This is a genomic window from Vibrio sp. S12_S33 (genome assembly GCF_963889785.1).
Classification (GTDB): domain Bacteria; phylum Pseudomonadota; class Gammaproteobacteria; order Enterobacterales; family Vibrionaceae; genus Vibrio; species Vibrio aestuarianus.
Map to the genome: position 1 here is coordinate 1 of NZ_CAWPQZ010000011.1, position 54547 is coordinate 54547.

Genomic DNA, 54547 nt, shown 5'->3' on the forward strand with positions numbered 1-54547 from the left:
CAACGTTTACTTCAAAAGGAAACGGGACTTCAAGGCGGCAATAGACCAATTTTTTGCTGTGATTCTTCCAGAGATCGCAGGCTCTTTGACATCTCGAGTTAATGATAATTTTCAGGTTCTCAAGCCTACATCTTCAAGTTGATTCGGTATATATGTAATACAGTATCTAATTGGAAGGGTATTAGCCCTGATACCTGTCGTTCTATGTTGAGTATTGTTCTTTCAGCTAAGGCTGTCGATAAGAATATCCTTGTTTACTATTCTGGTAATCAATTTTCTTGTGCAACGCTCCCTTATTATGGTAATGCTCCTTCTCCAGTTTATGTAGGAATAGATCAATAATGATGACTAAAAATTCTGTTATAAGCATAGCACTACTCACATTAATGTCTGTCTTGACCGCATTTAATGTCCATGCTGCTCGTCAGGTTGGTAAGATTACAGGTGTCATTCCCTATGAAGCTTCAGGGAAAAAGATTGTAATTTTTAAAATCGAAAACAATATTGCCCAAGGGTGTAATATTACTGGCCGTTTTGCATTTGATGAGTCCAAGAAAAATTTTGATTTGATGTCTTCTGCTCTTCTTTCTGCATTTCATAGCCAAAAGACTGTTCAAGTAGAATATACGGACAGTTGCAATGCTTGGGTAAATTCGTACGACATTGCATATTTCTGCATCGGGGATATACCTTGTTAGCCTACTTATCACCAACTCTCCTGTTTGCATTTCCTCTTTAAACTTAATACTTGCCTTTCATTATGGGTATTGCACAATAGCGCCTCTCGCTGACTTTTACCCAGAGCGTTTTAATTCACATGCTACTTATCATCGATAACTACGATTCGTTTACCTACAACTTGTATCAATACTTCTGTGAATTGGGCGTTGAAGTAGAGGTAGTACGCAATGATGAAATCGATATTGCTGGCATTGAAGCGCTCAGCCCAACGCATCTGGTGATTTCCCCAGGGCCTTGTACACCGAATGAAGCCGGCATCTCTTTGCAAGCGATACAACACTTTGCTGGCAAGTTACCCATTTTAGGGGTATGTCTTGGCCATCAAGCCATCGCGCAGGTGTTTGGGGGGCAGATCGTTCGCGCCAGAAAAGTGATGCACGGTAAAACCTCAGCTATTTGTCACACAGGAAATAGCGTATTTTATGGCCTCAATAATCCTTTGACGGTGACTCGTTATCATTCTTTAGTGGTGAAGTCCGACTCGCTTCCTGACTGCTTTGAACTGACTGCATGGACAGAATTAGACGACGGGAGCATGGACGAAATTATGGGCTACCAACATAAAACCTTAGCCATCGATGCGGTACAATTTCATCCCGAATCAATCAAAACCGAACAGGGACATCAATTACTGGCTAATTTTTTGCGTCGTTAGGCCTATCTCAACCTGACCGTGATCACTTTTCTTAACATTTTCTTCATCTTTTTTGTTGGCTGTGAAGCTTGCAAAATTATTCGCCATATATCCTATCGAATTCACTTTAAGCGCCATGCTTCAAGCCTTGGCTGTATTTATTCTCACTATTTGTAAAAAAGTACTTCATAAAAGAGTCTACTTGATGCATAAATAATCATACGTAGTGAGGATTATCGGCAAAATTGTTGTGATAAAAGAATAATCTACTATTGAAATGGTTAATAATTTGTAAATACAATGCTGCATTAGCTAAAAAGCAAAACAATATCTTCCACACAAGGTTTTTGTGGAAAGATCGCAATCTGCTAGGCATGCGGTATCGAGAGGGAATGTGCAATGACAGTGGAAATGAATGTAGAGCGCGGCTTATTTGATGAGGTAATGGTACCTTGCTATAACCCAATGGAAATGATCCCAGTAAAGGGACAAGGCTCTCGAGTATGGGATCAGCAAGGTAATGAATACATCGATTTTGCTGGTGGTATTGCCGTGAGTTGTTTAGGCCATTGTCACCCAGTGATGGTCGGTGCCTTAACTGAGCAAGCGAACAAGTTGTGGCATCTCAGCAACGTAATGACTAACGAACCCGCGTTGCGTCTCGCGAAAAAATTAACTGAAGTCTGCTTTGCGGAAAAAGTGTTTTTTGCCAATTCTGGTGCAGAAGCGAATGAGGCGGCTTTGAAGCTTGCTCGTCGTTGGGCTGCAGACGTTCATGGTGAGCAGAAATCAGAAATCATCGCCTTTAAACAAGGTTTCCACGGACGTACTTTCTTTACCGTTACTGTCGGTGGTCAAGCGGCTTATTCTGATGGATTTGGTCCAAAGCCTGGCGATGTGACCCACCTAGCTTATAACGATATTGAGGCACTACAAGCCCATATGTCAGACCGTACTTGTGCTGTCATGATGGAACCATTACAAGGTGAGGGTGGCATTGTGTCGCCAACGCCAGAGTTTGTTCAAGCGGTGCGTGAGTTGTGTGACAAACACAATGCTCTACTTATCTTTGATGAGGTACAAACAGGTAATGGTCGTACGGGAGATTTCTACGCATACCAAGGTTTAGGTATTACTCCTGATATTTTAAGTACTGCAAAATCACTCGGTGGTGGTTTTCCTATTGGCGCTATGCTCACCACCAATGAATTGGCTGCTCATCTAAAAGTCGGGACTCATGGTTCAACTTATGGCGGTAACCCATTAGCTTGCGCCGTCGCTGAAGCGGTCGTTAATTTCGTTAGTCAGCCAGAAACGTTAGCGGGTGTAAAAGAGCGCGAAGCACTATTTCGTCAAGGGTTAGCAGAGATTAATGCTAAGTACCAAATCTTCAGTGAAGTTCGTGGTAAAGGTTTATTACTTGGCGCTGCGCTGAATGAAGAGTGGCAAGGCCGTGCCCGTGACATTTTGGTTGCGGCAGGTAAACAAGGCTTGATGGTGTTGGTTGCTGGAACCAATGTGGTGCGTATGACGCCATCATTAGTGATTACAAAACAAGAAATAGAAGAAGGCTTAGCAAAACTCGATAAAGCTATTGCATCACTCATGTAGTGAAAAAGCCTAGCAGCCCAAGGTAGGAAGCCTTGGGCTACTTCAAGCATCTGGAGGGAAGTATTGATGCTAGTTGTTCGCCCTATCGCAATGTCGGACTATGACGCGCTGCACACTTGCGCTGTCGAATCAGGTCACGGATTCACATCTCTACCGGTTAATGAAGAACTTTTAACCAATCGTATTACCCATTCTGAATACAGCTTTACTAAACCCAACGTATCCGAGCCTGGAGACGAAGGTTATTTAATGGTGGGGTTTGATTCTGAAACTGGAGAGGTTGCTGGTACCACGGGTATTGAAGCTTCTATTGGTTGGGATGTGCCTTTCTACTCTTATCATATCAGCACGATTGTTCATTCATCGCCTAAATTGAAGGTGAACAATACGGTAAAACTGCTGACATTTGGCAATAACTACACCGGTTGTAGTGAGATTTGTACGCTCTTTCTGCGTCCTGATTTTCGTCAAGGGCTTAATGGCCGCTTAATGTCGAAATGCCGCTTTCTGATGATGGCCGAACATCCCCATCGATTCTCAAAAACCATTTTTGCGGAGATGCGTGGTGTTTCCGATGCCGAAGGTAACTCTCCGTTTTGGCAATGGTTGCAAGAGCATTTCTTTTCAATAGATTTCACGATGGCCGACTACCTCACAGGGATTGGTAAGAAAGGGTTTATCGCGGATCTGATGCCCAAGCTGCCTATTTACGTCAACTTGCTGAGCAAAGAAGCGCAAGCCGTCATCGGCCAAGTGCATGACAATACGCGCCCAGCGCTTAAGTTATTGGAACGTGAAGGGTTTACTTGCCGCAATTATGTCGACATTTTTGATGCCGGCCCAACCGTTGAGTGTGACTTACGTAATGTTGAGTCGGTACGTCATTCCATACGCGCCAAGGTCGAAGTGGCAGAGCATTCTAGTTCGCAAGATTATTTGGTGTGTAATACCTCATTTGAAGATTTTCGTGCTACCGCAGCGAAAGGGGCTTACAACCGTGAAACCGAAACGGTGATTATCTCTCCTGAAGTAGCAAAAGCGCTTTTAGTAGAGAGTGGCGATTTAGTTCGAATTTTGGCGCAGTAAGCCAGCTTTTTGATGTAAGGATAGAAATATGACTCAGTGGATTGCAGGTGAGTGGTTAGCTGGCCAAGGTGAGCCAATGGTATCGCTCAGCCCCTATAATGACCAAATGATCTGGCAAGGTGATAGCGCAACACCTACGCAAGTAGAAGCCGCAGTGAGTGCAGCAAGAAGTGCCTTTGTTGAATGGAAAAAGCGCCCCTTTGCTGAACGTGAGCAATACGTGTTGGCCTTTGCTGAGAAAGTAAAAGAACACAGTGAAGAAATCGCACAGATCATCGCCAAAGAAACTGGTAAACCCATTTGGGAAACTCGTACTGAAGCGGCGGCGATGGCCGGTAAAATCGCTATTTCGATTCGTGCTTATCATGATCGTACGGGTGAAAGTGCGCGTGAGGTCGCGGGAAATCAAATTGTACTGCGTCACCGTCCACTTGGTGTAATGGCGGTATTTGGTCCCTATAATTTCCCAGCACATTTACCGAATGGTCATATTGTTCCGGCTCTTTTGGCGGGTAATACAGTGGTGTTTAAGCCTTCTGAGCAAACCCCGTGGACTGGCGAATTTGCCATGAAACTGTGGCAAGATGCAGGGTTACCAGTAGGTGTGCTCAACCTTGTACAAGGGGCGAAAGAAACAGGCATCGCCTTGGCCGAGTCAAAAGGTATTGATGGTTTGCTCTTTACTGGCAGTGCTAACACTGGGCATTTACTGCATCGTCAGTTTGCCGGGCAACCTAGCAAAATGTTAGCGCTTGAAATGGGGGGGAACAACCCGATGGTGATCTCCGAGCAGTATGGTGACTTAGATGCAGCGGTATATACCATCATTCAATCGGCTTTCATTAGCGCAGGGCAGCGCTGCACTTGCGCGCGTCGCCTGTACGTTCCTGTCGGTGAAAAAGGTGATGTGCTATTAAGTAAATTGATCACCGCAACCAAAAAGCTACGAATTGATCAACCATTTGCCGATCCTGCGCCATTTATGGGGCCACAAATCTCGCAAGCTGCCGCGCAATTTATTCTCAATGCGCAGGCTAATTTGCAATTTTTAGGTGGTTATAGTTTGGTGGAAGCCAAACCGCTGCAAGCGGCATTTGTTACGCCAGGAATCATTGACGTAACCGCTATTAGTGAGTTGCCTGACGAAGAATACTTTGGCCCGTTATTACAAGTGGTGCGATATCAGACTTTAGATCAAGCGGTTGAGTTGGCCAATGCTACCCGTTTTGGTTTGTCTGCAGGTTTAGTATCAACTGATGATACCGAGTGGGATTATTTTGTTGATCATATCCGCGCTGGCATCGTAAACCGTAATCGCCAATTAACTGGTGCGAGTGGTGATGCACCATTTGGTGGGCCGGGAGCATCGGGTAACTTGCGCCCGAGTGCTTATTACGCGGCTGATTACTGTGCATACCCTATGGCTTCAATGGAAGGGCAGGCAACAGAATTGCCTGCTACTCTCAGCCCTGGGGTTGAGTTATAACTTACGGAATAATAAAAAGCCTCTCATAGAAGAGGCTTATCCCGTTCTACTTGAAGTTACAGCGGCGTTGGATAAGTTTGCCCACCCCAATTACATAGTTTATCTATGCTCATGGGGATTCACTCACTTACCACCTACCTGCCACTTCAAGTGGTTTGGGTATAGATCCCGATAACTGGATCAATACACAACTTAACGTCACAGGTTGAATTGCCGCTGGATGTATTTTCTGAATCGTTTCAATAAATATTAAGCGGCAATATTTATCCAATAATCTCATACTGAAACTAAGGCTTTATACATACTCAAGGTATATCGCTTGCTAGACACATTGCTGACAAGGAGGCGTTATGACGCCAACCGTTTTATTTCAATCGTTATGGAATGACTATATTCAACGTCTTTGCCCTTCGGCTGACAAAGTTCACCAATTGCTTCAAGAAGATGAAGCTCTGATCAATGATCATATTGCTTTACGAACCTTTAATGTTGCTCCCCTGGGGATTGAAACACTGGCTAAGCCTTTTTTAGCATTAGGTTATACAGCGTGCGGTGATTATCAATTTGAAAGTAAGAAGTTAGTCGCGAAGCACTATGAACATCCTGATCCAACACAGCCTAAGGTTTTCATTAGTGAGTTAAAAGTGGCAGAGTGCTCACCTGAGTTGCAAGCGATTGTAGCCAAACTGGTAGAGCAAGTAGATAGCAACAAACTAACCAGTAGCGACTTTTTGTATAGTGGTCGCTTATGGCAGATAGCCCATAGCGATTACCTCACTTTGGCTCAGGAAAGTGAATACGCCGCATGGTTGGCAGCTCATGGCTATGGGGCCAATCATTTTACCGTTAGTGTTAACCAGTTGAATGCGTTTAATGAAGTCAAAGCGGTGAATGATCACCTTCGCCAAGCCGGCTTTGTCATTAATGAAAATGGCGGAGAAGTGAAAGGCACGCCAGAGGTGCTGCTAGAACAATCTTCCACCATGGCAGATAAAGTACCGGTGAAATTTCGTGATGGTGTTGAGATGATTCCGGGCGGTTTTTACGAGTTTGCCAAACGCTATCCAATGGCAAATGGTGAGTTGTATAGCGGGTTTGTTGCCGCTTCAGCCGATAAGATTTTTGAAAGTACTGACATGCAATAAAATTGCACTGAGTTTTCGCCAACAAAAAGCCACCAGAGTTTCCCAAGGTGGCTTTATTAATTCAGTCTCTTAATTTCTATTGAAATTAACGAGTTCCGTATACCACGATAGTTTTACCGTGTGCAGAAATTAGGTTCTGCTCTTCTAGCATTTTCAAGATACGACCAACCGTTTCACGAGAACAGCCAACGATTTGACCGATTTCTTGACGGGTGATCTTGATTTGCATGCCATCTGGGTGAGTCATTGCGTCAGGTTGTTTTGCTAGGTTTAGTAGCGTTTGAGCAATACGACCCGTTACGTCAAGGAACGCAAGGTCACCTACTTTTTGACTAGTCACTTGTAAGCGACGTGAAATCTGAGCAGATAGGCGCATTAGGATGTCTGGATTCACCTGGATAAGTTGACGGAATTTCTTAAATGAAATTTCAGCCACTTCACAAGGAGATTTAGCACGAACCCAAGCGCTACGTTCTTGGTCTTCTTCGAATAGACCAAGTTCACCGATAAAGTCACCTTGGTTTAGGTAAGAAAGGATCATCTCCTTACCTTCTTCATCTTTAATAAGAACCGCAACAGAACCTTTAACGATGTAGTACAACGTCTCAGCTTTCTCGCCCGCGTGGATCAGCGTGCTTTTTGATGGGTACTTATGAATATGACAGTGTGAAAGAAACCACTCTAGTGTTGGGTCGGTTTGAGGTTTACCTAGAACCATAATATCTCACTTCCTCTGCAGGGTACGCTTGCTGCTTTCCATATTTTAGCTAAGCCTGTAAATTGACTTACAAGGATAAGAGCACTTTACAAGTGCTGCAAGCTAACTTGTGTTTCACTTAAGAATAATATCCTTTTTCGGAAACGATTTCTTGATTTTAATCGTGTCGAGCACATGATAATTTAAGTAAAAATGTGCACATGATCACGGTATGAAAAGTAACCGCAAAAAATGGAAAAATATTATCCAATTTTCCCAGTTTCAATTAATTGTTGCAGGATAGGGCGAACAATGAGTTCCATAGCAAAGCTCATCTTGCCACCAGGAACAACGATGGTGTTATGGCGCGACATAAATGAACCATCAATCATGGCCAGTAAATAGGGGAAATCGACATTCTTAATACCACGTAGCCTTATCACCACGAAGCTTTCATCCAAACTGGGGATACCTTTTGCGTTGAGCGGGTTTGAGGTATCGACTGTGGGCACGCGCTGGAAGTTAATATGGGTTCGAGAAAACTGTGGGGTAATGTAATTGAGGTAGTCGTCCATCGAGCGAACAATCGAGTCCATTACAGCCTCGCGTGAATGGCCACGATCGCGCGTATCACGCACGTATTTTTGGATCCACTCAAGGTTAACAATCGGCACCATGCCAATCAAAAAATCGACATGTTGAGCAACGTTGACATCGCCATTGACTACGCCACCATGCAAACCTTCATAGAACATCACGTCAGAATTTTCTGGCAAATCTTGCCATGGAGTAAACGTGCCTGGCATTTGGTTATAGGGAACGGCTTCATCAAATGAATGTAGGTAGCGACGAACTTGGCCTGTCCCTAATTTGCCGTATTGGCGAAAAAATTCTTCCAATGCACCAAAATCGTTAGCTTGAGGGCCAAAATAACTGATGTGTTTGCCTTGTTCTCGTGCTTTGCGGATTTCTACGTCCATTTCTGGGCGCGTGAAACGGTGGAAGCTGTCGCCTTCAACCCAAGCAGGTTTAATGCTCATCATATTGAACATTTTGCGAAATGCTTCAGAGGTTGTGGTAGTACCGGCACCGGATGAGCCCGTGACGGCTATAATCGGATGTTTTGCTGACATGACAAACCCTGTCTTTATGTAACGTACTTGTTATTTATTGTCGCAATATAGCACGAAAAGACTAGATTGTGGTGCGCTAAAACGATTTACGCACTTGAATATCGACACTTTCGTGCAATTCAGAATAGACGATGGCAACTTCACCACTTGCTAACTGCTGCTTCACTTGTTCGATTTTTTGTTGCAAAGATATTTCTTGTTCACCGTAATCTGTTCCTTCACGTAAGACAAATTCTTGAATGAGATTATCGAGTGTATCAGGAGCAATTTGTTGCCAAGGAATAATCATGATGACCTCTTAACTGTCATGTTGAAGGCTGGCAGTTATACCCTAAATAGCATTGTGATGGCAGCTATTTCATGACGGTTTACACAGGCTTTCATAATAGGCAGGTAAAGCTTGTTCCAGCCAAAAAGTTGGTTTCAATGCACTGCCTGAAATAAAGCCGACATGTCCACCTTGGTTAAATAAGCGATAGTCGATATTTTCCGGTAAAACGAATTTTGGAATCACAGCATCGGTCATGAATGGGTCGTCTTTAGCATGAATAATTTGCAAGGGTATACGGATTTGTTTGAGTTTATGTAGTCCAGAACATTGTTGATAATAGTCATGGGCGTCTTTAAAACCATGCAAGGGGGCTGTGATTAAATCATCGAATTGATACAGCTTCTTGATGCTATTGATCTGACAAGAAGAGAGGTTAAGTGCATCTTGTAAAAGGTGATGTTTTTTCAGCGCGTTACTTTTTAGCGAGGAGAGTAAATAGTCACGGTAGACTTTTGAAAATCCCTGCTCAATGCGTTGTGAGCAGGCGGCGAGATCAAGCGGTGCTGACACGATTGTTGCGGCATCGACAATAGGGTCTTCGTGATATTCAGCCAGATAATTGGTCAGCATGTTGCCACCAAGCGAAATACCCACAGCGACGATAGGTCGCCCTACATGTTGTTCGCGCAAATATTGCAAAACAAATCGCGCATCTTCTATTTCGCCGGAATGATAAGCCCGCGCAAGGTGATTGGGTTTACCGCTACAGCCGCGAAAATGCATCATTGCTGACAACCAACCACTTTCGGCGAATGCATGCATTAACCCGTTAGCGTAAGGGCTATAAAAGCTTCCTTCTAACCCATGAAACAGAATGAATAACGGTTTGTTTTTACTTTGCTCTGAATGCCTATCTTCGCTCCAAGCCAAGTCAAGAAAATCACCATCATCGGTAGGCAAGGTTTGCCATAGTGGTTCAAAACGTGCTTTTTTACGTAATAAGCGTGGTATGAGTGTTTGTAAATGAGGATTTTTAAGCCCAGTGGCCGCGATAAATTGAGTCATAGGCAATAAGGTTTATGTAGGATACGAAAGAGTATACACGAAGCAGATAATTCGCTGGGTTATGCTTCTCCAGATTGTGGTACTGGTTCAGCGAATGCACGACACAGATGTTCAGCAGCCAATAAGCGGCAGTAGCGTTGTGTGAGAGGCTGACCAGTATTATTTGCTAATGGTAATGCATTGATGCAGTCGACTAAATCAGACTGTTGCTGCTTTTCGAGCTGTAATTCGAATTGCAGTGCTTCACGATATAGGGTGTCTGGTAGGTTCGTTTTTAGTCGGCGACGTAAGTCTCGGTAGCTATGAAGCAAGGTTTCAGAGCGGCTAAGGCAATCTTGTACGGTTTGCCAATGGTGCTCAGCAAAAGAAACTTGTTGCTCGTCGAGCCATTTTAAAAGAAGCAACAAGTTTACATTACCGTGATAGTTATTCTGTAAGCTTAAGCACGCTTCTTTCACTTCGCGCACACTGTAATATTGCAAACTGAATTGCCACAGGCGCTCTAATGTGAGAGATATTCGTACGTGCTCTTTACTCATGTTAACTACTGAATTCCTGTTCTAGCTGTTCAAGGGTTTCTTGCTCTGCCATCCATTTCATTTCGACCTCTTCAAGTGCCGATTTACTACTAGCTTGAAGGGCGAGAACTTCTGTAAGTTTAGCCTTATTTTCAGCTTCATACAGTGAAGTGTCGGATAATTGATCTTCAGCTTGTGCCAGTGAGGCATTCAGCTTATCCATTTTATCTTCAAGTTGTGTCAGTTTTTTGCGAATTGGAGCGGTTTGTTTACGAAACTCCGCTTCACGGCGTTTTTGATCTTTCTTCGCTGCGGCACTATTGTTGCTATCTTTGGCGGGCTGCTGAGATTGTGCTTCTCTTCGCTCTGCTTTTTGCTGCTCGGTTAACCATTTGTAGTAGTCTGATAAGTCACCATCAAAAGGGGCAACTTGGCGATCGTGCACTAGGTACAAATCATCGGTTGTGGCGCGCAGTAAGTAGCGGTCATGGCTGACGATAACCATGGCACCTTCAAAAGTTTGCAGGGCAAACGTCAACGCTTGGCGCATGTCTAAATCTAGATGGTTAGTTGGTTCATCGAGCAGTAATAAGTTTGGTTTTTGCCAAACGATCAGTGCCAAAACCAAACGTGCTTTTTCACCACCAGAGAAAGGCGCAACTTTCTCCAGTGCTTTATCACCCTGAAAGCCAAAACTGCCGAGGTAGTTACGCAACTCCAGTTCATTTTTGTCTGGCGCAATTTGCATCATATGCTGCAACGGTGTTTCTTGTGGGTGCAGGGTTTCCAGTTGATGCTGAGCAAAGTAGCCAATTTTAACCCCTTGAGAATAGGTGAGATCGCCACCTTGTGGTTTTAGCTCCCCTGACAACAATTTGATCAGGGTTGATTTACCAGCGCCATTACGCCCAAGTAGCCCGATACGACTGCCAGGGACTAGGTTGAGGCGAATTTTCTCAAGAATTAAGTTATCCCCATAACCCGCATAAACCTCATCCATCATCATGATTGGATTTGGTAGGGCTGATGGTTCTCGAAATTCGAAACTGAATGGGTTATCAAACTGTGCAGGTAGCACTTTTTCCATTCGCTCTAATGCTTTAATACGACTTTGCGCTTGACGAGCTTTCGAGGCTTTATAACGGAAGCGATCAATATAGCTTTGCATATGCGCCATTTGCTTTTGCTGCTTTTGGAACATGGCTTGTTGCAAGATCAATTTCTGCGCACGCTGATTTTCAAACGATGAATAGTTACCAGTGTATTCGTTCATGGTTTGATTTTCGATATGGATAATGCGCCCTACGATAGGATCCAAAAAGTCTCGGTCGTGGGAAATCAAAACTAACGTACCTGGGTAGCTTTGTAACCAGCGTTCTAGCCACATTACAGCGTCTAAATCTAAGTGGTTGGTTGGTTCGTCGAGCAGCAGTAAATCAGAGCGGCACAATAGCGCTTGCGCTAAGTTTAGACGCATACGCCAGCCACCGGAAAATTGGGTCAAATCCCAGCCCATTTGCTCTTGGCTAAAACCGAGACCATCAAGCAATTCAGAGGCGCGGGCACGAATGCTATAGCCGCCAATGGTTTCAATTTTGCCGTGTAATTCGGCGACTAAAGTGCCTTTATCCGCCAGCTCTGCTTCGATGAGTTGTTTTTCTAACGCGCGATATTCACGATCACCATCGATCACATATTCAATGGCATTACGCTCAAGAGCCGGCGTTTCCTGCGCGACCCATGCCAGTTCCCAATAAGCAGGTTTACTGAATGAGCCTGCATCAATCGATAGCTCATCTTTAAGCAGGGCAAATAATGTGGATTTACCACAGCCATTTTTTCCGACCAAGCCAACTTTATCACCGGGATGAATAGTAGCCGAAGCTTGTTCAAGCAACGGTTTTCCGCCGCGTAGTAATTGAATATCAGAGAAGGTAATCATAAAAATCTATTTTTCATATCGAAATGTTATCGCGTGGAATAGTAAGGGTGATAAGGATAAATGTCGATCATTATGCAAATTGCGTTATGATGCTTAGTAACATATTGATAACTATCGGGGCACAGCAAAGGAATGACTGAGACAATACCCTCTTGCCACTCAACACCCAAAGTCTTGGTGATTTACGCACACCCTGAGCCACTCAATTCGATCGCCAACCAAACCATGCTGCATGGTATCTCTTCATTGCAACACGTTACCGTGCATGATTTGTATGCAACGTATCCAGATTTTTTTATTGATGTCACAGCCGAGCAGCAACGGTTGCTTGGCCATGACGTCATTGTCTTTCAGCATCCTCTTTATATGTATTCGTGTCCTGCTTTATTAAAGGAATGGTTTGACCGTGTCTTAATCAAAGGATTTGCCTTCGGCAACAAGACAGCACTGCATGGTAAATATTGGCGCAGTGTCATTACCACCGGCGGTAAACAAGATGCATTTGATGAGAAAGGGTACAACAAATATCCACTTGACCAGATTCTGCAACCCTTCGAGTTAACCGCTGCGTTATGCTGCATGAATTGGATCGAGCCGCTGGTGCTTTACTGGGCTCGTAATGTGAGTGATACAAAGCGCTATCAACATGCACAAGAGTACCGTAACTGGTTGCTAAACCCTCTAAGCACACAAGGAGCGTTGGATGGCAGCACTCACCAGTGATTTTTTACAAAGCAGTGTGGTATTTCTCACTGCAGCCGTTGTCGCTGTTCCTATCGCTCAAAGAGCAGGGCTAGGCTCTGTATTGGGCTATTTGTTAGCCGGTGTCGCCATTGGGCCGTGGGGCCTTGGGCTAATCAATGATGTAGAGGCGATTTTGCACTTCGCTGAATTTGGCGTAGTGCTACTGCTATTTCTTATTGGCTTAGAGCTGAATCCTAAAAAATTATGGCAAATGCGCGGGCCAATTCTAGGACTTGGTGGGGCGCAGGTTGTGGTTAGCACTTTGTTCATTGCTTGCATCGCATATGCATTTGATGTGGGATGGCAAAGCAGTTTAGTGATCGGTATGGGGTTGGCACTCTCTTCTACCGCTATTGCATTACGGGTGATTGATGAACAAGGCCTCGCGCGCAGTGAAACCGGGCAATCAGGTTTTGCCGTACTGTTATTCCAAGATATTGCCGTAATCCCGATGCTAGCGTTGTTACCTGTACTTGCCGGTAATGGTGCTGGCAGTTGGCTTGATGTGGCGTGGATGTTTGGCGGTATTGCTGGTTTACTGGTTGGCGGCCATTTTCTGCTCAGTCCTTTGTTTCGATACATTGTTGCCAGTGGTATACGAGAGTTATTCACTGTTGCTGCGCTATTGCTGGTAATTGGTATTGCGCTGTTGATGCAACAATTAGGGCTTTCAATGGCGTTAGGTACCTTCCTCGCGGGTGTGCTGCTCGCTGAAAGTGAGTTTCGTCATGAGCTGGAAATTGCGATTGAGCCATTTAAAGGCTTGCTGCTTGGGTTGTTCTTTATTGCCGTTGGTATGGCGGTCAATCTAGGGTTGTTGGCGCTTGAACCAGTTAAAATTCTACTTGCGGTAGTGGGGTTGGTTACAGCTAAAGGATTGATTTTGTATCTGTTGGCGCGCTTGTCGGGAACTCGGGCTAAAGCACGCAGTAAAATGGCGGCGATTCTTAGCCAAGGTGGTGAGTTTGCTTTTGTTATTTTTACGGCGGCAAGTGCTGAAGGCTTGTTGCAGTCAGAACAGTCTGCATTTTTATTGGTCGTAGTGAGTTTGTCTATGGTGACGACGCCTTTATTACTGAGCGCACAAAAACGTTGGTTTGCAAGAAAACTCAATACGACCAGTGACGTGGAGATGACATCTGATGTGGTAAATAAAGAGCCTCGTGTCATCATCGCTGGTTTTGGACGTTTTGGGCAAATAGTTGGGCGTTTAATGTATGCCAACAAAATTAAAATTACCGTGTTAGAAAGCGATGCGAGCCAAATAAAGTTGCTGCGAAAATACGGTTATAAAGTGTTTTACGGTGATGCAACTCAGCTCGAGCTGTTACGTGCAGCTGGTGCAGATGAAGCCGAAGCGATAGTTATTTGTACTGATGCGCCTGATGAAGTGGTGAAAATCGTCGAGCTGTGCCAACAACATTTTCCCAAGTTAAAAATATTGGCGAGGGCTCGCAGCCGAGTGGAAGCCTATCAATTGCTCAGCCATGGTGTGGACAAATATTCTCGCGAAACCTTCTTGGGCGCACTGGATTTAGGGCGACAAACTTTGATTGATTTAGGTATGCATCCTTATCAAGCCAAGCGTGCGGAAGCGCACTTTCGAAAACTTGATAGCGCTATGCTCAAAGAGTTATTACCGCAACATAATGAAGATAAACAACTTGCATTACGGGCCAAAGAAGCGCGTAAAGAATTGGAAGAAATTTTCGGTCGAGAAATGGATAATGACCGACAGTCTCGCCATTATTGGGAACAATAACTCAAAGTATTATAAGTCGTAGGATTTAACGTGAAACAGAAAAAACGCTTCATCGCTGGGGCTAGTTGCCCAAAATGCCAGTCGCAAGACACACTTCGCTGGTGGGTAGATAACAATATAGAGTTGGTGGAATGTGTTGAATGTGACTACCACGAGCAGCGCAAACCCAAGTCTGTAGAAAAAAGTGAACATGCCAAGCAAGAGATGATTGGTATTTTTAAACCAGAATAATTGAGTTTCTGTAATAGATCCCCATAATACCGTCATACTGAACGTATTCTTAGGTTAAGTCATACAACCTAGGAACCAAACTCCTTGGAGCTGTTATGAAAATTGAAAAGAATGTAGTTGTAAGCCTTGCCTACCAAGTCAAACTTGAAGACGGTATTGTTGTTGACCAATCTACTGTTGAGGCACCGCTTGACTACCTTCATGGTCACAACAACCTGATCACAGGTCTTGAAAACCAATTGGAAGGCAAAGTAGTCGGCGATAAATTTACGGCAACTATCGCTCCTGAAGATGCATACGGTGAGCACAACGATGACTTAGTTCAACGTGTGCCTGCTGAAGTATTCCAAGGTGTTGAGCAAATTGAAGTTGGCATGCGCTTCCTTGCCGATACTGACCAAGGTCCGATCCCTGTTGAAGTAACAGAAGTTGATGGCGATGAAGTAGTGGTTGACGGTAACCACATGCTAGCTGGCCAAACTCTAACCTTTGATGTTGAAGTGGTTGCGATGCGCGCAGCAACAGAAGAGGAAGTTGAACATGGTCACCTTCATCAAGAAGAAGGCGGTTGCTGTGGTGGACACGACCATGACCATGACCATGAAGGTGGTTGTTGTGGCGGCGAAGGCCATGGTCACAACCACGGTGAGAAAAAAGAAGGCTGCTGTGGTGGCGGTGGTTGCGGTTCACACTAATATTTGATCGGTTTACATCGTACTACTTTCGTTGAGAAAGCGTAAATATGCTCTAGTTAATATTTTTTGAATATAAAGCGTTAATCGTGTTAGCGATTAGCGCTTTTTTTTCATCTATAGCTTGTCTATATTGATACTCAGTTTCGTGTTAGAACGCTTACCATCAGAAAAGGAATTATCATGTCACAACCTTTTGCTATTGCTATCCACGGTGGCGCTGGAACAATACTTCGTGAACAAATGAGTGAATCATTAAAATGCGATATTTTAGCAACGCTTGAAGCATCTGTTCGTGCTGGGTATCGAGTGTTAGCTGAAGGTGGTGATGCGCTGGATGCGACGGTTGAAGCAGTGAAGGTGCTTGAAGACTCACCGCTGTTTAATGCGGGTAAAGGTGCCGTTTTAACTAATAAAGAGATGGTTGAAATGGATGCCTCAGTGATGCACGGTCAATATATGGATGCAGGGGCGGTTGCTGGTATTCGTCATATCAAAAACCCTATAGAGTTGGCTCGTGATGTGATGAAAGCAAGTGAACACGTATTTTTGATTGGTGATGGGGCGGAAGAGTTTGCCTTTGCCAATGGTCATCAATATATCGAACAAGACTACTTTTTTACCGAGCGTCGCTATGAACAATTGGTCGCGATGAAAGACAATGATCAATTTGCACTGTCGGAATCCAAATACCCTGACGACAAAAAATTTGGCACAGTAGGAGCCGTCGCTTTAGATAAGCAAGGTAACCTCGCAGCAGCGACAAGTACGGGAGGTATTACTAATAAGAAATTTGGTCGCGTTGGTGATTCCCCTATCATCGGTGCTGGAACGATGGCTGAAAATGGCAATGTGGCGGTTTCAACCACTGGGATGGGAGAATACTTTATCCGTAAAATGGTTGCCGGTGATGTGGCAGCGAGGATGCGTTATTTAAAAGAAGACGTTCATACCGCGTGTGAAACCATCATCCAAGGCGAGCTAAAAACGATGGGAGGCGAAGGCGGTTTGATCGCTATCGATGGGCAAGGTGATATCCATTTTGCAATGAACAGCTCAGGAATGTACCGAGCTTGTATTGATGTGAATGGTGTATTAACCGTAAAAATCTATTCAGATGAATAAGTTAGATGCCTAAATAACTGAATGATTTATAAAGTCATTTTTTATGACATTTTTATGCTTAAAAAATGACTGCAAGGAAAGTGATTCGGTGCTAGAATCCTTTTTTAACTAGCAATCAGACTTGGAAAGATGGGAAATAACGTAGTCGTTCTAGGCACCCAATGGGGTGACGAAGGTAAAGGTAAAATCGTAGACCTTTTAACTGAAGATGCAAAATATGTTGTTCGCTATCAAGGCGGCCATAATGCGGGTCACACTCTTGTAATCGACGGTGAAAAAACCGTTCTTCATTTAATTCCATCCGGCATCCTTCGCAATAAAGTGAAATGTATCATCGGTAACGGTGTTGTTCTTTCTCCAGATGCACTAATCAAAGAAATGAAGCCTTTAGAAGAACGTGGTATTCCAGTCCGCGAACGTCTTTTCATTTCTGAAGCTTGTCCTCTAATTCTTCCTTACCACATCGCACTTGACCAAGCGCGTGAAGCCGCTCGTGGTAAAAAAGCAATTGGTACGACTGGTCGTGGTATCGGCCCTGCTTATGAAGATAAAGTTGCTCGTCGCGGTCTACGCGTTGGTGACCTATTCGACATGGCTGCATTCGCTGAAAAACTAAAAGAAGTTATGGAATACCACAACTTCGCACTAGTTAATTACTACAAAGCAGAAGCAGTAAGCTACGAAGAAGTGCTTGAGCAAGCTAAAGGCTATGCTGATCTACTGACTTCGATGGTTATCGACGTTACTGACGAACTAGACGCAGCTCGCAAGCGCGGCGATAAGATCATGTTTGAAGGTGCGCAAGGTACACTTCTTGATATCGACCATGGTACTTACCCGTACGTAACGTCTTCGAACACGACGGCTGGTGGTGTTGCTGCAGGTTCTGGTTTTGGTCCTCGTCACCTAGGTTATATCCTAGGTATTGCAAAAGCATACTGCACACGTGTTGGTGCTGGTCCATTCCCAACAGAACTATACGATGGTCTAGATAAGCAAGACCCAGTTGGTAAGCATCTAGGTACGGTTGGTCACGAGTTTGGTGCCACTACTGGTCGTCTACGTCGTACTGGTTGGTTTGATGCTGTCGCTATGCGTCGTGCAATTCAAATCAACTCTGTAACTGGTTTCTGTCTAACTAAACTAGATGTACTAGATGGACTAGAAGAGCTAAAAATCTGTACCGGTTACCAGATGGAAGATGGTTCTGTACTAGAAGTTTCGCCAATGGCTGCTGATGCATACGAAAAAGTAACGCCAATTTACGAAACAATGCCAGGTTGGTCTGAAAATACTTTCGGTGCTAAATCAATTGATGCCCTTCCTCAAGCTGCTCTTGATTACATCAAACGTATTGAAGAACTGACTGGTGTGCCAATTGATATTATTTCAACGGGTCCTGATCGTAACGAAACTATTATCAAAGTTCACCCATTTTCAGTTTAATGGTTGATAGATGAACGTTTTTAAAACCGACTTTTAAAGTCGGTTTTTTTATGCCGGTAATGATGATATTTTGAACTCGATATGGCAGAAAATTGCCGACTAACGGCAAATTTTGTCTAAAGAGTTTGCCGTTATCGCCGATAAAGTTATCAAGCCCCGCCCTATAACGATTAGTGGCTATAATTTTAAGGCTATCGACATAAATTAAAGAGTGCAGGTATGAAGCTACGAATGGTAGCAGCTTCATTGTTTTTGGCGCTGAACTCATCCTTGAGTCATGCAAATGTGGCGGAAGTGGGTGAGCCAGTCCCTATTTACACCGAAGCTGAGTTAATCAAGTTAATTGAGCAAAATAAACATTTAGAACAAGTTAAAGCTGATAACTGCCAGTTAGTGGAAGATATTGTGGCACGTGCCACTCGCATTAACCTGCCATCTTACGAATTTTTGTATGGTGATATGTTGGCGTGGGGAGTGTGTGTTGACCAAGATGTTGAGCTTGGCTTGTACTATATGGAAAATGCTGCCCACCAAGGCTTACCCGTAGCGCTAGAGCAGCTAGGGCGCTACTATTCTCGTGGAACACTTGTTCAACAAGATAAAGAACGGGCGATCCCGTACCTGCGCGAAGCAGCAGCCATGGGCAATATCAATGCGCGAATTCATTTGGCAGAATTACTGCTGCGTGATTATGGCAGCCCATTAGATTACGAAGATGCGTATCGCTGGCTATATAACTCTGTCACGGCCGATCAAAGAACTCATACCCGCATTTCAATGCTTCGCCAAGGGCTTGAGCTGCGTATGCCTGATAATATTATTGCACGCGCTAAGCGGCGCGATACATTCTGGTAGCACTCATTCTTATCTAATATCGCCCAACGTAATGCTTGGGCGATATTGTTTAATAATCAATACGCTGCTGTGCCTTCTTTCCTGAGTCAGTTATACTCTTGTTATCTCTTCCTTGCTTTAGCAGGTCTGCCTATGTCTGAAATTATCAATAACGATCCCTTTGCTGATCGAGAGTCTAGCAATTACGAAAATCCAATCCCCAGCCGAGAATTTATTCTCGAGTTCCTGACGAAAGCTAATGTACCGATGAACCGTAACGATCTTTTTGAAGCGCTAGGTTTGTCTGGAGAAGAGCAGTACGAAGGATTACGCCGCCGTTTGCGTGCTATGGAGCGTGATGGTCAGTTGGTATTTACTCGTCGCCAATGCTACGCCTTACCTGACAAACTAGAAATGATAAAAGGTTATGTGATCGGGCATAAAGATGGACATGGCTGGATTCGTCCGGATGGCAGCACTGGCAAAGATAACGACATTCTGTTGCCCCACCACCAGATGCGCACCATCATCCACGGCGATTATGTATTGGTTCAGCCAACGGGTACTGACAAGCGTGGTAGAAAAGAAGGGCGTTTGGTTCGCGTGTTGGAAGAACGTAAATCTCAGCTTGTAGGACGTTTTTTCCTAGAGCACGGTTATGCCTATGTAGTTCCTGATGATTCTCGCATTACACAAGATATTCTTATTCCCAATGAGCACAGAGGCGGAGCTCGTATGGGGAATGTTGTTGTGATGGAGATTACAGACCGCGGTGCACGTACACGTGGAATGACAGGTAAAGTGGTTGAAGTGTTAGGCGAAAATATGGCACCTGGTATGGAAACGCAAATTGCGATCCGCACCCACCAAATTCCACATGAATGGCCTACTGAAGTATTGAAGCAAGTAGAGCACCTTGGTGAAGAAGTACCAGAAAAAGCAAAACAAGGTCGAGTTGATGTCCGTCAATTACCGCTAGTGACAATTGATGGCGAAGATGCGCGCGACTTTGATGACGCCGTATATTGTGAAGCGAAAAAAGGCGGTGGATGGCGTTTATGGGTGGCCATTGCAGATGTCAGTTATTATGTACGCCCAGATACAGCGTTAGATAAAGAAGCAATCAACCGTGGTAACTCAGTTTATTTCCCATCACAAGTCGTCCCAATGTTGCCTGAAGTGCTATCTAATGGTCTGTGTTCATTGAATCCACAAGTAGACCGCTTATGTATGGTGTGTGAAATGACCATCTCTGCAAGTGGTAAAATTTCCGGCTATAAACATTATGAAGCGGTGATGAACTCTCATGCTCGCCTGACTTATAACAAAGTGAGTGCGATTTTAGAGGGGGATGAAGAACTTCGTGAACGCTACCAACCTCTTATTCCGCATCTTGAAGAGCTACACACTATGTATAAAGTGTTGAAGCAGGCTCGCGATGAACGAGGTGGTATTGAATTTGAAACGGTTGAAACGAAATTCATCTTCAACGCGGAGCGTAAAATTGAAAGCATCGAACCGGTTATCCGTAACGATGCTCATAAGATCATTGAAGAATGTATGATCTTAGCCAATATTGCTTCTGCGACTTTGGTTGAAAAAGCCAAAGAGCCTGCGTTGTACCGTATTCATGAATCCCCAGGAGAAGAGCGTTTGATGGGGTTCCGTGATTTCTTAGGTGAGTTGGGCCTTAGCCTTGAGGGTGGGTTGACTCCATCTCCAACCGATTATGCCAATTTAATGAAACAGATTGGTGAGCGGCAAGATAAAGAACTTATCCAAACCATGCTTCTTCGCTCAATGAAGCAAGCGGTCTATAATGCTGATAACTGTGGTCACTTTGGTTTAGCGTTAAAACGTTATGCACACTTTACGTCACCAATTCGCCGTTACCCTGATCTATTGCTGCACCGAGCGATTAAATATCTAATTGCGAAAGAATCGGGCACTCATACCGATCGCTGGACACCAACTGGTGGTTTCCATTATTCATTTGATGATATGGATTATTATGGTGAACAATGTTCTACGACCGAACGTCGTGCCGATGATGCGACCCGCGAAGTCTCTGATTGGCTAAAATGCGAATACATGCAAGACCATGTGGGTGAAGAACTTGATGGGGTAATTGCTAATGTAACTGGCTTTGGTTTCTTTGTGCGTTTGACTGAACTGCATATTGATGGTTTGGTTCATATTTCAAGTTTAGCGAATGACTACTATCAATTTGACCCGATGGGACAACGATTAATCGGTGAAAGCTTCGGTAATATCTACCGTTTAGGCGATGCTGTGAAAGTGAAAGTGTTGTCGGTGAACCTTGATGATCGTCAAATCGACTTTGAATTAGTTGGAACTAGCCGTAAGCTACGCGGTGAAGGTAAAACGGCGAAGAAACGGGCAACAGAAGCACGTGAAAAGGCTAGAGGCAAAAAAGCAGCCTCAACCAAAGGCGCAAAAGCGGTTCCATTAGTCGAGCCAACCAAGCGCCCTGATGACAAAGTAAGCCCAAGCAACAAGCCAAAGCGCAAGAAGGCAAAAACAGATAAAGCGCGTAAAGATAAACCACGAGCCAAAACGACCAAGACTCGCGCCAAAAAATAATGATTGATAGGTAGACCATGAGTAACGAATTTATTTACGGGATTCACGCCGTAAGTGCAGTGCTAGAAAATGATCCAGCACGTTTAATTGAAGCGTTTGTGCTGAAAGGGCGTCAAGATGATCGCCTCCTTCCTTTGCTCAATGAATTGCAACATTGCGGTGTTTCTATTCAGCAAATGGGACGCAAAGCGCTAGATGACAAAGCACATGGAGCAAACCATCAAGGATTGATCGCTCGAGTAAAACCAGCGAAACAGTTGAATGAACATGATCTGGATGAGATTCTTTCCAAACATGAGCAACCATTGATCTTAGTGCTAGATGGCGTGACTGACCCACATAACCTTGGTGCCTGTTTGCGAAATGCTGACGCTGCAGGTGTGGCTGCGGTTATTGTGCCAAAAGATAGGTCAGCCCCAATGACTGCGACAGTCAGTAAAGTCGCGTGTGGGGCAGCAGAAACCGTACCACTAGTACGCGTGACAAACTTAGCGAGAACCATGCGAGCCTTGCAAGAACAAGGGGTTTGGTTTGTGGGGACTGCTGGTGAAGCCACGCATGATATTTATCAGGCAAAGCTTACTGGTCCGCTAGCTATCGTTATGGGGGCGGAAGGAGATGGCATGCGTCGTTTAACCCGTGAAACCTGTGATGATTTGATTAAAATCCCAATGTCGGGCAGTGTTTCAAGCTTAAATGTTTCGGTGGCTTCAGGTATTTGTCTATTTGAAGCTGTCAGACAGAGACAAACCGCATAACCTTACCCATAGTATCGGTAAGAAGGCATCGACTGTGGTGCCTTTTTATTGGTCAAAAAATAATCACGGATAATTTTCACACAGTACTTGCATGTGAAACTGTGATCTGTATAATGCACCGCACTGGTTAAATCCGGTTGTGAACCAATGAGCAGTGAGGAGTAAACTGACCTAGCTGTTAGTTTAGTAACGTATACTCAGCTTATGTTCGCAGTTAATACAATTAGCTCCTGTTGCGTTATCGTAATGGAATAAAGTTAATAGAAAATTAGCTGACAATGTGCCTAATTTTGGCACTACGGTTTCACATAAATCAATCGGCATTCTCTCGTTTTAACGGGTTTGAGTGGCGATATTGTTTGTGTAATTTTTAATTATTGGAGCTCTGTCTCATGCAGAACCAACGTATCCGTATCCGCCTAAAAGCTTTCGATTACAAACTAATCGATGCTTCTACAGCGGAAATCGTTGAAACAGCAAAACGTACCGGCGCACAGGTTCGTGGTCCTATTCCACTACCTACTCGTAAAGAGCGTTTCACTGTTCTTATCTCTCCACACGTCAACAAAGATGCTCGTGACCAGTACGAAATCCGTACTCACAAACGTCTAATCGACATCGTTGAGCCAACAGATAAAACTGTTGACGCATTGATGCGTCTAGATCTAGCTGCTGGCGTTGATGTACAAATCAGCCTAGGTTAAGGGAGATTAGAATAATGATTGGTCTAGTCGGACGTAAAGTGGGTATGACCCGCGTATTTACTGAAGAAGGCGTTTCTATCCCAGTAACTGTTGTTGAGGTTGAAGCGAACCGTATTTCTCAAGTTAAAACTCTTGAGACAGACGGCTACGCAGCAATCCAGATCACTACTGGTGCTAAGAAAGCTAACCGTGTAACTAAACCTGAAGCTGGTCACTTTGCGAAAGCTGGTGTTGAAGCAGGTCGCGGTCTTTGGGAATTCCGTTTAGAAAACGGTGAAGAGTTTGAAGTTGGCGCTGAGCTAACTGTAGAACTTTTCAATGAAGTTAAAAAAGTAGACGTTACTGGTACATCTAAGGGTAAAGGCTTCCAAGGTGCTGTTAAGCGCTGGAACTTCCGTACTCAAGATATGACTCACGGTAACTCTTTGTCTCACCGTGCACCGGGTTCAATTGGCCAATGTCAAACTCCAGGTCGCGTGTTTAAAGGCAAGAAAATGGCGGGTCACATGGGTGCTGAGCGTGTAACGACTCAAAACCTAGAGATCGTACGTGTTGACGCTGAGCGTAATCTGCTTCTTATTAAAGGTGCAGTACCAGGCTCAACAGGCGCTAACGTGATCGTCAAACCAGCTGTTAAAGCATAACGTCTAGGAGTAAGTAATGGAATTGATGGTTAAAGGTGCTAACGCACTAACTGTTTCCGAAACTACTTTCGGACGTGAGTTCAACGAAGCCCTTGTACACCAAGTAGTTGTTGCGTATGCAGCAGGTGCTCGTCAAGGTACTCGTGCTCAAAAGACACGTTCAGAAGTTTCTGGCGGTGGCGCTAAGCCATGGCGTCAAAAAGGTACTGGCCGTGCACGTGCTGGTACTATTCGTAGCCCAATCTGGCGTACAGGTGGTGTTACTTTTGCTGCGAAACCACAAGATCACAGCCAAAAAGTAAACAAAAAAATGTACCGTGGTGCTATGAAGAGCATTCTTTCTGAGCTAGTTCGTCAAGAGCGTCTAATCGTTGTTGATAACTTCTCAGTAGAAGCACCAAAAACTAAAGAGCTAGTAGCTAAGCTTCAAGAGCTTGAGCTTAACGATGTACTTATCGTTACTGGCGAAGTAGACGAGAATCTATTCTTAGCTGCTCGTAACCTATACAAAGTTGACGCACGTGACGTAGCGGGTCTTGACCCAGTAAGCCTAATCGCGTTTGACAAGGTTCTAATGACTGCAGAAGCAGTTAAGCAAGTTGAGGAGATGCTGGCATGATCAGTGAAGAGCGTCTACTAAAAGTTCTACGTGCACCGCACATCTCTGAAAAAGCAACGATGACTGCTGAGAAAGCGAACACTATCGTTTTCAAAGTATCAAAAGATGCTACTAAAAAAGAGATCAAAGCAGCTGTAGAAAAGCTATTTGAAGTTGAAGTTAAGTCTGTAAATACTCTTATCACTAAGGGTAAGACCAAACGTCAAGGTCTACGCCAAGGTCGCCGCAGCGACGTTAAGAAAGCGTATGTGACTTTGAAAGAAGGTCAAGATCTTGACTTTGTTGGCGGCGCGGAATAACAGGAGTAGTTGAATAATGGCTATTGTTAAATGTAAGCCGACTTCCCCTGGTCGTCGTCACGTTGTTAAAGTTGTTAACGCTGACCTACACAAGGGCAAGCCGTACGCACCTCTTTTAGAGAAAAACTCTAAAAATGGTGGTCGTAACAACAACGGTCGTATCACAGTACGTCACATCGGTGGTGGTCACAAGCAACACTACCGTTTGATCGATTTCAAACGTACTAAAGATGGCATCCCAGCGAAAGTTGAGCGCCTAGAATACGATCCAAACCGTAGCGCAAATATCGCTCTAGTTCTGTACGCAGACGGTGAGCGTCGTTACATCATTGCACCTAAAGGTGTTCAAGCCGGTGACCAGATCCAATCTGGTGTTGATGCGCCAATTAAAGCAGGTAACACTCTGCCAATGCGCAACATCCCAGTAGGTTCTACTATTCACTGTGTTGAACTTAAGCCTGGTAAAGGTGCACAGCTAGCTCGTTCGGCTGGTGCTTATGCTCAACTTGTCGCTCGCGACGGTGCATACGTAACTATCCGTCTACGTTCTGGCGAAATGCGCAAAGTACTTTCTGAAGGCCGTGCAACAATCGGTGAAGTTGGTAACTCTGAGCATATGCTACGTGAACTTGGTAAAGCTGGTGCTTCACGCTGGCGCGGCGTACGTCCAACCGTACGTGGTGTAGTAATGAACCCGGTGGATCACCCACACGGTGGTGGTGAAGGCCGCACATCTGGTGGTCGTCACCCAGTTTCTCCTTGGGGCATGCCTACTAAGGGCTTCAAGACTCGTAAGAACAAACGCACCGACAAGTACATCGTACGTCGTCGTAATAAGTAATCTATATAAGAGGATAAGCCATGCCACGTTCTCTCAAGAAAGGTCCATTTATTGACCTACACTTGCTGAAGAAGGTAGAGAAAGCGGTGGAAAGCGGAGACAAAAAGCCTATTAAGACTTGGTCCCGTCGTTCAATGATCATTCCATCAATGATTGGTTTGACCATCGCTGTCCATAATGGTCGTCAGCACGTACCAGTATTTGTAACTGATGAAATGATTGGTCACAAACTGGGCGAATTCGCACCAACTCGTACTTACCGTGGTCACGCTGCGGATAAGAAAGCTAAGAAGCGCTAAGGAGTAAATAATGGAAGCTATTGCTAAACATAACTTTGCTCGCATTTCGCCTCAGAAAGCTCGCTTAGTTGCAGATCTAATCCGTGGTAAGTCTGTGGATCAAGCTCTAGAAATTCTAACGTTCAGCAACAAAAAAGCAGCTGTACTAGTGAAGAAAGTTCTAGAGTCAGCTATCGCTAACGCAGAACACAACGAAGGTGCAGATATCGACGATCTTAATGTCGCTAAAATCTTCGTAGATGAGGGCCCTACCATGAAGCGTATTATGCCTCGTGCTAAAGGTCGTGCGGATCGTATCTTGAAGCGTTCAAGCCACATCACTGTTGTTGTAGCAGACGCTTGAGACTAGGAGAGTAAGCAATGGGTCAGAAAGTACATCCTAATGGTATTCGTCTTGGCATCGTTAAGCCTTGGAATGCTACATGGTTTGCTAACACCAAAGATTTCGCTGACAACCTAGACGGCGACTTCAAGGTACGTCAGTTCCTAACGAAGGAACTTTCAAAAGCGTCTCTATCACGCATCGTTATCGAGCGTCCTGCTAAGAGCATTCGTGTGACTATTCACACTGCTCGTCCAGGTGTTGTTATCGGTAAGAAAGGTGAAGACGTTGAGAAGCTACGCACTGCTGTAGCTAAAATCGCAGGTGTACCAGCGCAAATTAATATCGCTGAAGTACGTAAGCCTGAGCTAGACGGTCAATTAGTGGCTGATAGCATCGCGTCTCAACTAGAGCGTCGCGTTATGTTCCGTCGTGCTATGAAGCGCGCGGTACAAAACGCTATGCGTCTAGGCGCTAAAGGTATCAAAGTGGAAGTAAGCGGTCGTCTAGGCGGCGCTGAAATTGCACGTTCAGAGTGGTACCGTGAAGGCCGTGTGCCTCTACACACTCTACGTGCTGACATTGATTACGCAACTTCTTCGGCTCACACTCAATACGGTGTGATCGGCGTTAAAGTTTGGATCTTCAAGGGCGAAATCCTTGGTGGTATGCCAGCTGCAAACGCTGTTGAGCCAAAGGCTGACAAGCCTAAGAAGCAGCGTAAAGGCCGTAAGTAAGGAGTCGACTGATGCTACAACCTAAACGCACTAAGTTCCGTAAGGTTCATACTGGTCGCAACCGCGGTCTAGCTAAAGGTACTGACGTAAGCTTCGGTACATTTGGTCTTAAAGCAGTTGGACGTGGTCGTCTTACTGCTCGTCAGATCGAAGCGGCACGTCGTGCAATGACACGTCACGTTAAGCGTCAAGGTAAAATCTGGATCCGTGTGTTCCCAGATAAGCCAATCACAGAAAAACCACTAGAAGTTCGTCAAGGTAAGGGTAAAGGTAACGTTGAGTACTGGGTAGCCCAAATCCAACCTGGTAAGGTTATGTACGAAATGGACGGTGTACCTGAAGAATTGGCACGTGAAGCGTTCCGCCTAGCGGCTCGCAAACTGCCATTCAAAACTACATTCGTAATTAAACAGGTGATGTGATGAAAGCACTAGATCTACGCGCAAAAAGCGCTGAAGAGCTTAACGCTGAGCTATTGAATTTGCTACGTGAACAGTTCAACTTGCGCATGCAAGCTGCAACTGGTCAACTACAGCAAACTCATACTTTGAAAGCTGTACGCCGTGATATCGCACGTGTGAAAACTGTTTTGACTGAGAAGGCAGGCGAATAATGAGCGACAAATCTCGTACTCAACTAGGTCGTGTTGTTAGCGACAAGATGGATAAGTCTATCGTTGTTGCTATCGAGCGCATGGTGAAACACCCAATTTACGGTAAATTCGTAAAGCGCACGACTAAAGTACACGCACATGACGAAAACAACGAGTGTGGCCTAGGCGATACTGTTGAAATTCGTGAGTGTCGTCCATTGTCTAAGACTAAATCTTGGACTTTGGTTAAAGTCGTAGAAAAAGCGAAGATGTAATCATCGTAATACTATGATTTTAAACGGCTCCAAAGTTTTTTTGGAGCCGTTTATTTTTTGTCTACCCAATTGAAAAAAAGGGTGGTACAATTCGCGTCCCTTTTAAAGAGGCAGCCCGACCCGAGAGGGTCTAGTTTTAATATTTAGCGGAGCACTAACAATGATCCAAATGCAAAGTACACTTGATGCAGCTGATAACTCAGGCGCGCGCAAGGTAATGTGTATTAAGGTTCTGGGTGGCTCTCACCGCCGTTACGCACATATCGGTGACATCATCAAAGTTACAGTGAAGGAAGCAATTCCTCGCGGTAAAGTTAAAAAAGGTGATGTACTGAAGGCGGTGGTAGTTCGCACCCGTAAAGGCGTACGTCGTCCAGACGGTTCTGTCATTCGCTTCGACCGTAATGCTTGCGTATTGTTGAACAACACGTCAGAGCAACCTATCGGTACACGTATCTTTGGTCCAGTGACTCGTGAACTTCGTAATGCGAAATTCATGAAAATCGTGTCACTAGCACCTGAAGTTCTGTAAGGAGCGGCACACATGGCAGCTAAAATCCGTCGTAACGACGAAGTAATCGTTCTTGCTGGTAAAGATAAAGGCAAGAAAGGTAAAGTAACTAAGGTTCTCGTAACTGGTAAAGTTATCGTAGAAGGTATCAACCTTGTTAAGAAACACCAAAAGCCGGTTCCGGCTCTAGGTCAACAAGGTGGCATCGTTGAACAAGAAGCAGCTATTGATGCTTCTAACGTTGCAATCTTCAATGAAGCAACTGGTAAAGCGGACCGTATCGGTTTCCGTTTTGAAGAAGGCAAAAAAGTGCGTTTCTTCAAGTCTAACGGTGAAACAATTAAGTAATTTGGAGTTCTACTATGGCGAAACTGCATGATTACTACAAGTCGTCTGTAGTCGCTGAGCTTACCAAAGAGTTCAGCTACACAAGCGTCATGCAAGTCCCTAGGATTGAGAAAATCACCCTAAACATGGGCGTTGGTGAAGCAATCAACGATAAGAAACTATTAGAAAATGCAGCATCTGATATGGCTACGATCTCTGGTCAAAAACCACTGATCACTAAAGCTCGTAAATCTGTTGCAGGTTTCAAAATTCGTGAAGGCTACCCAATTGGTTGTAAAGTAACCTTGCGTGGCGAACGTATGTGGGATTTCTTAGAGCGTTTAATCTCTATTGCACTTCCACGTGTACGTGATTTCCGTGGCGTTAGCGCGAAGTCTTTTGACGGTCGTGGTAACTATAGCATGGGCGTTCGTGAGCAAATCATCTTCCCAGAAATCGACTACGATAAAGTAGATCGTGTACGTGGTCTTGATATTACTATCACGACTTCTGCTGGTACTGATGAGGAAGGCCGTGCTCTGCTGGCTGCCTTTAACTTCCCATTCCGTAAGTAAGGTGAAGGGTTACTGTTATGGCTAAACAATCAATGAAAGCACGTGAAGTTAAACGTGCAAAGCTAGTAGCTAAGTTCGCTGAAAAGCGTTCTGCGTTAAAAGCTATCATCAGCGATGTAAACGCATCTGAAGAAGATCGTTGGAATGCAGTTCTTAAGCTGCAAGCTCTTCCACGTGATTCAAGTGCTTCACGTCAGCGCAACCGTTGCAACCAAACTGGTCGTCCACACGGTTACCTACGTAAGTTCGGTCTAAGCCGCATCAAAGTTCGCGAAGCTTGCATGAAAGGCGAGATTCCTGGACTTCGTAAGGCTAGCTGGTAATTGCCACTTAATCATTTGGAGTAAATCTTATGAGCATGCAAGATCCGATTTCGGATATGCTGACCCGCATTCGTAACGGTCAGGCAGCAAACAAAGTTGCTGTAAAAATGCCTTCTTCAAAGCTTAAAGTTGCAATTGCTGCACTGCTTAAAGCTGAAGGTTATATCGCTGATTTCGCTGTTGAAGGCGAAGCAAAACCTGAGCTAGAAGTTACTCTTAAGTACTTCCAAGCTAAACCAGTAATCGAGCAAATCCAACGTGTTTCACGTCCTGGTCTACGCGTTTATAAGAAAAATAACGCGTTACCATCAGTGATGGGCGGTATGGGTGTTGCTGTAGTGTCCACTTCCAAGGGTCTGATGTCTGACCGTGCTGCTCGCAAAGCAGGTCTTGGTGGTGAAATCATCTGCTACGTAGCTTAAGGAGTAGGATATGTCTCGTGTTGCTAAAGCACCTGTCGCTATTCCAGCTGGCGTAGAGGTGAAACTAAACGGCCAAGAAATCACTGTAAAAGGTGTTCAAGGTGAGCTGACTCGCGTTCTACACAACGGTGTAGTTATTGCACAAGAAGAAAACAACCTTACTTTCGGTCCTCGTGAAGGTGTTGCTAACGCTTGGGCACAAGCAGGTACTGCTCGTGCACTAGTAAACAACATGGTTGTGGGTGTTACGGCAGGCTTTACTAAAAAGCTTGTTCTTAAAGGTGTTGGTTACCGTGCTGCTATCAAAGGCAACGCAGTTGGCCTAACTTTAGGTTTCTCACACCCTGTTGAGCATGAACTCCCAGCGGGTATTAAAGCTGAATGTCCTAACCAAACTGAAATTGTTCTAACTGGTTGTGATAAGCAATTAGTTGGTCAAGTTGCGGCTGACATTCGTTCTTACCGTGAGCCTGAGCCTTATAAAGGTAAAGGTGTTCGTTACGCAGATGAAAATGTGCGTACTAAAGAAGCTAAGAAGAAGTAAGGTAACACTATGGATAAGAAAGCATCTCGCATCCGTCGTGCTACACGCGCACGTCGTAAGATTGCTGAACTGGGTGCAACTCGCCTAGTAGTACACCGTACTCCTCGTCACGTGTACGCTCAGGTTATCGCATCAAACGGCTCTGAGGTTATCGCAGCAGCTTCTACTGTAGAAAAAGCGATCCGTGAGCAAGTTAAGAACACCGGTAACGTAGACGCAGCTAAAGCAGTAGGTAAAGCTATTGCAGAACGTGCTCTTGAAAAAGGCGTGTCAGCAGTTGCGTTTGATCGTTCTGGTTTCCAATACCACGGTCGAGTAGCGGCGCTAGCAGAATCTGCTCGCGAAGCTGGTCTGAAATTCTAAGGTAGGGTTGGAAGATGGCTAAAGAACAACAACAAGCTAGTGATTTGCAAGAAAAGCTAATCGCTGTTAACCGTGTATCTAAGACGGTTAAAGGTGGTCGAATCATGAGCTTTACTGCGCTAACTGTAGTTGGTGACGGTAATGGTCGCGTAGGTTTCGGTTACGGTAAAGCCCGTGAAGTACCTGCTGCGATTCAAAAAGCAATGGAAAAAGCGCGTCGTAACATGGTTACTATCGCTCTTAACGAAGGCACTCTTCACCACGCGGTGAAAGGTCGTCACTCGGGCTCTAAAGTTTACATGCAGCCAGCTGCAGAAGGTACAGGTGTTATCGCCGGTGGTGCGATGCGTGCTGTACTTGAAGTTGCCGGTGTACATAACGTACTTGCGAAAGCGTACGGTTCTACAAACCCAATCAACGTTGTTCGCGCAACAGTTGCTGGTCTAGTAGATGTGAAGTCGCCAGAAATGGTTGCTGCTAAACGTGGTCTAACTGTTGAATCTATTTCGGAGTAAGCACACGATGGCAACTATTAAAGTAACTCAAACTAAAAGCTCAATTGGCCGTCTACCAAAGCATAAAGCAACTTTGCGTGGTTTAGGTCTTCGTCGTATCAACCATACAGTAGAACTTGAAGATACTCCGTGTGTACGCGGTATGATCAACAAGGTTTACTACATGGTTAAAGTTGAGGAGTAATCAGAATGCGTTTGAATACTCTATCTCCGGCTGCGGGTTCTAAGCCTTCTAAGAAGCGTTTAGGCCGTGGTATCGGTTCAGGCCTAGGTAAAACTGGTGGCCGTGGCCATAAAGGTCAAAAGTCACGTTCTGGCGGTAAAGTTCGTCCAGGTTTTGAAGGCGGTCAGATGCCTCTAAAACAACGTCTACCAAAATTCGGTTTCACTTCTCGTAAGAGCCTAGTGTCTGCTGAAGTTCGTCTAGCTGAGCTAGCGAAATTAACTGGTGACGTAGTAGATCTAAACAGCCTTAAAGCTGCTAACCTAATCACTAAGAACATCGAGAACGTTAAAGTTGTTCTTTCTGGTGAAATTAGCAAAGCTGTGACTGTTAAAGGTCTGCGCGTGACAAAAGGCGCTAAAGCTGCAATCGAAGCTGCAGGCGGTAAAATCGAGGAATAATCTCGAGGAACGAGGTACAGATGGCTAAGAAACCAGGACAAGATTTTCGTAGTGCTCAGAGCGGCTTAAGTGAACTAAAGTCGCGCTTATTATTCGTAATTGGTGCACTTTTAGTATTCCGAGCCGGCTCTTTTGTGCCGATTCCTGGTATTGACGCAGCTGTACTTGCCGATTTGTTCGAACAGCAAAAAGGTACCATCGTTGAAATGTTTAACATGTTCTCCGGTGGTGCTCTTTCGCGTGCATCTATCTTAGCATTGGGCATCATGCCGTATATTTCGGCGTCAATTGTTGTCCAATTGCTAACTGTAGTTCATCCAGCGTTAGCGGAACTCAAGAAAGAGGGTGAAGCAGGCCGTCGTAAGATAAGCCAATATACACGCTACGGCACGCTTGTACTTGCAACATTCCAAGCTATTGGTATTGCAACAGGCTTACCAAACATGGTCGACAATCTGGTTGTTATCAACCAAACCATGTTTACGCTTATTGCTACCGTAAGTTTAGTAACTGGTACCATGTTCCTAATGTGGTTAGGTGAACAAATTACAGAGCGAGGAATTGGTAATGGTATTTCATTGCTAATTTTTGCAGGTATTGTTGCTGGATTGCCACAGGCAGTCGGACAAACAATCGAGCAAGCGCGTCAAGGTGAATTGCATGTACTTCTTCTGTTGTTAATCGCAGTAATTGCTTTTGCTGTTATCTACTTCGTAGTTTTCATGGAGCGTGGTCAGCGTCGAATCGTCGTTAACTATGCGAAGCGTCAACAAGGTCGTAAGGTTTTTGCAGCGCAAAGTACACACTTACCATTGAAAATTAATATGGCGGGTGTAATACCAGCGATTTTTGCATCAAGCATTATTTTGTTCCCAGGAACATTAGCACAATGGTTTGGTCAAAATGGTGAGAGCAGCACATTCGGTTGGCTAACTGATGTGTCTTTGGCTCTTAGCCCAGGTCAACCTTTGTATGTTATGCTTTATGCTGCAGCAATAATTTTCTTCTGTTTCTTTTATACAGCGTTGGTGTTTAATCCTCGTGAAACAGCAGATAATCTGAAGAAGTCCGGTGCATTCGTACCCGGCATCCGCCCAGGTGAGCAGACAGCGAGATATATTGATAAAGTAATGACTAGATTAACCCTAGCGGGTGCACTATACATTACCTTTATCTGTCTGATTCCCGAGTTCATGATGGTCGCTTGGAACGTACGTTTCTACTTTGGCGGCACATCACTACTGATTGTAGTAGTGGTTATTATGGACTTTATGGCACAGGTACAGACTCATATGATGTCCCAACAGTATGATTCTGTGTTGAAAAAAGCGAACCTGAAAGGCTACGGTCGTTAATATCAGGTTCAATTACGGAGTTTAGCAATGAAAGTTCGTGCTTCCGTTAAAAAAATCTGTCGTAACTGTAAAGTAATCAAGCGTAACGGTGTCGTTCGTGTGATTTGCAGTGAGCCAAAGCATAAACAACGCCAAGGCTAATTAGCAGAAATTTTTACTTGAAATCTAAAGGTTGGTCGAGTATATTCCCCGGCCTACCTTTTGCGTGCAAAAGAAGTAGTATGCCGCAGCGTATCCTCGACGGGCTCTGCTGCGGATAATTTCTTATATAAGTACTAGGAGTGAATAGTGGCCCGTATAGCAGGCATTAACATTCCTGATCAAAAGCATGCTGTGATTGCATTAACTGCAATCTACGGTATCGGTAAAACCCGTTCTCAAGCTATCCTAGCTGATTTGGGTATTGCTGAAAGTGTTAAGATCAGTGAACTAACTGAAGAGCAGATCGATCAACTGCGTGATGGTGTAGCTAAATACACTGTAGAGGGTGATCTTCGTCGTGAAGTTTCCATGAACATCAAGCGTCTTATGGACCTTGGTTGTTACCGTGGTCTTCGTCATCGTCGCAGTCTACCACTACGTGGACAGCGTACTAAAACCAACGCTCGCACCCGTAAGGGTCCGCGTAAGCCGATCAAGAAATAGTCGGAAGGGTAGAGTACAATGGCAAAACAACCAACTCGCGCACGTAAGCGTGTACGCAAGCAAGTTGCTGATGGCGTAGCGCACATCCATGCATCTTTCAATAACACAATCGTAACTATCACAGACCGTCAAGGTAATGCTCTAGCATGGGCTACTGCTGGTGGTTCTGGTTTCCGCGGTTCTCGTAAGTCTACTCCGTTCGCTGCACAGGTTGCTGCAGAACGTTGTGCTGAAATGGCTAAAGAATACGGCCTAAAGAACCTAGAGGTTATGGTTAAGGGTCCAGGTCCAGGTCGTGAATCTACTGTTCGCGCACTGAACGCTGCTGGTTTCCGTATCACTAACATTGTTGATGCGACACCAATCCCTCATAACGGTTGTCGTCCACCTAAGAAACGTCGCGTATAACGTTTCTAGGAAGATTGGAGAAAGATCATGGCAAGATATTTGGGTCCTAAGCTAAAGCTTAGCCGCCGCGAAGGTACTGACTTGTTCCTTAAGTCTGGCATTCGTGCGATTGATACCAAGTGTAAAATTGACAACGCACCAGGTGTACACGGCGCTCGTCGCGGTCGTCTATCTGAGTACGGTGTTCAGCTTCGTGAGAAGCAAAAAGTTCGTCGTATCTACGGCGTTCTAGAAAAACAATTCCGTAACTACTACAAAGAAGCTGCACGCCTTAAAGGCAACACAGGTGAAAACCTGCTTCAGCTTCTTGAAGGTCGTCTTGATAACGTAGTTTACCGCATGGGCTTTGGTGCAACTCGCGCAGAAGCACGTCAGCTAGTTAGCCATAAAGCTATCGTAGTAAACGGTAAAGTTGTAAACGTTCCTTCTTTCAATGTTACGGCTAACGACGTTGTTGCAATCCGTGAGAAAGCTAAAAAGCAATCTCGCATCAAAGCGGCTCTAGAAGTTGCTGAACAACGCGAAAAACCAACTTGGATTGAAGTAGATGCTGGCCAGATGGAAGGTACATTCAAGCGTATGCCTGAACGTTCTGATCTATCAGCTGATATCAACGAACAATTGATCGTCGAGCTTTACTCTAAGTAAGGTTAAACTAAAGAGAGGACACAATGCAGGGTTCTGTAACAGAATTTCTTAAGCCACGTCTTGTTGATATCGAACAGATCAGCACGACACACGCAAAAGTAACTCTTGAGCCGTTAGAGCGTGGTTTTGGCCATACTCTGGGTAATGCACTTCGCCGTATTCTATTATCTTCTATGCCAGGTTGTGCTGTCACTGAAGTAGAGATTGAAGGCGTACTACACGAGTACAGCACTAAAGAAGGCGTTCAAGAAGATATCCTTGAGATCCTTTTAAACCTTAAGGGTTTAGCTGTACGCGTTGCCGAAGGCAAAGATGAAGTGTTCATTACGCTGAACAAATCAGGCTCGGGCCCTGTTGTTGCAGGTGACATCACCCATGATGGTGATGTAGAGATCACTAACCCTGAGCACGTGATTTGTCATCTAACGGATGGCAACGCTGAGATCGCTATGCGTATCAAAGTAGAGCGTGGTCGTGGTTATGTTCCAGCTTCAGCTCGTATCCATACTGAAGAAGATGAGCGTCCAATCGGTCGTCTACTTGTAGATGCAACTTACAGCCCAGTAGACAAAATTGCTTACTCTGTAGATGCAGCTCGTGTAGAACAGCGCACTGATTTAGACAAGCTTGTTATCGATATGGAAACGAACGGTACTCTAGAACCTGAGGAAGCTATCCGTCGCGCAGCAACTATTCTTGCTGAGCAATTGGATGCGTTCGTAGATCTTCGTGATGTACGTGTACCTGAGGAGAAGGAAGAGAAGCCAGAATTCGATCCAATCCTACTGCGTCCTGTAGACGATCTTGAACTAACAGTTCGCTCTGCTAACTGTCTGAAAGCAGAAGCGATTCACTACATCGGTGATCTAGTACAGCGCACTGAGGTTGAGCTACTTAAAACGCCAAACCTTGGTAAGAAATCTCTTACAGAGATTAAAGACGTGCTTGCATCACGTGGTCTATCTTTAGGTATGCGCCTAGAGAACTGGCCGCCAGCGTCTATCGCTGAAGATTAATCGATACTAGTTAGAAGGATTAGGTCATGCGCCATCGTAAGAGTGGTCGTCAACTCAACCGCAACAGCAGTCATCGCAAAGCGATGTTCAGCAACATGGCTAGCTCTCTAGTACGTCATGAAGTTATCAAGACTACTTTGCCAAAAGCAAAAGAGCTACGTCGCGTCGTTGAGCCTTTGATTACACTAGCTAAGACTGACAGCGTTGCAAACCGTCGTCTAGCATTTGCTCGCACTCGTGATAACGAAGTTGTAGCAAAACTATTTAACGAACTAGGTCCACGTTTCGCTGCCCGTCAAGGCGGTTATACACGTATCCTTAAAGCCGGTTTCCGTACTGGTGATAAAGCTCCAATGGCTTACATTGAGCTTGTAGATCGCCCAGAAGTAGCTGTAGAAGCTGCTGCTGAGTAATCAGTTCGTATATAATAAAAAAGCCGAGCAGCAATGCTCGGCTTTTTTGTATCTGAAATAAAGCAAATTACAGCTTATACCAAGCCCAGTAAGTAAATGTTCAGAAATAGCGTAGGAAAGATGCTTGATAAAACGGTGGAATTTTTCGATAAGTAGTTATTCTACAATCAAAAGTTCGAATGCAGTTATTGGGTATTTTAACAAGCTAGGGTGACCAGTTATTTACCACGATTGGTATTATATTGCCGATATAAAAAAGGCTGGCAATTGCCAACCTTTGCTCATCCGTTATAAGACTATCTTATAGGATATCAAGTAGTTCTACTTCGAATACTAGTGCTGCGAATGGAGGAATTGCTGCACCTGCACCGCGCTCGCCGTAGGCAAGATCTTGTGGAATGTATAACTTCCATTTAGAACCAACAGGCATTAGTTGAAGAGCTTCTACCCAGCCTTTAATTACACCTGTAACAGGGAACTCAGCAGGTTGTCCACGAGATACTGAGCTGTCAAATACAGTACCATCTGTTAATTCACCGTGGTAATGAACGCGTACTTGTTTGTCAGATGTTGGGATCTCACCAGTACCTTCAGTGATGATTTCGTACTGTAGACCAGACTCAAGAACAGTCACTTCAGAGCGTAATGCATTATCTGCTAAGAATACTTCACCATCAGCAGCTGCAGCTTTTGCTGCTTCTTGACGTGCAGATTCAGCTCGTGTGTGTAATTCTTGCAGTGCGTTATTGATTTCATCAATCTCAATTGATGGCATTTCGCCTACTAGTGCCGTTGCAATGCCAGCTGCGATAGCGTCAACATTTAGACCGTCTAGGCCGCTACCAGCAAGCTGTTGACCCATTTGTAGACCAATACCGTAACTTGCTTTTTGCTCTACAGTTTCAAATTTTACTTCAGACATAAACTGTCACTCTTTTATCTAAATAAACAAAGGCCAAAGAATAGCAGTTTCAGCCAGCGGATGAAACGGTAACACGTGATATCTGAATTCAATCGTTCAGGTTGTGACAAATCGCAGATCACCCAGAAAAATGTTTAAGTTTGTGTCAACGTTTACGATATCACGCGTATAGCTCTATACTGTTCGTTCTTGAGTTTTTATACTGTAGGTTGAAATTAAAGGAGACGGATAGAGATGAATCGTCGTTATAAAAAGAAACCGCAAACAGATTATTTAGCTCTTATCCAACAAAAGTGGCACTCATTTGAATGGCGGATATGGGGAGGGCGTGTACGTACCTATTGGCAAGCTTTACCTAAATTGCATCGACGAGCTTTAGCTGTATTAACGCCTGTTGTTGTGCTGCTGTTGATCATTCCTATGCCAAGTAGTGAATCATTAAAAGCACCAAAGAAGAGCAATGAACGGGTAAATATTAATATTGATACCACAGGTTTGAGCCAACAAAAAAGTGCTCAACAATCTTCTTTGAAATCAGAAAATTGGCAAGAATACACTGTTAAAAGTGGTGATACTTTATCGCAAGTTTTCCGTGCCAATGATTTACCGATGTCCGATCTCAATGCGTTGGTCAAGATTGAAGGTGGTGATAAACCACTTAGTCAGATAACGCAAGGACAGCTTGTTCGTTTTAAACTCGCCGCCAATGGCCAACTTGATATCCTTCAGCTTGAAAAGAATAACCAGTCAGTGATGTTTTTTAGGCTCTCTGATGGTGGGTTTGGCCGCAGTAAATAAATGATGGCGTAGTGGTGATGTTCATACTCGTTATCGAGACAGCTTCATATCAATATGCGGGATATCATCTTCTAGATACATATCAGATGTTTGATCAAATCCATAGGATTGGTAAAACTTAGCTAAATACTGCTGGGCACCAATTTCAATATCTTGGTTTGGCCATAATGCTTGGCAATTATCTAACGCTTGTTGGAGCAGTTGGTGGCCGAGTCCTGTTCCTCTTGCTTCTGCTTTTGTCGCCACGCGTCCAATACTGACACTGGGGTAGCTAATACCCGCGGGCAATAATCTTGCACATGCAACGATCTGTTGTTGTTGATAACCGATTAAATGGAAGACACCCGCTTGAGTATCTTTATCGTCCAGCTCTGGATATGGACAATTTTGCTCAACCACAAAAACATTTACTCTTAGTTTGAGCAAATCGTAGAGTTGTTGGGTGGTTAGTTGTGAAAAGGAAAGACATTGCCAGGTGATCATTTGTAGACTCCTCGGTTTATTAATATCTGCAATGTAGCAAGCTTAAGTGCATGATTCATTAACAAAGGTTAAGTTAAGTTGAGTAACTTGTGTGATGCTCGGCAAAGATTCGCTAGCCACAAGAGGTTAAATAACGATAATAGGCGTTTAATTTTCGTCTAACCAAAGGACGTCCCCTTGAGCAATACCACTTTTTCGGCTGTTAGTTTAAAGCCAGAACTTCTTTCAAACCTCGACACATTGGGTTATACCAAGATGACGCCGATTCAGGCGCTAAGCTTGCCAACCATTTTGGCGGGTAAGGACGTGATTGGCCAAGGAAAAACCGGCTCAGGTAAAACCGCGGCTTTTGGTTTGGGCGTCTTGTCTAATTTGAATGTAAAACGCTTTCGCGTGCAGTCGCTCGTGCTATGCCCAACTCGTGAGCTGGCTGATCAGGTGGCGACTGAAATCCGTACTTTAGGCCGAGCGATTCATAACATCAAGGTACTCACTTTATGTGGTGGTATGCCGATGGGACCACAAATTGGCTCCCTAGAGCATGGTGCACATATTTTAGTTGGTACACCTGGTCGTATTTTGGATCACCTTGAAAAAGGGCGTATCGACCTATCTGAGCTCAATACCCTGGTGCTGGATGAAGCGGATAGAATGCTCGAAATGGGTTTCCAAGACGCGCTAGATGCGATCATTCGTGAAACTCCTGCTTCACGCCAAACGTTGCTATTTAGTGCAACATTCCCTGCCCAAATTAAGCAGATTGCTCAGCGTATTATGCGTGAACCTGAAATGGTTAAAGTTGAATCGACGCACGATACGTCCAGCATTCAACAATATTTTTATAAAGTCGACGGGACAGAAGCTCGCGACCAAGCACTCGAGTTACTGCTTTTGCATCATCAGCCAGAATCTGCAGTTGTGTTCTGTAATACAAAGAAAGAAGTGCAAAACGTTGCTGATGAACTACATCATAAAGGTTTTAGCGTGATTGAACTGCATGGTGATTTAGAGCAGCGCGACCGCGATCAAGCGTTAGTTCAATTCGCTAACAAGAGTATCTCTATTCTGGTGGCGACGGATGTGGCCGCGCGTGGTTTAGACGTAGATAACTTAGATGCAGTATTCAACTTTGAGCTTTCACGTGATCCTGAAGTGCACGTACACCGTATTGGTCGTACTGGCCGAGCGGGTAGCAAAGGTTTAGCGTTCAGCTTCTTTAGTGATAATGAAATGCATCGTGTCGCCATGATTGATGAATACATGGACATGCCTATTGAGCCGGCGAAACTACCAGATTCAAGTGCGATGAATCGACAGCCATATCAAGCTAATATGGTGACGATTCAGATTGATGGCGGCAAAAAGCAGAAAGTACGTCCAGGCGATATTTTGGGTGCTTTAACCAGTGATGGTGGTATTGATGGCCAATATGTTGGCAAGATTAACCTATTTGCGATGCGTGCTTATGTGGCCGTACATAAGTCAGTTGCTAAAAAAGCATTGAAAAAGATGGAGTCTGGCAAGATGAAAGGTCGCCAATTCCGAGCGCGTTTACTTAAGTAGCCAAGTTAGGTTTAATTGAGCCAGCGCTAATTTGCGCTGGCTTTTGCGTTTATGCGTGCTTTGATTCTGCTAAGGCTGATGGGGGTAATACCAAGATAAGCCGCAATATGTTGTTCATTAATACGCTCACATAGCTCAGGAAAGTGTTGGCACAACAGTTGATAACGCTGTTGTGGCGAATGCAGCAGCATGAACCGTTCTTTGTTTTCTTTATACCTCAATTGTGTTTCCAACAGCTTAAGATAAATGGGATGAGCATTGTCACGCCATTTCTGCAATGTCTGCATCGGAATACAGAACAGCTGTACCGGAGTGAGTGTCTCTAATAAATAAGAGGAGGGTTGATGATTGATCAAACTCTCGAATCCTATCACCCAGTCTTTCTCCCAATAAAATTCTTTGCTGAATTGTTTGCCTTGTTCAGTGAGATAGCAGGCATGACAAACACCTTGTAGTACAAAGTAGAATTCGTCAGCATATTCGCCTTGATTGACTAGTATATGTCGTGTTGGTAGCTCTAATGGTTTGGCAATAGTGAGTAAGTGTTCGATATCATCTTGCGCAAAACCGTGGCGGAATAACTGCTGGTAAAAATCGACATCCATTTCATGATGAGCCTTCTTGTTGATAGAGCTTCTATCTTACCTTGATTTTAGTGAGTAATAAAAAACGCAGCCAATGGCTGCGTTTGAAGATAAATAATCTGGATATTGAATCAGTTATTTCGTTAGGTCAATTTTATAAACCGCGAAGCCAACATCGTCAGTGGCGACTTTGGTCATTGGATACAGCCCTTTGTCCTTGATAAATTGTGCCGCTTTGTCACTTGGTGATGTTTCAAAGCGAATATCCAATGCTGTATCGGTTTTTATCGGTGCAAATGCCCAGTTATTGTCAGCGCTTGGGTTCACTAGTCCTTTTTCTTGGCTCACGCGAGAAATATAGTTTGCAACAACAGTGCGGTTTTCATCAGGTGAATCAAAAGCGATGAACTCTGTACCAGTTCCTGCAAACTTATTGCTGTAAGCGCGGTAGTTATTGGTGGCCACAATAAAGGTTTGCTTCATATCGATAGGCTTACCTTGGTAAGTCAAACCGACAATACGTTCTGCGCCTTCATGTTGAACTTTACAATCACCATCGTATTTTGCTGGTTGAGTTACGTCGATCTGATAGTTCACACCATCCATCACATCGAAGTTGTAAGTGCGAAAGCCATCCCAATCAATTAACTGCTGAGGTGCTGTGCTGTTGATATCAATTTGTTTAAATTGGCCTGCGCTGCACTCTAACCACTCTTTCACTTCGTGACCTGTCATTTTGAGTGCAACTAGCGTGTTTGGATAGAGATATAAGTCAGCAGCATTACGGAACGTCAGTTGACCTGCTTCGACTTCGGTAAAGTTAGAAGGGTCATTTTTGCGACCACCTGCTTTAAATGGAGCCGCAGCAGAAAGCACTGGTAAGCCATCAAGGCTAGGATCACCTTGAATAAAGCGTTCGACATAATCTTTCTGAGCGAGGTTAACGATTTGCACCGTTGGGTCGTCTTGTACTAATGCTAAGAAGCTGTACATCACGTCATTCGCTTTACCAATCGGTTGGTTAACAAATTCACGAGTACCTTTGTGATCATCTTGCAATGCTTTTACGATGCCAGCATCGGCTTCAGCCAGTGATGTTTTGTTAGCTTTGTCGAAAATAGGACGAGCTTGTGATTGGCCGTCTACCACACTCCACTTACCATCTTTACTTTCTAAAGTTAGGTCCATAACGCCAACATGGCTACCCCAGCGTCCGGGCATTACCGCGGTTATGCCATTAATAGTGCCTTTTTCAACATCCGCTCCCGGTAATTTTGCAAAATCTTTGCTTGGGAAAACCGCATGTGAGTGACCAAAAGCGATGGCATCAATGCCTTTTACTTGTGTGAGGTAATAAACCGAGTTTTCTGCCCCTGTTTTGTGCGGGTCAGATGATACGCCTGAGTGTGGAATAGCCACAATCACATCCGCGCCTTCTTGTTTCATTTGTGGGATCAACTGCTCAGCGGTTTCTTTGATATCTTTGGCTACCACTTGTCCTTCAAGGTTTTTCTTATCCCACACCATAATTTGTGGTGGTACAAAACCGATATAACCAACTTTAATTTGATGAGCGTTACCGTCGGTATCTTTAAAAGTGTGTGTCTTAATTAGGTATGGTTTGAAGTAGTGCTTACCGGTTTTTTGATCGTAAACGTTTGCGTTTACATAAGGGAAATCAGCGTCATTGATGGTTTCTGCTAAGAAAGATAAACCGTAGTTAAATTCATGGTTACCAATGTTACCTACATCATAACCGAGCTGATTCATGGCTTTATAGACAGGATGGACTTCGCCAGCTTTGATTCCTTTGGCTGCCATGTAATCGCCCATTGGGCTACCTTGAATTAAGTCACCATTGTCCACTAATACGCTGTTTTGAACTTCATTACGAGCTTGTTTGACCAGGGTGGCAGCGCGAGATAATCCGATTTGGTTGGATGGCTTATCTTTGTAATAGTCGTAATCCATCACATTGGTATGGATGTCAGTTGTTTCGACAATACGAAGCTTAATTGTGTCAGCCATTGCGGGGCCAGCCATGGTCAACATACCGCCAAGAACGGCTATTGATAGAGGTTTCACTGCCACTTTCATTGTGTACTCCATTATATAGGGGAAATAAATAACTGGTGTAATGTATCAAAAGCTCATGAAACAATGATTTCAATGAGGATTAATTTGTGATGTTAAGCGTTAACTTGGTGGCATTCTGTAGCCAAGATCCCAACAATCATGACTTTTCATCAAAAATAAGTGATTTCATTGTGATAGCTAATTAATCCCTTATCAGCTTTTGATATAAAAAATGAAATTTTAGAATTTCAGGTAATATAAAGACCTCGCCATAATGCCTCTATAAATTTAGTTATGGATGACGATAATGATAGGTAAGGACACAATTTCTCAGCTTCCGGTAAAAGGGCCACGCCTCGTTGCTGTGAATGCTCAAACCCTAGTTCCTAGCACGCCATCGTACGTAAAAAGCCAACTTGCTTCAGGCGAAGTAGCACTAATTGGTGCAGGTCCTGGTGATCCTGAATTATTAACTTTAAAAGCGTTGAGTTTTCTGCAGCAGGCCGATGTGGTGCTTTATGATTACTTGGTTTCAGATGAAATCATGTCTTTGGTATCCAGTGAAACCATTTTGGTTTGTGTTGGTAAAAGAGCCGGTCATCACAGTGTTCCGCAACACAAAACCAATCAGCTATTGGTCGATTTTGCCAAGCAAGGTCATAAAGTAGTGCGCATTAAAGGTGGTGATCCTTTTATTTTTGGGCGCGGTGGTGAAGAGCTGGAAGTCTTGTTCGATGCCGGAGTTAAGTTTCAGGTGATCCCTGGTATTACTGCAGCCGCTGGCGCGACGGCTTATGCTGGCATCCCATTAACTCATCGAGATTATGCTCAATCAGCCTTATTCGTTACTGGTCATTTAAAAGCTGAAAACGATGATATGGATTGGTCAACGCTAGCCCGTGGTAATCAAACCTTGGTGATTTATATGGGGTTGATGAAGTCGAGTTATATCCAAGATCAGTTGATTGAGCATGGCCGCCAAGTAACCACACCGATCGCCATCATTGAACGCGGTACTCAGCGAACACAGCAAGTTTTCAAAGGTCAACTTAGCGATTTATCTCAATTGGCAGCAAAAGCACAAGCGCCTTCCTTAATTGTGGTTGGTGAAGTCGTTGCGTTGTCTGACAAGCTGCATTGGTTTGGTGAGCCTGCATTTCAGTACGGCCAAGCGATTGAGACCACTCACATCAATTACGCCTAATTCTAATCATAAGGGCACAGTAACGCTCTGAAAATACGATCGTATCAATGACTCTCATTGCAACACGCTCGCACAGCGAGCCAAAAGGAAGCATGAAGATGGACCAACAACGCTTAACCCATTTACAGCAGCTCGAAGCGGAAAGTATTCACATTATTCGTGAAGTGGCGGCTGAATTTGATAACCCAGTAATGATGTACTCGATCGGTAAAGATTCATCCGTCATGTTGCATCTAGCACGTAAAGCCTTTTACCCAGGAAAAATTCCGTTTCCTTTGCTGCATGTCGATACTGACTGGAAGTTTCGCGAGATGATTGAATTTCGTGATCGCGCAGCACAAAAGTATGGTTTTGAACTACTGGTGCACAAAAACCCAGAAGGTCTGGCCATGGGTTGTAGTCCATTTGTTCATGGCTCTTCAAAACACACCGATATCATGAAAACTCAAGGGCTTAAGCAAGCGCTGAATAAGTACGGTTTTGATGCTGCTTTTGGTGGTGCTCGTCGTGATGAAGAGAAATCTCGTGCCAAAGAGCGGGTCTATTCATTTCGAGATAAAAACCACACGTGGGATCCTAAAAACCAACGTCCAGAATTATGGAAGACCTATAACGGCCAAGTAAACAAGGGCGAAAGCATTCGCGTATTTCCTTTATCGAACTGGACTGAACTTGATATTTGGCAATACATCTACCTAGAAAATATTGAAATTGTTCCGCTGTATCTGTCTGAAATTCGTCCTGTGGTCGAGCGTGATGGCATGTTGATCATGGTTGATGATAACCGTATGAAACTTGAGCCGGGTGAAAAGGTTGAATACAAAAGTGTTCGCTTCCGCACTCTCGGTTGTTACCCGCTGACTGGCGCTGTTGAATCCAAAGCGAATACCTTGCCCGGTATTATTGAAGAGATGCTCGTTGCCACATCAAGTGAACGACAAGGCCGTGCGATCGACCACGATCAGTCGGGATCGATGGAATTGAAAAAACGCCAAGGTTATTTCTAAGGATCTAAGGAAAGATTATGAATAGTGCAGTTCAAGCTCAACTTTCTGAGCTAGGTATTGAAGGTTACCTCACTCAACACCAACACAAATCGCTACTTAGATTCCTCACATGTGGTTCGGTAGATGATGGAAAAAGTACCTTAATTGGTCGTCTGCTTCATGATTCAAAGCAGATTTATGAAGATCAATTAGCCGCAGTGCATTCCGATAGTCAGCGTGTTGGTACGACTGGCGAACGTCCTGATTTGGCGCTGCTGGTGGATGGTTTGCAAGCCGAACGTGAACAAGGCATCACGATTGATGTCGCGTACCGTTATTTCTCAACTCAAAAACGAAAATTCATCATTGCCGATACTCCTGGGCATGAGCAATACACGCGCAATATGGCCACTGGAGCTTCAACGTGTGATCTTGCGGTGATTCTGATTGATGCCCGTAAAGGGATTTTAGATCAAACACGTCGCCATTCATTCATCTCCAACTTATTGGGCCTGAAGCATTTTGTCGTCGCGGTCAATAAAATGGACTTGGTTGATTATGCACAAGAGCGTTTTGAGCAAATTCGCCAAGATTATTTGGAGTTTTCCAAACACCTGCAAGGTGAGATTGATATTCAGATCATCCCGATTTCAGCATTAGAAGGCGATAACGTGGTCGAGGAGAGTCAGTTTATGGACTGGTATCAAGGACCATCTCTACTTGAGTTACTTGAAGATGTCGATGTTGATCAAGAGAAAGGTGCGGGCGAATTTCGTTTTCCAGTGCAGTACGTCAACCGCCCGAATCTCGACTTTCGAGGCTTTGCGGGCACGATAGCATCAGGTCGCATCAACGTCGGTGATTCAATCAAAGCATTGCCATCGGGTAAACAATCGACCATTGCCCGCATTGTCACTTTCGATGGTGATCTAGAACAAGCGCAGACAGGTCAAGCGGTTACCTTGACACTGACAGATGAAATCGACATTAGTCGTGGTGACTTAATTGTCCTTGAAGGGGCGAATGTTGAGTCAACTAACCACCTATTGGCAGATGTGGTGTGGATGACTGAGCAACCACTTCAGGCGGGTCGCGAGTACAACATCAAAATTGCAGGTAAGAAAACGGTTGGTCAAGTAAAGGCTATTCGTCATCAATATGACATCAATAACCTTTCGACCTATCAAAGTGATGAGCTGCCGCTCAATGGTATTGGGTTGTGCGAATGGTCATTGAATGAGTCGATTGCTCTCGACAAGTACTTAGACAGCGCCAATACCGGCGGTTTTATCATTATTGATCGTCTTACTAACGTAACAGTTGGAGCTGGTTTAGTGCGTGATAGCCTACAAAACTTAGCGCGCGATGAAAACCATCATTCTGCTTTCGAAATTGAATTAAATGCTCTGATCCGCAAGCATTTCCCACATTGGGACGCAAAAGATCTCAGTCAATTATTAAAGTAGTCATTGTTGTGAGAGTGAGTGATCGCTCTCTTATTGAGGGATGAGTTATGTGGGAACAAGGATTGGTGTTAGCAATTTTGCTCGGCATTATTACTTGCTTGCTTGCAACTCGTATTAAGCCTAGTTTCATTTTTGCGGGTGCCGCTTTTGTAGCGTTTATGGCAGGAATGATCGAGCTAAAAAGTGTTGCGGCAAACTTCACTAACTCATCACTATTAACGTTAATTCTTCTGGTGCTGGCTTCGGCTGCTTTAGAGAAAACACGTTTGATCAGTTGGGTGAGCCGTAGTATTTCCGAAGGTACACTTGGGTCTGTGGTAGCTAAATTAGGCTTATCAACGGCGCTGCTATCATCATTTACCAACAATACTGCTGTCGTGGTGTCATTGATTGGCGCAGTTAAGCGTAATCAACAACATGCGCCTTCTAAGTTATTGATCCCACTTTCTTATGCGGCCATTTTTGGTGGCACATTAACTCTGATAGGAACGTCAACCAACCTCATTATTAACAGCTTTGTGGAAGATGCTGGCTTGCCGAGTTTGGGATTTTTTGCGCCGACGATGATTGGACTTGCGGTCTTATTCGGTTGTGTTTTGATCTTAATTCCGCTCAGTTATTTTTTACCGAATTACGATGATCAAAGCCAAGAGGATTTACCTTATTTCTTAGAAGCTAGAGTCGAAGCTGGATCACCGCTGGTGGGGCGGAGTATCAGTGAAAATAATTTACGAGCACTGCGTAAACTGTTTTTAGCTGAAGTGATCCGCAATGGTGAAACCGTCGCATCGGTAGATCCTGATTTTATACTGCAAGCCAAAGATCGCCTGCTGTTTTGTGGTGATATTGAAAGTGTTTCAACTCTGCAAGAGATCCAAGGTTTAACGTTGTTTGGACAACATCATTTAAACGGCCAAAGCTTTGTTGAAGTGGTGGTGAGCTCATCAGCCAGTTTTTGTAATAAAACACTTAAATCAAGCCAATTTCGTGAGCGATTTGATGCGGTTGTGGTCGCGATTCGTCGTGGTCATGAACGTTTAGAAGGTGGGCTTGGTAATATAATTTTAACCGCTGGTGATACCTTAGTATTGGTTCCTGGTAAGCGTTTTGATGCTGAACGTCGAGCACATCGCCGCGAGTTTGTACTGATCAATGATTTGGATTCTAGCGCCAAGCTTGATAGCCATAAATCCAGTTTAGTGTTGATAGGGTTTGTTGCTGTGATTGCCGCTTCGCTATTGGGGCTCATTCCTATCATCAAAGGCTTATTGGGCTATCTATTGGTGATGTTGATTTGTGGCATTGTACAAATCAACGAACTACGTCGCCGTTTCCCGATTGATATTGTGGTGATCGTTGGTTCAGCTTTATCCATTGCACAACTGATGATCTCATCCGGTCTTTCTGCTCGGATGGGGCAAATGTTCATCGAAGCGTTTAATGGATGGGGGGTATTTGGTGCTTTAGTGGCGACCTATTTTGTCACCTTAGTGCTCACTGAACTAGTGACTAACAACGCAGCCGCCGCACTGGCCTTTCCTATTGGTTACAGCATGGCGATTGGCTATGGCGTTGACCCGATGCCATTTATTATGGCAGTGCTGTTTGGTGCCAGTGCCAGCTTTATTTCCCCTTATGGTTATCAAACCAATTTACTGGTTTACAGCGTAGGAAATTATAAATTGAGCGATTACATACGAATCGGAGTGCCAATTTCGTTGGTGTATTCAGCTTTGGTGTTGACACTTATTCCTCAATTTTTTCCATTTTGATGTATAAAAAAGGACTTCGTTATGAGTACCGCTTCTGCCAATAAAGATGAAAATATCGTCTGGCATCAACACAGTATTGATAAACAATTTCGTGCCAAATTAAAACAGCAACAACCAGCTGTGCTGTGGTTTACCGGACTTTCTGGTGCTGGTAAATCGACGATTGCAGGAGCATTAGAGCTGCGTTTAGCACAATTGGGTTTTCATACCTATTTATTGGATGGTGACAACGTTCGTCATGGTTTGTGTAGTGATCTGGGTTTTTCCGACCAAGATCGCCGTGAGAATATCCGCCGCATTGGTGAGTTGGCAAAATTAATGGCTGATGCAGGGTTGATTGTGCTGTCTGCTTTTATTTCACCGCACCGAGCAGAGCGTCAGTTAGTGCGCGATTTATTGCCACAGGGCGAGTTTATTGAAGTGTTCGTCAATACTGATTTAGATATCTGCGAGCAGCGTGATCCTAAAGGGCTATATAAAAAAGCTCGTGCTGGAGAAATTGCCAATTTCACGGGAATCGATTCTGAATATGAACAACCGTTAAACCCGGAAATAGACCTTCCGGCTGGTGAAAAGCCGATTGATGAACTGGTCGATCTTTGTCTGCAAGCACTGAAACAGCGTGCGATCATCGCGTAAAATTACGATACTAAATCGTCCAAAGGGCTCTGATGAGCCCTTTTGCTATTGTATTAACTATATTAACGACGTCGAGTGCTTACACTGCGTGATGAAATGAATTACTGGCCGCTTCGGTTTGCACGGTGAATTTTTGGCTTAATACGGCAACCATTTGATCGTAATACTGCATATTGGGTTTATTACCGAGTAGCTTGCACAGCTCGTTACCCGTTGGACTAAAGCGGTAATAGAGTAAGCGAACCCCTTTGCTTATCGATTGCAAAGACAAGTTTTTACCTTGATAGGTCAGCAATAGCGCAGGTTCTAGTTCAATTTCGCCTGATTCTAGTTCGGTTGCATGCAACAGACCCAACTCAATTAACACTAATAGGCTCGAGTAGGGAAGTTGGAAGCTCCCCATATTGATGGTAAAGGTGGTATTGCGTTTACCTAAACTAAAAATCCCATTTGATGCTCGAACTCCAACCAACAGTTTTCGGCTATTATCGCTCCCAAAACTGCATGCTAATGATGATGCTCTTTGGAGGATTTGCGCCTCTTTTGGGGTCATATCTTGTAGAACTTGCAATGCTTTCAATGATGTCGAACCTGGGTTGGTCACTTCACGCTTAAGTACTTGCGCCCAAAGTCGCTGCATGGAGGAATTATGGATGTCTTGCGCCATATCAAAAAAACGATGCAACCAGTCTTGGTCTGGATCGCCAGCCGTTTCATCTTTGCATGAAACATGAGCGAGTTTGAGGATCTGTTCGAGGTTTTTTTGTCTCTGTTCTTTGCGCTGACGCTCTCTAAACAGGGCGCGGTCGAGTGGGGTTTTCTGTGGTGGTTCGTTTTGCAGTAATGCATCAAGACCATGGCACTGTGCAATATTCAAAATGCGGCTGGCGCTGTCTTTGATATAACTCGATTTTTTTTCGTGGCTTTGGTTTGAGTTTGTTTGATGCTCAATCACGATAGGTTTACTGGTATCTACCATTCACATTTCCGATTCAATCGCTCGTTTCATCTATAAATCAAAATGTAACGTGTAACTCATTTCGCATCTAGAAAAAACAGTTGTTCTAGATCATAAATTTGAGCTATCGTCATTGATAATAATTTGTTAAAATTGTTATCAATGTTCGAGGGGTGTTTATGAGGCGTTGGAAAGAAAATAAACTAAAAAAGCTCCTATCGATAGCCTTACTCTTTTTGGTATATATTGCTTTGTTAGTGTATCTCTACAAATATATAGCGTAGCTCAGACGAATCGATAGGTTGCTGCTTTGTTAATTACATATCATCATATTCTTCAATAGCGGTTCCTTCGATCACATAAGCGGTCTCAGCCAATTCGTGACTGACACTTTCTGTTTTCAATGTACCGACGACATAAATCACATCCCATAGCTGTTGAATGGGCGCACCTTTGGGAAATTTCACATAAATAATTTGGTTTGGTGGTGGTGGTGGTACGTGTATACAAGCGCCAAAATATGGAACCAGTAGAAATTCGGTCACCATGTTAGCATCGCCCTCTAATGGAATCACAAACCCCGGAATTTTGACTTTACTACCGTTTAGCTCACTTCTCACACCTCCAACCTTAGACTGTTCCGCTGTCATATCACCATTATGGCTTAAGGCAGGCATGCCTTCGGGTGTGAATTGGTTACGCTCGTTTTGTGGAATGAGATCAATCCAATCTAGCTTTAACACATCTTCGTTACTTTGTGCGTAAAATGGCAACAAGCCGGACAGCAATAAGGTGCCGATAAGTAGTAGTTTCTTCATCAATAAATCCTAAATTCGGATGGTCATACCATCACTGAGTGATTGTCGATATGCGCGCAATGCAGGAATGAAACCAATGATCACACCGGCGAGTTGTACATAAGCTAATAGTTGCCACTCGTAGCGACTAATAGCACTTAAGGTAATTTGGATGCCATATTGTTGAGCAATAAATGGTTGAGCAATAGCGAGTAAAGCATATAGACCGATAAGCCCAACGACGATTCCCATAAAAGTGAGTGTCGTGGCCTCACTGATGAGCAGGGCAAAAATATGTTTAGGTTGAGCACCCATTGCTCGTAGTATGGCCATTTCACGACGCCTTTCTTGCAAGCTGGTTAATAAACTACTGAGCATGCCCAGTAAACCTGCGGCCACTACAAAAATGGAAACCGCCATTAATGCTTGTTCAGCGACGGACATCATGCTCCACAATTCTTGCAAGGCAACGCCCGGCATAATTGCGCTGAGAGGTTCTTGGCGATAATTATTAATTTCACGCTGTAGGGCAAACGTCTGAATTCTTGATTTTAGCCCGACCAACATGGCGGTGATCTGCTTTGGTTGAAAATTGTACTGGGCTAATTGCTCTTGCGATGGTGTATTGCCTAAATGTGCACCAGATTCCCAGCCAACGTGAATCGCTTCAATCGCTTCAAGTGATACATGTACGGTTTTATCAACTGGTGTGCCAGTAGGAGCTAAAATGCCTACAACTTTGAATGGTAAGTTGTCATGGCGACTAAACCCAACATCGCTGATGCCATGAGCGATAATGATATCGCTACCAATGTGATATCCAAGCGTTTTGGCGACATCTGAACCTAATACTGTTTCAAATAATCCATTAAACTCAGTTCCTTGAGAAAAAGTAAGTGGTTGCTTACTTCCATATTTAAAATTCTCAAAATAACTGTGGTTCGTGCCCATCACCCGAAAACCCTTGTGCGAGTCTCCTAATGAAATAGGGATTGCCCATTTCACCGCGCGGTGCTGGCTAAAATCTTGGTAGCTTTTCCAGTCGATATTATTGGTAGCATTACCAATGCGAAATACAGAATAGAGCAGCAAGTTAACTTGTCCTGAACGGCCGCCGACGATTAAATCAGTTCCTGAAATGGTGTTGGCAAAGCTACTTTTGGCTTGAGTGCGGATCCGTTCTACACCCATCAGCAAAATGACGGAAATGGCTACAGTCAGTATCGATAGTATGGCTGTTGTTTTACGGTTTAGGACACTTTTCCAAGCAAGGTTAGCAATCACATTCATGCGAATTCTCCTGCTTGGTTTAATTGTGGTAAGTGAATACTTCGGTCAAATAGATTTTCTAGTGTTGGGTCATGGCTGACAAAAACCAAGGTGGCCCCTGCGTGGTCCGCTTCTTCGAGTAGCAGTTCAATAAAGGCTAAGCGATTATCGTGATCGAGAGCTGAGGTTGGCTCGTCGGCAATGATCAATTGTGGCTCGCCGATGAGTGCTCGAGCGGCAGCTACGCGCTGCTGTTGGCCAATACTTAATTCAATAACTGGTTTAGTAAATAGCGATTCAGCTAAGTGCAGCCTAGTGAGCAGTTGTTTGGCTTTTTCGGCCATATCTCCCTCGACCTGCTGTTTACGTATGGCTGAAAACTGACAAGGTAATATCACGTTTTCAATAACCGACAAGTAAGGCAATAAATTAAATTGTTGGAAGATATAACCGATATGGTCGGCTCTAAATTTATCTCGTTGACGGGATGTTAGTGCTGAAAGATCGGTACCTAAAATCGAAACTTGGCCATGTTGGGCTTGGTTGATGCCCGTTAACAGGCTGAGTAAGGTTGATTTTCCACAGCCACTAGGTCCTTTTATAAATAGATGCTCACCACGTTTAACCGAAAGCTGTTTGATGTTTAACGCTGATTGAGGGCTGTTGGGCCAACAAAATTCAACGTCATTCAATTCAATGACAGAGGCCAGCGATAGAATATGCAGATCACTCATGGTTGATTCCTGTAACAACAAAAGCGTTGGGTAAGTAAGTTCTTACCCAACGTTGTGATGGCTTAAAATGAAATACGCGTATTGTTCTCTTTCAATTCCAATGCAGATTGTGCTTTGTCTGTAAGCAGATTAGCACTGATCGACTTGGTATTTGGGAACAACTTAAACCATTGAGTATCAATTTGTTGTAATTGAGCAATGTCATCACAGTGATATTGGTATTGCACACTGAATGAACCATGGGCTGAGTGTTGATCATCGTGGTGATGCTCATCATGATCATGATGGATATCTTTATCATGATGGTCGTGGTCGTGGTGCTCATCACTACCTAAAGTGTGTGTAATATCACTTTGTTCTAGGTGGCAGTTCGCTGCGCTAGATAACTGGAAAATTGCCTTGGGTTGGTTGAACTGTTCAAGCACTTTATTCAGTGTTTGCTGTTGTTGATCATTTTCTGGGGCATGCTCAAAACCGACCACATCAGCGCCTGGCGCTGTAATCTCGATTAATAAATCTTGTCCATCTTGAGCAATATTAAATTCAACATGGCCGTGTACGTGTGCGTCATGTTGACGAAACTCTTCATTGGCGAGTACTGCCGTACTGATCATCAGGCTAGATGCGCTCATCGCAACGCCGATACATAAAGCTAGTTTGTGTTGCATTATCATTGGTTGGTTCCTTTTAAACATTAAAATATCCCTTAGCGCATGCGCCTTGGGTAATAATCATGGCTATGAAAATGTTTAAAATATCGGCGGAGAGCGCGCAAGATAAGCGTAATGGACAGAAGGACGACGCTGTATTCTTTCTACAGTAAAAGGAATCTCACTTCCAATCATCACCGGCAGCGTCGGCATCGCACAGCTTAGGCCATTTTGTAGACCTGCAAAATGCTGACAATGGTGCTGTGTATGATGGGATGGCGTGATGTCGAGGTAATGCTCAACATAAGCCGCATTCAGCCATAAGGTGAGTAACACTGCACATAGTGCAGTGAACTTTATGCTGGAATAGGAAAAACACGGACGATTGAGCATTAAATGAAGACAGTCGTGAAAATAACAATTGTTATAATATAACAATATAAAGAGAGCAAAGAATACTCTTTTTTATATTGGGTGAGAATATCTATCGATAGGCATCACCCAATCATGGTGAGTTTGCGAGCGCTATAAGTTCTGCTTGATTATGCCTAATACTGTTTGAATTTCATCTTCTGTAAGGACACCTTCTTTAACAAACAGCACCTTTCCTTGTTTATCTTGAACGATAATGGCTGAAGATTCGGCTTGTAAATCCCAAGTATTAGCAACATTTCCAGCCTCATCCAGGACCATTGAAGACCATGGGAACTCTTTTTTGCTGTCTTGAGCTGACGATTTCACAAAAGAGCTCGTCCCCCAGATAGCATCATCTTGGTTGATGATCGAGGTCGTTTGGTAATTTTCCTGTGGGTATCCGGCTGCAGTAATTGCAGCCATGAGCGGCGCGTTCATTTTTTTTGCACTGCTGCGCCCTGCAATAGCTTGAATTACGCGAACTTTACCTAGGAGCAGGTCACTGCTCCAAGCTTGGTATTCGGCTTTATCGCCTTGCAGGATGATTTCGCCATGTTTCGCAACCTCAACTTTAGGTACTGATTGACCCAAAGTGATATTGTGCGCTAAAGCGATTGTTGGAGAGCACGCCAATAGAATGGCGATAAGTGTTTTATTTTTCATTGTATTATTCCCTTTGATTGAGC

Annotated in this window: 67 protein-coding genes and 1 pseudogene; 51 read left to right on the forward strand and 17 right to left on the reverse strand. The window is 44.2% G+C overall.

Features of this window, described 5'->3' with window-relative positions; genetic code table 11:
- The 7 genes and pseudogenes from AACW06_RS07105 to AACW06_RS07135 all read left to right on the forward strand — a co-directional run.
- A pseudogene (locus AACW06_RS07105) lies at window positions 1-142 on the forward strand (IS630 family transposase); the annotation flags it as partial.
- A 199-nt stretch (window positions 143-341) separates the two neighbouring features.
- Window positions 342-698: a hypothetical protein gene (locus AACW06_RS07110; protein ID WP_017042837.1), complete on the forward strand. Its 357-nt coding sequence runs from the start codon at window positions 342-344 to the stop codon at window positions 696-698.
- A 119-nt stretch (window positions 699-817) separates the two neighbouring features.
- Window positions 818-1396 (forward strand): aminodeoxychorismate/anthranilate synthase component II, encoded by a 579-nt coding sequence (locus AACW06_RS07115; protein ID WP_192074559.1) that lies wholly within the window; start codon window positions 818-820, stop codon window positions 1394-1396.
- A 378-nt stretch (window positions 1397-1774) separates the two neighbouring features.
- Window positions 1775-2986, forward strand: coding sequence for an aspartate aminotransferase family protein (locus AACW06_RS07120; RefSeq protein WP_168520847.1), 1212 nt, complete (start codon window positions 1775-1777; stop codon window positions 2984-2986).
- A 66-nt stretch (window positions 2987-3052) separates the two neighbouring features.
- Window positions 3053-4072, forward strand: a complete 1020-nt coding sequence (gene astA / locus AACW06_RS07125; RefSeq protein ID WP_192074560.1) for an arginine N-succinyltransferase — start codon at window positions 3053-3055, stop codon at window positions 4070-4072.
- A 28-nt stretch (window positions 4073-4100) separates the two neighbouring features.
- Window positions 4101-5558: a succinylglutamate-semialdehyde dehydrogenase gene (gene astD / locus AACW06_RS07130; RefSeq protein ID WP_192074561.1), complete on the forward strand. Its 1458-nt coding sequence runs from the start codon at window positions 4101-4103 to the stop codon at window positions 5556-5558.
- Between the two features lie 350 nt (window positions 5559-5908).
- Entirely contained in the window at window positions 5909-6703 is a 795-nt protein-coding gene (locus tag AACW06_RS07135; RefSeq protein WP_192074562.1) for a DUF1338 domain-containing protein, read from the forward strand.
- An 85-nt stretch (window positions 6704-6788) separates the two neighbouring features.
- Here AACW06_RS07135 and crp read toward each other — a convergent pair whose 3' ends face one another.
- The 6 genes from crp to AACW06_RS07165 all read right to left on the reverse strand — a co-directional run bounded on the left by crp (window position 6789) and on the right by AACW06_RS07165 (window position 12329).
- Window positions 6789-7421, reverse strand: a complete 633-nt coding sequence (gene crp, locus AACW06_RS07140; protein ID WP_168780562.1) for a cAMP-activated global transcriptional regulator CRP — start codon at window positions 7419-7421, stop codon at window positions 6789-6791.
- Between the two features lie 242 nt (window positions 7422-7663).
- Complete coding sequence (locus tag AACW06_RS07145; protein ID WP_192074563.1) at window positions 7664-8533, reverse strand: phosphoribulokinase; 870 nt, start codon at window positions 8531-8533, stop codon at window positions 7664-7666.
- Window positions 8534-8609: 76 nt separating this feature from the next.
- Window positions 8610-8822, reverse strand: coding sequence for a YheU family protein (locus AACW06_RS07150; protein WP_053309540.1), 213 nt, complete (start codon window positions 8820-8822; stop codon window positions 8610-8612).
- A 69-nt stretch (window positions 8823-8891) separates the two neighbouring features.
- Complete coding sequence (locus AACW06_RS07155; RefSeq protein ID WP_192074564.1) at window positions 8892-9869, reverse strand: hydrolase; 978 nt, start codon at window positions 9867-9869, stop codon at window positions 8892-8894.
- Between the two features lie 59 nt (window positions 9870-9928).
- Window positions 9929-10408 (reverse strand): TIGR02444 family protein, encoded by a 480-nt coding sequence (locus AACW06_RS07160; protein WP_192074565.1) that lies wholly within the window; start codon window positions 10406-10408, stop codon window positions 9929-9931.
- Window position 10409: 1 nt separating this feature from the next.
- Window positions 10410-12329: an ABC transporter ATP-binding protein gene (locus tag AACW06_RS07165; RefSeq protein WP_192074566.1), complete on the reverse strand. Its 1920-nt coding sequence runs from the start codon at window positions 12327-12329 to the stop codon at window positions 10410-10412.
- Between the two features lie 132 nt (window positions 12330-12461).
- On the opposite strand from AACW06_RS07165, the gene kefG reads away from it, so the two are divergent.
- The 37 genes from kefG (at window position 12462) to rplQ (ending at window position 36546) form a co-directional block, all read left to right on the forward strand.
- Entirely contained in the window at window positions 12462-13052 is a 591-nt protein-coding gene (gene kefG / locus AACW06_RS07170) for a glutathione-regulated potassium-efflux system ancillary protein KefG (RefSeq protein WP_192074567.1), read from the forward strand.
- Entirely contained in the window at window positions 13033-14835 is a 1803-nt protein-coding gene (gene kefB / locus AACW06_RS07175; RefSeq protein ID WP_192074568.1) for a glutathione-regulated potassium-efflux system protein KefB, read from the forward strand. Before kefG ends, kefB begins: the two co-directional genes overlap by 20 nt.
- A gap of 30 nt (window positions 14836-14865) precedes the next feature.
- Window positions 14866-15066, forward strand: coding sequence for a YheV family putative zinc ribbon protein (locus AACW06_RS07180; RefSeq protein ID WP_053309534.1), 201 nt, complete (start codon window positions 14866-14868; stop codon window positions 15064-15066).
- Window positions 15067-15161: 95 nt separating this feature from the next.
- Window positions 15162-15761: a peptidylprolyl isomerase gene (gene slyD / locus AACW06_RS07185; protein ID WP_192074569.1), complete on the forward strand. Its 600-nt coding sequence runs from the start codon at window positions 15162-15164 to the stop codon at window positions 15759-15761.
- Window positions 15762-15941: 180 nt separating this feature from the next.
- Entirely contained in the window at window positions 15942-16883 is a 942-nt protein-coding gene (locus tag AACW06_RS07190) for an isoaspartyl peptidase/L-asparaginase family protein (RefSeq protein ID WP_192074570.1), read from the forward strand.
- A 129-nt stretch (window positions 16884-17012) separates the two neighbouring features.
- Window positions 17013-18329 (forward strand): adenylosuccinate synthase, encoded by a 1317-nt coding sequence (locus AACW06_RS07195; RefSeq protein WP_192074571.1) that lies wholly within the window; start codon window positions 17013-17015, stop codon window positions 18327-18329.
- 219 nt (window positions 18330-18548) lie between these two features.
- Window positions 18549-19184, forward strand: a complete 636-nt coding sequence (motX, locus tag AACW06_RS07200; protein WP_053309530.1) for a flagellar protein MotX — start codon at window positions 18549-18551, stop codon at window positions 19182-19184.
- 132 nt (window positions 19185-19316) lie between these two features.
- Window positions 19317-21767: a ribonuclease R gene (gene rnr, locus AACW06_RS07205; RefSeq protein WP_053309529.1), complete on the forward strand. Its 2451-nt coding sequence runs from the start codon at window positions 19317-19319 to the stop codon at window positions 21765-21767.
- A 17-nt stretch (window positions 21768-21784) separates the two neighbouring features.
- Window positions 21785-22525 (forward strand): 23S rRNA (guanosine(2251)-2'-O)-methyltransferase RlmB, encoded by a 741-nt coding sequence (gene rlmB, locus AACW06_RS07210; protein WP_053309528.1) that lies wholly within the window; start codon window positions 21785-21787, stop codon window positions 22523-22525.
- 392 nt (window positions 22526-22917) lie between these two features.
- Window positions 22918-23229: a 30S ribosomal protein S10 gene (gene rpsJ / locus AACW06_RS07215; RefSeq protein ID WP_001181007.1), complete on the forward strand. Its 312-nt coding sequence runs from the start codon at window positions 22918-22920 to the stop codon at window positions 23227-23229.
- A gap of 14 nt (window positions 23230-23243) precedes the next feature.
- Window positions 23244-23873, forward strand: coding sequence for a 50S ribosomal protein L3 (gene rplC, locus AACW06_RS07220; RefSeq protein WP_053309527.1), 630 nt, complete (start codon window positions 23244-23246; stop codon window positions 23871-23873).
- 16 nt (window positions 23874-23889) lie between these two features.
- Window positions 23890-24492 (forward strand): 50S ribosomal protein L4, encoded by a 603-nt coding sequence (gene rplD, locus AACW06_RS07225; RefSeq protein ID WP_053309526.1) that lies wholly within the window; start codon window positions 23890-23892, stop codon window positions 24490-24492.
- On the forward strand, window positions 24489-24791 hold the full coding sequence (gene rplW / locus AACW06_RS07230) for a 50S ribosomal protein L23 (protein WP_053309525.1): 303 nt from the start codon (window positions 24489-24491) through the stop codon (window positions 24789-24791). Before rplD ends, rplW begins: the two co-directional genes overlap by 4 nt.
- A gap of 16 nt (window positions 24792-24807) precedes the next feature.
- Window positions 24808-25632 (forward strand): 50S ribosomal protein L2, encoded by an 825-nt coding sequence (rplB, locus tag AACW06_RS07235; protein ID WP_053309524.1) that lies wholly within the window; start codon window positions 24808-24810, stop codon window positions 25630-25632.
- 20 nt (window positions 25633-25652) lie between these two features.
- Window positions 25653-25931: a 30S ribosomal protein S19 gene (gene rpsS, locus AACW06_RS07240; RefSeq protein ID WP_010318762.1), complete on the forward strand. Its 279-nt coding sequence runs from the start codon at window positions 25653-25655 to the stop codon at window positions 25929-25931.
- A 10-nt stretch (window positions 25932-25941) separates the two neighbouring features.
- Window positions 25942-26274, forward strand: a complete 333-nt coding sequence (gene rplV, locus AACW06_RS07245) for a 50S ribosomal protein L22 (protein WP_053309522.1) — start codon at window positions 25942-25944, stop codon at window positions 26272-26274.
- Window positions 26275-26291: 17 nt separating this feature from the next.
- On the forward strand, window positions 26292-26990 hold the full coding sequence (gene rpsC / locus AACW06_RS07250; RefSeq protein WP_053309521.1) for a 30S ribosomal protein S3: 699 nt from the start codon (window positions 26292-26294) through the stop codon (window positions 26988-26990).
- Between the two features lie 11 nt (window positions 26991-27001).
- A complete protein-coding gene (gene rplP / locus AACW06_RS07255; protein WP_010318765.1) occupies window positions 27002-27412 on the forward strand; it encodes a 50S ribosomal protein L16 in 411 nt (136 codons plus the stop codon).
- A complete protein-coding gene (rpmC, locus tag AACW06_RS07260) occupies window positions 27412-27603 on the forward strand; it encodes a 50S ribosomal protein L29 (RefSeq protein WP_010318766.1) in 192 nt (63 codons plus the stop codon). The genes rplP and rpmC overlap by 1 nt, the downstream gene beginning before the upstream one ends.
- Entirely contained in the window at window positions 27603-27857 is a 255-nt protein-coding gene (rpsQ, locus tag AACW06_RS07265; protein WP_053309520.1) for a 30S ribosomal protein S17, read from the forward strand. The genes rpmC and rpsQ overlap by 1 nt, the downstream gene beginning before the upstream one ends.
- 160 nt (window positions 27858-28017) lie before the next feature.
- On the forward strand, window positions 28018-28389 hold the full coding sequence (gene rplN / locus AACW06_RS07270) for a 50S ribosomal protein L14 (protein ID WP_053309519.1): 372 nt from the start codon (window positions 28018-28020) through the stop codon (window positions 28387-28389).
- Between the two features lie 12 nt (window positions 28390-28401).
- Window positions 28402-28716 carry a 50S ribosomal protein L24 gene (gene rplX / locus AACW06_RS07275; RefSeq protein ID WP_053309518.1) on the forward strand — a complete coding sequence of 105 codons (315 nt, stop codon included), beginning with the start codon at window positions 28402-28404 and terminating at the stop codon, window positions 28714-28716.
- 14 nt (window positions 28717-28730) lie between these two features.
- On the forward strand, window positions 28731-29270 hold the full coding sequence (gene rplE, locus AACW06_RS07280) for a 50S ribosomal protein L5 (protein WP_053309517.1): 540 nt from the start codon (window positions 28731-28733) through the stop codon (window positions 29268-29270).
- 17 nt (window positions 29271-29287) lie between these two features.
- A complete protein-coding gene (gene rpsN / locus AACW06_RS07285) occupies window positions 29288-29593 on the forward strand; it encodes a 30S ribosomal protein S14 (protein ID WP_053309516.1) in 306 nt (101 codons plus the stop codon).
- Between the two features lie 29 nt (window positions 29594-29622).
- Window positions 29623-30015 (forward strand): 30S ribosomal protein S8, encoded by a 393-nt coding sequence (gene rpsH, locus AACW06_RS07290; protein ID WP_053309515.1) that lies wholly within the window; start codon window positions 29623-29625, stop codon window positions 30013-30015.
- Window positions 30016-30025: 10 nt separating this feature from the next.
- Window positions 30026-30559, forward strand: coding sequence for a 50S ribosomal protein L6 (rplF, locus tag AACW06_RS07295; RefSeq protein ID WP_192074572.1), 534 nt, complete (start codon window positions 30026-30028; stop codon window positions 30557-30559).
- Between the two features lie 9 nt (window positions 30560-30568).
- Window positions 30569-30922 carry a 50S ribosomal protein L18 gene (rplR, locus tag AACW06_RS07300; RefSeq protein ID WP_053309513.1) on the forward strand — a complete coding sequence of 118 codons (354 nt, stop codon included), beginning with the start codon at window positions 30569-30571 and terminating at the stop codon, window positions 30920-30922.
- Between the two features lie 14 nt (window positions 30923-30936).
- Entirely contained in the window at window positions 30937-31437 is a 501-nt protein-coding gene (gene rpsE, locus AACW06_RS07305) for a 30S ribosomal protein S5 (protein WP_053309512.1), read from the forward strand.
- Window positions 31438-31444: 7 nt separating this feature from the next.
- Window positions 31445-31621: a 50S ribosomal protein L30 gene (gene rpmD / locus AACW06_RS07310; RefSeq protein WP_004398455.1), complete on the forward strand. Its 177-nt coding sequence runs from the start codon at window positions 31445-31447 to the stop codon at window positions 31619-31621.
- A 5-nt stretch (window positions 31622-31626) separates the two neighbouring features.
- Window positions 31627-32061 (forward strand): 50S ribosomal protein L15, encoded by a 435-nt coding sequence (gene rplO, locus AACW06_RS07315; protein WP_192074573.1) that lies wholly within the window; start codon window positions 31627-31629, stop codon window positions 32059-32061.
- A 20-nt stretch (window positions 32062-32081) separates the two neighbouring features.
- Window positions 32082-33416, forward strand: a complete 1335-nt coding sequence (gene secY / locus AACW06_RS07320) for a preprotein translocase subunit SecY (protein ID WP_053309510.1) — start codon at window positions 32082-32084, stop codon at window positions 33414-33416.
- Between the two features lie 27 nt (window positions 33417-33443).
- On the forward strand, window positions 33444-33557 hold the full coding sequence (gene rpmJ / locus AACW06_RS07325) for a 50S ribosomal protein L36 (RefSeq protein WP_000868186.1): 114 nt from the start codon (window positions 33444-33446) through the stop codon (window positions 33555-33557).
- A gap of 147 nt (window positions 33558-33704) precedes the next feature.
- The gene (gene rpsM, locus AACW06_RS07330) at window positions 33705-34061 is read left to right on the forward strand and encodes a 30S ribosomal protein S13 (RefSeq protein ID WP_053309509.1); all 357 of its coding nucleotides are present in this window, start codon (window positions 33705-33707) and stop codon (window positions 34059-34061) included.
- Between the two features lie 18 nt (window positions 34062-34079).
- Entirely contained in the window at window positions 34080-34469 is a 390-nt protein-coding gene (gene rpsK, locus AACW06_RS07335) for a 30S ribosomal protein S11 (protein WP_001118870.1), read from the forward strand.
- Between the two features lie 27 nt (window positions 34470-34496).
- Window positions 34497-35117, forward strand: a complete 621-nt coding sequence (rpsD, locus tag AACW06_RS07340) for a 30S ribosomal protein S4 (RefSeq protein ID WP_053309508.1) — start codon at window positions 34497-34499, stop codon at window positions 35115-35117.
- A gap of 23 nt (window positions 35118-35140) precedes the next feature.
- Window positions 35141-36133, forward strand: a complete 993-nt coding sequence (locus AACW06_RS07345) for a DNA-directed RNA polymerase subunit alpha (protein ID WP_192074574.1) — start codon at window positions 35141-35143, stop codon at window positions 36131-36133.
- A gap of 26 nt (window positions 36134-36159) precedes the next feature.
- Complete coding sequence (gene rplQ / locus AACW06_RS07350; protein ID WP_053309506.1) at window positions 36160-36546, forward strand: 50S ribosomal protein L17; 387 nt, start codon at window positions 36160-36162, stop codon at window positions 36544-36546.
- Between the two features lie 301 nt (window positions 36547-36847).
- Here the strand turns inward: rplQ and AACW06_RS07355 are convergent, their stop codons facing one another.
- Window positions 36848-37468 (reverse strand): FKBP-type peptidyl-prolyl cis-trans isomerase, encoded by a 621-nt coding sequence (locus tag AACW06_RS07355; RefSeq protein ID WP_053309505.1) that lies wholly within the window; start codon window positions 37466-37468, stop codon window positions 36848-36850.
- A gap of 234 nt (window positions 37469-37702) precedes the next feature.
- On the opposite strand from AACW06_RS07355, the gene AACW06_RS07360 reads away from it, so the two are divergent.
- Entirely contained in the window at window positions 37703-38266 is a 564-nt protein-coding gene (locus tag AACW06_RS07360) for a LysM-like peptidoglycan-binding domain-containing protein (RefSeq protein ID WP_053309504.1), read from the forward strand.
- Window positions 38267-38296: 30 nt separating this feature from the next.
- Here AACW06_RS07360 and AACW06_RS07365 read toward each other — a convergent pair whose 3' ends face one another.
- Window positions 38297-38749 (reverse strand): GNAT family N-acetyltransferase, encoded by a 453-nt coding sequence (locus AACW06_RS07365; protein WP_053309503.1) that lies wholly within the window; start codon window positions 38747-38749, stop codon window positions 38297-38299.
- 177 nt (window positions 38750-38926) lie between these two features.
- On the opposite strand from AACW06_RS07365, the gene dbpA reads away from it, so the two are divergent.
- Window positions 38927-40312 carry an ATP-dependent RNA helicase DbpA gene (gene dbpA, locus AACW06_RS07370; protein ID WP_192074575.1) on the forward strand — a complete coding sequence of 462 codons (1386 nt, stop codon included), beginning with the start codon at window positions 38927-38929 and terminating at the stop codon, window positions 40310-40312.
- 26 nt (window positions 40313-40338) lie between these two features.
- Here dbpA and AACW06_RS07375 read toward each other — a convergent pair whose 3' ends face one another.
- Window positions 40339-40917 carry a Crp/Fnr family transcriptional regulator gene (locus AACW06_RS07375; RefSeq protein WP_192074576.1) on the reverse strand — a complete coding sequence of 193 codons (579 nt, stop codon included), beginning with the start codon at window positions 40915-40917 and terminating at the stop codon, window positions 40339-40341.
- A 114-nt stretch (window positions 40918-41031) separates the two neighbouring features.
- A complete protein-coding gene (cpdB, locus tag AACW06_RS07380; RefSeq protein WP_192074577.1) occupies window positions 41032-42993 on the reverse strand; it encodes a 2',3'-cyclic-nucleotide 2'-phosphodiesterase in 1962 nt (653 codons plus the stop codon).
- 286 nt (window positions 42994-43279) lie between these two features.
- Between cpdB and cobA the strand changes: the two genes are divergently transcribed.
- The 5 genes from cobA (at window position 43280) to cysC (ending at window position 49039) form a co-directional block, all read left to right on the forward strand.
- Window positions 43280-44176 (forward strand): uroporphyrinogen-III C-methyltransferase, encoded by an 897-nt coding sequence (gene cobA, locus AACW06_RS07385; protein ID WP_192074578.1) that lies wholly within the window; start codon window positions 43280-43282, stop codon window positions 44174-44176.
- 98 nt (window positions 44177-44274) lie between these two features.
- A complete protein-coding gene (gene cysD / locus AACW06_RS07390) occupies window positions 44275-45183 on the forward strand; it encodes a sulfate adenylyltransferase subunit CysD (protein ID WP_238336655.1) in 909 nt (302 codons plus the stop codon).
- A 17-nt stretch (window positions 45184-45200) separates the two neighbouring features.
- Window positions 45201-46628: a sulfate adenylyltransferase subunit CysN gene (gene cysN, locus AACW06_RS07395; protein WP_192074580.1), complete on the forward strand. Its 1428-nt coding sequence runs from the start codon at window positions 45201-45203 to the stop codon at window positions 46626-46628.
- Between the two features lie 47 nt (window positions 46629-46675).
- Window positions 46676-48400: an SLC13 family permease gene (locus AACW06_RS07400; protein WP_192074581.1), complete on the forward strand. Its 1725-nt coding sequence runs from the start codon at window positions 46676-46678 to the stop codon at window positions 48398-48400.
- Window positions 48401-48421: 21 nt separating this feature from the next.
- The gene (gene cysC, locus AACW06_RS07405; protein WP_192074582.1) at window positions 48422-49039 is read left to right on the forward strand and encodes an adenylyl-sulfate kinase; all 618 of its coding nucleotides are present in this window, start codon (window positions 48422-48424) and stop codon (window positions 49037-49039) included.
- Between the two features lie 79 nt (window positions 49040-49118).
- On the opposite strand, the gene AACW06_RS07410 is transcribed toward cysC, so the two are convergent.
- From AACW06_RS07410 to AACW06_RS07440, 7 genes are all read right to left on the reverse strand, one after another.
- Complete coding sequence (locus tag AACW06_RS07410) at window positions 49119-50018, reverse strand: TIGR03899 family protein (protein WP_192074583.1); 900 nt, start codon at window positions 50016-50018, stop codon at window positions 49119-49121.
- 296 nt (window positions 50019-50314) lie between these two features.
- A complete protein-coding gene (locus AACW06_RS07415; protein WP_192074584.1) occupies window positions 50315-50815 on the reverse strand; it encodes a DUF3299 domain-containing protein in 501 nt (166 codons plus the stop codon).
- A gap of 9 nt (window positions 50816-50824) precedes the next feature.
- The gene (locus tag AACW06_RS07420) at window positions 50825-52084 is read right to left on the reverse strand and encodes an ABC transporter permease (protein ID WP_192074585.1); all 1260 of its coding nucleotides are present in this window, start codon (window positions 52082-52084) and stop codon (window positions 50825-50827) included.
- Window positions 52081-52797, reverse strand: a complete 717-nt coding sequence (locus AACW06_RS07425) for an ABC transporter ATP-binding protein (RefSeq protein ID WP_192074586.1) — start codon at window positions 52795-52797, stop codon at window positions 52081-52083. Before AACW06_RS07425 ends, AACW06_RS07420 begins: the two co-directional genes overlap by 4 nt.
- Window positions 52798-52859: 62 nt before the next feature.
- Window positions 52860-53471: a zinc uptake protein ZrgA gene (gene zrgA / locus AACW06_RS07430; RefSeq protein ID WP_192074587.1), complete on the reverse strand. Its 612-nt coding sequence runs from the start codon at window positions 53469-53471 to the stop codon at window positions 52860-52862.
- A 75-nt stretch (window positions 53472-53546) separates the two neighbouring features.
- A complete protein-coding gene (locus tag AACW06_RS07435) occupies window positions 53547-53840 on the reverse strand; it encodes a DUF2607 family protein (protein WP_172531850.1) in 294 nt (97 codons plus the stop codon).
- A 132-nt stretch (window positions 53841-53972) separates the two neighbouring features.
- Window positions 53973-54524, reverse strand: coding sequence for a YtfJ family protein (locus AACW06_RS07440; RefSeq protein ID WP_192074588.1), 552 nt, complete (start codon window positions 54522-54524; stop codon window positions 53973-53975).
- Between the last annotated feature and the right edge of the window lie 23 nt (window positions 54525-54547).

What these genes read in the sequence shown, in the direction of transcription:
- rplN (WP_053309519.1), top strand. Translation starts at nt 28,018, where the DNA reads ATGATCCAAATGCAAAGTACACTTGATGCAGCTGATAACTCAGGCGCG.
- rpsK (WP_001118870.1), top strand. Translation starts at nt 34,080, where the DNA reads ATGGCAAAACAACCAACTCGCGCACGTAAGCGTGTACGCAAGCAAGTT.
- rlmB (WP_053309528.1), top strand. Translation starts at nt 21,785, where the DNA reads ATGAGTAACGAATTTATTTACGGGATTCACGCCGTAAGTGCAGTGCTA.
- AACW06_RS07155 (WP_192074564.1), bottom strand. Translation starts at nt 9,869, where the DNA reads ATGACTCAATTTATCGCGGCCACTGGGCTTAAAAATCCTCATTTACAA.
- rpmD (WP_004398455.1), top strand. Translation starts at nt 31,445, where the DNA reads ATGGCAACTATTAAAGTAACTCAAACTAAAAGCTCAATTGGCCGTCTA.
- AACW06_RS07150 (WP_053309540.1), bottom strand. Translation starts at nt 8,822, where the DNA reads ATGATTATTCCTTGGCAACAAATTGCTCCTGATACACTCGATAATCTC.
- rplV (WP_053309522.1), top strand. Translation starts at nt 25,942, where the DNA reads ATGGAAGCTATTGCTAAACATAACTTTGCTCGCATTTCGCCTCAGAAA.
- cobA (WP_192074578.1), top strand. Translation starts at nt 43,280, where the DNA reads ATGATAGGTAAGGACACAATTTCTCAGCTTCCGGTAAAAGGGCCACGC.
- AACW06_RS07115 (WP_192074559.1), top strand. Translation starts at nt 818, where the DNA reads ATGCTACTTATCATCGATAACTACGATTCGTTTACCTACAACTTGTAT.
- AACW06_RS07345 (WP_192074574.1), top strand. Translation starts at nt 35,141, where the DNA reads ATGCAGGGTTCTGTAACAGAATTTCTTAAGCCACGTCTTGTTGATATC.
- AACW06_RS07135 (WP_192074562.1), top strand. Translation starts at nt 5,909, where the DNA reads ATGACGCCAACCGTTTTATTTCAATCGTTATGGAATGACTATATTCAA.
- rpsQ (WP_053309520.1), top strand. Translation starts at nt 27,603, where the DNA reads ATGAGCGACAAATCTCGTACTCAACTAGGTCGTGTTGTTAGCGACAAG.
- rplP (WP_010318765.1), top strand. Translation starts at nt 27,002, where the DNA reads ATGCTACAACCTAAACGCACTAAGTTCCGTAAGGTTCATACTGGTCGC.
- rpsC (WP_053309521.1), top strand. Translation starts at nt 26,292, where the DNA reads ATGGGTCAGAAAGTACATCCTAATGGTATTCGTCTTGGCATCGTTAAG.
- AACW06_RS07190 (WP_192074570.1), top strand. Translation starts at nt 15,942, where the DNA reads ATGTCACAACCTTTTGCTATTGCTATCCACGGTGGCGCTGGAACAATA.
- rpsD (WP_053309508.1), top strand. Translation starts at nt 34,497, where the DNA reads ATGGCAAGATATTTGGGTCCTAAGCTAAAGCTTAGCCGCCGCGAAGGT.
- AACW06_RS07435 (WP_172531850.1), bottom strand. Translation starts at nt 53,840, where the DNA reads ATGCTCAATCGTCCGTGTTTTTCCTATTCCAGCATAAAGTTCACTGCA.
- cpdB (WP_192074577.1), bottom strand. Translation starts at nt 42,993, where the DNA reads ATGAAAGTGGCAGTGAAACCTCTATCAATAGCCGTTCTTGGCGGTATG.
- rplC (WP_053309527.1), top strand. Translation starts at nt 23,244, where the DNA reads ATGATTGGTCTAGTCGGACGTAAAGTGGGTATGACCCGCGTATTTACT.
- AACW06_RS07110 (WP_017042837.1), top strand. Translation starts at nt 342, where the DNA reads ATGATGACTAAAAATTCTGTTATAAGCATAGCACTACTCACATTAATG.
- rnr (WP_053309529.1), top strand. Translation starts at nt 19,317, where the DNA reads ATGTCTGAAATTATCAATAACGATCCCTTTGCTGATCGAGAGTCTAGC.
- AACW06_RS07415 (WP_192074584.1), bottom strand. Translation starts at nt 50,815, where the DNA reads ATGAAGAAACTACTACTTATCGGCACCTTATTGCTGTCCGGCTTGTTG.
- cysN (WP_192074580.1), top strand. Translation starts at nt 45,201, where the DNA reads ATGAATAGTGCAGTTCAAGCTCAACTTTCTGAGCTAGGTATTGAAGGT.
- kefG (WP_192074567.1), top strand. Translation starts at nt 12,462, where the DNA reads ATGACTGAGACAATACCCTCTTGCCACTCAACACCCAAAGTCTTGGTG.
- AACW06_RS07360 (WP_053309504.1), top strand. Translation starts at nt 37,703, where the DNA reads ATGAATCGTCGTTATAAAAAGAAACCGCAAACAGATTATTTAGCTCTT.
- AACW06_RS07440 (WP_192074588.1), bottom strand. Translation starts at nt 54,524, where the DNA reads ATGAAAAATAAAACACTTATCGCCATTCTATTGGCGTGCTCTCCAACA.
- AACW06_RS07410 (WP_192074583.1), bottom strand. Translation starts at nt 50,018, where the DNA reads ATGGTAGATACCAGTAAACCTATCGTGATTGAGCATCAAACAAACTCA.
- AACW06_RS07400 (WP_192074581.1), top strand. Translation starts at nt 46,676, where the DNA reads ATGTGGGAACAAGGATTGGTGTTAGCAATTTTGCTCGGCATTATTACT.
- AACW06_RS07160 (WP_192074565.1), bottom strand. Translation starts at nt 10,408, where the DNA reads ATGAGTAAAGAGCACGTACGAATATCTCTCACATTAGAGCGCCTGTGG.
- rplX (WP_053309518.1), top strand. Translation starts at nt 28,402, where the DNA reads ATGGCAGCTAAAATCCGTCGTAACGACGAAGTAATCGTTCTTGCTGGT.
- rpsH (WP_053309515.1), top strand. Translation starts at nt 29,623, where the DNA reads ATGAGCATGCAAGATCCGATTTCGGATATGCTGACCCGCATTCGTAAC.
- AACW06_RS07420 (WP_192074585.1), bottom strand. Translation starts at nt 52,084, where the DNA reads ATGAATGTGATTGCTAACCTTGCTTGGAAAAGTGTCCTAAACCGTAAA.
- rplW (WP_053309525.1), top strand. Translation starts at nt 24,489, where the DNA reads ATGATCAGTGAAGAGCGTCTACTAAAAGTTCTACGTGCACCGCACATC.
- motX (WP_053309530.1), top strand. Translation starts at nt 18,549, where the DNA reads ATGAAGCTACGAATGGTAGCAGCTTCATTGTTTTTGGCGCTGAACTCA.
- rpsS (WP_010318762.1), top strand. Translation starts at nt 25,653, where the DNA reads ATGCCACGTTCTCTCAAGAAAGGTCCATTTATTGACCTACACTTGCTG.
- rpsJ (WP_001181007.1), top strand. Translation starts at nt 22,918, where the DNA reads ATGCAGAACCAACGTATCCGTATCCGCCTAAAAGCTTTCGATTACAAA.
- secY (WP_053309510.1), top strand. Translation starts at nt 32,082, where the DNA reads ATGGCTAAGAAACCAGGACAAGATTTTCGTAGTGCTCAGAGCGGCTTA.
- rpmJ (WP_000868186.1), top strand. Translation starts at nt 33,444, where the DNA reads ATGAAAGTTCGTGCTTCCGTTAAAAAAATCTGTCGTAACTGTAAAGTA.
- zrgA (WP_192074587.1), bottom strand. Translation starts at nt 53,471, where the DNA reads ATGATAATGCAACACAAACTAGCTTTATGTATCGGCGTTGCGATGAGC.
- crp (WP_168780562.1), bottom strand. Translation starts at nt 7,421, where the DNA reads ATGGTTCTAGGTAAACCTCAAACCGACCCAACACTAGAGTGGTTTCTT.
- rpmC (WP_010318766.1), top strand. Translation starts at nt 27,412, where the DNA reads ATGAAAGCACTAGATCTACGCGCAAAAAGCGCTGAAGAGCTTAACGCT.
- rpsE (WP_053309512.1), top strand. Translation starts at nt 30,937, where the DNA reads ATGGCTAAAGAACAACAACAAGCTAGTGATTTGCAAGAAAAGCTAATC.
- AACW06_RS07425 (WP_192074586.1), bottom strand. Translation starts at nt 52,797, where the DNA reads ATGAGTGATCTGCATATTCTATCGCTGGCCTCTGTCATTGAATTGAAT.
- rplD (WP_053309526.1), top strand. Translation starts at nt 23,890, where the DNA reads ATGGAATTGATGGTTAAAGGTGCTAACGCACTAACTGTTTCCGAAACT.
- AACW06_RS07165 (WP_192074566.1), bottom strand. Translation starts at nt 12,329, where the DNA reads ATGATTACCTTCTCTGATATTCAATTACTACGCGGCGGAAAACCGTTG.
- rpsN (WP_053309516.1), top strand. Translation starts at nt 29,288, where the DNA reads ATGGCTAAACAATCAATGAAAGCACGTGAAGTTAAACGTGCAAAGCTA.
- astA (WP_192074560.1), top strand. Translation starts at nt 3,053, where the DNA reads ATGCTAGTTGTTCGCCCTATCGCAATGTCGGACTATGACGCGCTGCAC.
- AACW06_RS07120 (WP_168520847.1), top strand. Translation starts at nt 1,775, where the DNA reads ATGACAGTGGAAATGAATGTAGAGCGCGGCTTATTTGATGAGGTAATG.
- slyD (WP_192074569.1), top strand. Translation starts at nt 15,162, where the DNA reads ATGAAAATTGAAAAGAATGTAGTTGTAAGCCTTGCCTACCAAGTCAAA.
- rplE (WP_053309517.1), top strand. Translation starts at nt 28,731, where the DNA reads ATGGCGAAACTGCATGATTACTACAAGTCGTCTGTAGTCGCTGAGCTT.
- kefB (WP_192074568.1), top strand. Translation starts at nt 13,033, where the DNA reads ATGGCAGCACTCACCAGTGATTTTTTACAAAGCAGTGTGGTATTTCTC.
- rplR (WP_053309513.1), top strand. Translation starts at nt 30,569, where the DNA reads ATGGATAAGAAAGCATCTCGCATCCGTCGTGCTACACGCGCACGTCGT.
- cysC (WP_192074582.1), top strand. Translation starts at nt 48,422, where the DNA reads ATGAGTACCGCTTCTGCCAATAAAGATGAAAATATCGTCTGGCATCAA.
- AACW06_RS07375 (WP_192074576.1), bottom strand. Translation starts at nt 40,917, where the DNA reads ATGGATGTCGATTTTTACCAGCAGTTATTCCGCCACGGTTTTGCGCAA.
- cysD (WP_238336655.1), top strand. Translation starts at nt 44,275, where the DNA reads ATGGACCAACAACGCTTAACCCATTTACAGCAGCTCGAAGCGGAAAGT.
- rplO (WP_192074573.1), top strand. Translation starts at nt 31,627, where the DNA reads ATGCGTTTGAATACTCTATCTCCGGCTGCGGGTTCTAAGCCTTCTAAG.
- astD (WP_192074561.1), top strand. Translation starts at nt 4,101, where the DNA reads ATGACTCAGTGGATTGCAGGTGAGTGGTTAGCTGGCCAAGGTGAGCCA.
- rplQ (WP_053309506.1), top strand. Translation starts at nt 36,160, where the DNA reads ATGCGCCATCGTAAGAGTGGTCGTCAACTCAACCGCAACAGCAGTCAT.
- AACW06_RS07145 (WP_192074563.1), bottom strand. Translation starts at nt 8,533, where the DNA reads ATGTCAGCAAAACATCCGATTATAGCCGTCACGGGCTCATCCGGTGCC.
- AACW06_RS07195 (WP_192074571.1), top strand. Translation starts at nt 17,013, where the DNA reads ATGGGAAATAACGTAGTCGTTCTAGGCACCCAATGGGGTGACGAAGGT.
- rplB (WP_053309524.1), top strand. Translation starts at nt 24,808, where the DNA reads ATGGCTATTGTTAAATGTAAGCCGACTTCCCCTGGTCGTCGTCACGTT.
- AACW06_RS07365 (WP_053309503.1), bottom strand. Translation starts at nt 38,749, where the DNA reads ATGATCACCTGGCAATGTCTTTCCTTTTCACAACTAACCACCCAACAA.
- rplF (WP_192074572.1), top strand. Translation starts at nt 30,026, where the DNA reads ATGTCTCGTGTTGCTAAAGCACCTGTCGCTATTCCAGCTGGCGTAGAG.
- AACW06_RS07355 (WP_053309505.1), bottom strand. Translation starts at nt 37,468, where the DNA reads ATGTCTGAAGTAAAATTTGAAACTGTAGAGCAAAAAGCAAGTTACGGT.